This is a genomic window from Candidatus Ulvibacter alkanivorans, from assembly GCF_003333325.1.
In the GTDB taxonomy this organism is placed as follows: domain Bacteria; phylum Bacteroidota; class Bacteroidia; order Flavobacteriales; family Flavobacteriaceae; genus Ulvibacter_A; species Ulvibacter_A alkanivorans.
Genome location: NZ_QOLC01000089.1, coordinates 1 through 57,671, shown reverse-complemented (window position 1 = coordinate 57,671; position 57,671 = coordinate 1). Strand labels below are relative to the sequence as shown.

The following is a 57,671-nucleotide window of genomic DNA, read 5'->3' as shown; positions in this document are numbered from 1 at the left end:
AAGAGCGATCTTGTATTCGCCTTGTTATGATTTAAGCGGACAAAATGATGCTACATTCAACTTTAGTTACCATATGTATGGTGCTGCCGATATGGGAAGCATCGATCTTGAAGTAAGTACCGATGACGGCGCTACCTGGTCTAGTATTTGGAACCGCACCGGAAATCAAGGAAACCAATGGAATGCAGAAAGCATCGACCTAGGTGCTTATGCCGGCGAAAGTAATTTCCGTATGCGTTTTAATAGACTCACGGGCAGTACTTGGCAAGCAGATATTGCGTTAGACGCATTTGAAATGGAAGGTGGAAGTACAGCCGATACCCAGGCGCCAACTGCTCCTACTAACCTATCTACAACCGATGTCACTACAACTACGGTAGATCTAAGCTGGACAGCTTCGACCGATAATGTGGGTGTTACCGGCTACGACGTATACCAAGGAAGTAACAACTTAGGTACCGTTACCGGGACAACAGCACAAGTAACCGGCTTGACAGAAAACACTTCCTACTCCTTTAGAGTACAGGCGCGTGACGCGGCCGGGAACCTGTCACCGTTTAGTAATACTGTCAATGTAACTACCGATTCTACCGGAGGCGGTGGATGTACCAATGGTGTTGGAATTTCTTATGCTGAAAGTTTTGAAAGTTCGTTAGGAGCTTGGACACAATCTACAGCAGATGATATCAACTGGACACGCGATTCAGGTGGAACTCCATCAAGTAATACCGGACCAAGTTCAGGATCGAACGGAGCATGGTATATCTATGTGGAAGCTTCAGGAAACGGAACGGGTTACCCGAACAAGCAAGCAATTTTAAATTCTCCATGTGTCGATCTAGGCGGGGAGACCGAAGCTAGCTTTAACTTCGATTATCATATGTACGGCGCTTCTGATATGGGAAGTATTTCTCTTGAAGCCAGCACCGACGGAACCAATTGGACAAGTATCTGGAGTCAGACAGGAAATCAAGGAAACCAATGGAACGCAGAAAGTGTAAGCTTAAACGCCTATGCAGGAGCTAGCGTTCAGTTGCGATTCAACCGAATTACAGGAAGTACTTGGCAAGCGGATATTGCGATAGACAATATTAGTCTGTCGGCAGGTGGTGGCGGAACGCCTCCAACCGGATATTGTGCTTCAAATGGTAACAATACCAACGATGAGTACATTCAGCGTGTTCAAATTGGAAGCATTAATAATGCGACCGGTGCTTCGGCTGGTGGATATGGTGATTATACTAACTTATCGACCAACTTAAGCAGCAACAATACGATCACAATAACGCCGAGATGGACAGGAACAGTCTATGCTGAAGGATATGCAGTATTTGTAGATTGGAATCGCGATGGTGATTTTAACGATGCTAATGAATTAGCGTATTCTAGAAGTGCGACCACCGCAACGCCTATTTCAGGGTCGTTTACAGTGCCTACGGGAGCATCGTCCGGACCAACTCGCATGCGAGTTTCCATGAAATACAATGGAATACCAACAGCTTGTGAGAGTTTCCAATGGGGAGAAGTTGAAGACTACACCGTAGTTATTCCTTCCTCTTTACAAGGCGGTGATCCAATTATTGGAGATAATAATACGGAGTTATATGGATTTAGTTTATATCCAAATCCGGTAAATAGAGGCGTACTGAACATCAGTATTGTAGATGTAGAGCCTACTAGTTATACCATTTACTCGGTGACCGGTCAACGACTGCTACATGGTTCATTTACGACCAAGATCGATGTGTCGAACTTGTCTACAGGAATGTACTTATTAGAAATTGAAGCAGAAGGCCAAACATTGGTCGATCGATTTATAGTCGAATAATCCTAATTTAGTAATACGAAAAACCCATTGGCTTTGGCCAATGGGTTTTTTTATAGATTATACCGAACGTATTTCGTCCTCGGTTAATAGTGCTTCATTTCTAAGACGCAGCAGAATTTGAGCTACCGTAATAGTGTCTTTTTCACAATAGGTAATAATACGGTCTATATCTTTTTCAACATAGTAAACGTCTCGTACTTGGCTTCCATCAATATCATCTTTGGGAGAGGGTATTCCTAATACGTGTGCCATAAGTTTTAAAGAAGTAAAGGTCTTGTAATCTCCAAATTTCCACAGTTCAAGCGTATCCAGATGAGGAACTTCCCACGGTTTCTTTCCGAAGAGATTTAGCTTAAAGGGCAAATCAATTCCATGTATGATCATCCTTCTGGCTATATACGGAAAATCAAATTCTTTGCCGTTGTGTGCGCACAAAAGATGGTGCGGTCTGTTGAAATGGGATTCCAATAGGGTTTTGAATTCTTTTAATATTAAAAGTTCCTCACCGTGAAAGCTGGTAACGCGAAAGTTTCGAACGTCTCCTTTCATCACGATATAACCCACCGAAATACAGACGATCTTACCAAACTCAGCCCAAATTCCGGCTCGGTCGTAAAACGCCTCCGCAGAAATTTCATCCTTGCGCTGGTACTGGGTCTTTTGCTCCCACAATTGTTGTGCAGTAGCGTCTAGTGCTTCGTAATTTTCATGTTGTGGAACGGTTTCAATATCCAGAAACAGGATATGTTCCAGGTTGATCTTTGTTAGCATGTAATGAAGTATTTAATCGGGAAGTTGAATGTTAAAAATACAAAAAAATTATTCAGCATTCAGCATGGCGTAGGTTTCATCTACGTAGGTATAGAAATCATCACTAAAATGACGATCTGATTTCTCACCGCGATGATGCCCTAAACGAACAATGATTAGATCATCCTCAGGAATTGTGATCACATACTGCCCAAGAATACCACGCATTACAAAGAGTTTCTTCCCGCGATGATCGCTCAACCATAAACCATAGCCGTATTGCGGACTCTCCTTAAATCGAGCTTGTATGGAAGTAGCTACAAAACTAGAATCAAGTAGCTGTTTACCTTGCCACCTTCCGTGATCTTTGTATAACTTTCCGAAACGCGCAAAATCTCTAGCATTGCTGGCGATACAACAAAAGGCCTTAACCAATCGATGCTCTGTATCATCTATTTGCCACAAGGCAGGTTGCTCAAAACCCATAGGTTTCCAAAACGACGCCGTTAGATAGGTCGCTAATGGCTTATTGGTGGCCTTTTGAATGACCATCCCCAACAACTGTGTATTTCCACTTAGGTATTTAAATGCTTCTCCCGGTGGGTCTACAACTTCTAGGTCTAATATGGTTTCGGCTAGATCATCGTCATAGTAGGAGCGAGCGGTAACGCTAAACGGACTGGTATAACTTTCTTGCCAATCCAGACCGGATGCCATAGACGACAGATCGCCCACGGTCATACCGCTGCCTTCGAACTTTGGATAAAAATCACTCACCGGTTGCGATAAACTTTCAATATGTCCATCTTGGATGGCCTTACCCAGCAGCGCTGAAGTAATACTTTTTGCCATAGAAAATGAGTTCGTCTGCGAACTTGTGCCATAACCATCTAAATACGATTCATACCAAATACTATCGTTCTTAATAATTAAAAATGCAATAGTTCCCAATTCTGAATTGATCGCATTTAGTTTTTCGGTAGCAGTACTCCTGTTATACTTAGCATGCAACGGCCAGGGTTGTGGCGATTGGCTTGCCAAAATACTATCATTCTCAAAGTACACATGGTCATCGATAAAAGCGGTGGTGTGTCCGGTTAGATATACAACTCGAATTCCTTTGAAAATATAGTCGTAATCGGTCGCGTAGGCTACGATCACAAGCAATAAGACAATGCCGACAAACCAGCTGACAAACTTTTTCATACCACTAAAATAGGACTCCTTGTTTTACCGGACTTTCATGTTCTAATAACCATTTTTTTCGGTGCAATCCACCGGTATAGCCCGTTAATGACCCATCGGTTCCAATTACGCGGTGACAAGGAACAATAATGGCAATAGGATTTTTGCCATTTGCCGCTGCGGCCGCTCGTATTACTTTAGGGTTTCCTAAGGCGTTCGCCATGTCTTGGTAAGAGGTGGTCTTACCATATGGAATAGTCTGTAGTGCATTCCAGACTTTTTTCTGAAAGTCGCTTCCTTCAGGAGAAAGTTTCAGATCGAATTGCGTACGTTTACCTTCAAAATATTCTCGTAATTGGGAGGCTACAGGTTGAAGTACTTTCGGGATCGCAGTTGTATTGCTTTCCGAAGCATCTATAAAACTTAATGACACAAGACCCTTTTCGTCACCTTGCAATTCTAGGGTGCCAATGGGCGTGCTTAGATGTGCTGTTTTCATTCTTCGTCTGCTTGCTGATCCTTCTCACGGTCCTGTAAGCTTATCCCCATGCGCTGTGCACGGCGTTCCCAGTTTTTTCTTGCCTGCATTTGCATATCTTCGATCGCATCGCTTTCGTCCATGATCTCAAGGCCTAATAGCGTTTCAATAATATCCTCCATGGTTACAATTCCGGTCGTATTCCCAAATTCATCCACAACCAAAGCGATATGACCTCGTTGTTTGATAAAAGTGTCGAACAGGTCCGGGATGGGTGTTTCATCTTGTACCACAAAAATCTCACGCTTTACATCACTTAAAGGCTTATTCCCGCGATCTTCAACGATCTCTTCCAAGACGTCGTCCCTAAGTACGAATCCTGATATTTCGTGACTTTTTTCCTTATATACCGGGATACGGGAGAAACGCAGGTTTTTGTGCTTTTCATGAAACTCTTTTAAGGTCATGGTCTCATCTTCGCTGGTAACCACCGGGAAGGGTGTCATCACATTTTTAGCAGTTACCGATTTAAACACCAGCAAGTTCTTGATTACCGCGCTTTCGTTCTCTTCGAAAACCCCTTCTTGTTCGGCGGCATCGGTGATGGCAATAAATTCTTCACGACTCATTGTACTTACATGTGCCGATTTACCAATAAGTTTAGTGGTAAGCGTTAACAACCACAAGATACCGGTATATTTTAACGGAAAAATGATAACATGCAGGAAAATTGCTGTAAATCGTCCTAGTTTTTTCCAATAGGTTGCGCCAATTGTCTTCGGAATGATTTCAGAAACAATTAAAATTAATAATGTCATGATGGCCGAAACGACCCCAACAATATTAAACCCCCAAACCTCGATATCGTAAGGCAGCTTTTCGGCTTGTACCCCTACCAAGATAGCGCCTACAGTATGTGCAATGGTGTTTAACGTGAGTATCGCTATTAATGGCTGATCAATATCTTTTTTGTAATTGGCCAAGGTTTGGGCATAGCCCTTGCCTTCCTGATTTTTCATCTTAATATAAGTAGGTGTAAAACTTAATAAGGCGGCTTCCAACACCGAACATAAAAAAGAAAAGAAAATGGATAGTAAGGCGTAAACAATTAATAAGGTCATGCTTGCTACAAAGTTTCTACTAAATTAATTATTTAAAAACGTTTTTCGTGCAATGGAATGTTAATTACAAAAAAAGAGTGGAAATTTCCACTCTTTTTTACGTTAAGCTGCGGTTAAACGCTTTTTGACTACTTGCTCCCAATGCATTAATCGTTGCAAACAAGCTTCTGAATTCTCAGTATTCAATTCATCATCTTCTTGGTAAACGAGAATGTTTTTTACAAAGTCGATTCCACTTAACTCCATTCCAACGGTATCAAGTGTTTTGCGAGATGATCGAAGCCCAGAAACCGTACAAGTTTGAATCTTTTTAAGTGAATAGACCTGCAAAGATTCTTTTGGATGAAACGCTTCGGAAACAATAAGATATTCTTGAGTAATGTCTAACCCCAAGATGGTATTCCCAATACGTTCAAGATCTTTAATGGTGATCCCTTGCGCTTTACAGAGTGTGACAATGGTTTTTTTGTTCTTGCGCTCTACCGCAGAAGCTTGTAAAATAATATAAATAATAGGGCCCATAAAAAGAACCAATACGGCAATTCCGACAAGGATTGATTGTATTTCCATGTTGTTTTTTGTTTAGAATGTAAGTAATAAGACTTGGCCGCTTTCTAGGCGTACATAAGCTGCTACACCTCGGCGGCGTGAAAAGAAATTAGGCTTGTTACCTTACCAGAAGAAATGAAATGGGAATACTTGCTTAGTAATAAGTGAACGCAGGTCGAGGGGTGCAGGAACGACGTGCAGCGTCGATTCCAGCGTATTACTGCGAATCTCTAGAAAAGAGCGAGACCGTAAAAAATTACCGCTAGCAGTAGGGTCTTCAGAGCGAACGGTAATATAAACTTCCACAAGGCGTACTTCCGAAGCTGCACTCCCTTTTATCTGTTTCGTAAACGTAATCGCTTCTTGTCCTGTTTTTGAAACTGTAAATGTTTTAGCAAAAAGGGCAGCATCCGAAAGCGACAAAAAGCCGATCGCAACAAAAAGGTAGACTATGAAACGATTGAAATTCACACCACAAATGTAATGTGAAATTAAAATGGAACTGATAAAATTGTATTAAATTTTAACTACCAACCCACGTACTTTGGCGGAGTGATTTCGTTGAGGTTTAAGTAGACGATCAACTGGCCACGATGATGAGATACGTGGTCTTGCAACAGGTTGAGAATTTGTAACTTACTCTTGGGGCCGGCAAAGAAATCTACTGTTTCTTGTAATCGTTCCGGCCGAATGTTTTTTATGGCTTCGGAAACAGCGTCGAACGATGCTGTAAGTAGTGCAATTGTTTCGGCCTTGGTTGTTGGGATGGCCGCTTTGCTTCGGTCGTATGCTACATCTGAAAAATAGGAGCCTACCAACCAATCTATGTTCGATTTTATATGTATTAGCTGTTCTTTAAAGGTCATTTGCCGTTTTGTTGGTTGATAGTCGTAAAGACTATCGGGCATGGCTTCAGCCATTTCTACAAGATACGACTTAGAGTTGTCCCACTTTTCGAGAAAAGCTGTTGTAACCGTGGTTTGTTGTGCACTCGCAAGCGAAACATTAAACAACAATAGTAGCAACAACAGATTCTTTAAAGGTCTCATCTTTCCGAAGGTATAGAAGGTACTATGATAATAATTGAACGACATCTTTAGCGTAATAACTGGCAATTAAATGTGCGCCGGCTCTTTTAATCGCCGTGATCTGTTCCATCATCACGGCATCGTGATCCAACCATCCTTTTTCGGCAGCAGCCTTGAGCATCGCATATTCACCACTCACTTGATACACGGCAACGGGCACATCTACGGCGTTTCGAATGTCACGTACAATATCCAAGTAGCATAAGCCGGGTTTTACCATCACTATATCGGCACCTTCTTGAATATCCATAAGGGTTTCTCGAACTGCTTCGTCGCGATTTGCAGGATCCATTTGGTACGTTTGCTTGTCTTTTGGAATGTCTTTAAGGGCTACCGGAGCCGAATCTAGAGCGTCGCGAAACGGGCCATAAAAAGCCGAGGCATATTTAGCACTGTAACTCATAATTCCTGTATCGTGATACCCTTCATCTTCCAACAGACTGCGAATTTCGAAGATGCGACCATCCATCATATCACTTGGGGCCACAAAATCGGCTCCGGCCTTGGCATGAGACAGTGCCATCTCGGCCAAAACAGCATTGGTATCGTCGTTTATAATGCTTCCTTCGGAAACAATCCCGTCGTGACCAAATTCAGAATACGGATCTAAGGCGACATCGGTCATTACCAACATATCGGGAACGGCATCTCTAACGGTCTTTATAGCCCGCTGCATGAGTCCGTCGGCATTTAACGCCTCTGTCCCTTTATTATCTTTTAAGCTGTCGGGTACTTTTACAAACAACAAGACCGACTTTAGTCCTAGATTGGCTAACGATCTTACTTCCGAAGCAAGTAGATCGAGGCTATATCGAAAGTAATTGGGCATAGAAGGGATCTCTTCTTTAATACCTTTACCTTCGACCACGAATAGGGGTACGAGGAAATCGTTTGGAGAAATTATGGTTTCTCGTACAAGATTTCGAATGGTGTCTGTGGTACGTAAGCGTCTATTTCTGCGTAATGGATACATGGTTTTTTAGTGTTAAAATGACCAGATTTACACCCAGTCTTTGGGGTTTTTTAATACTTCGATCAGTTTTTCTTCTTCGCTACCCGATTTTGGGTGATGGTCGTACTTCCATTGTACCACCGGCGGAAGGCTCATAAGGATGCTTTCTATACGTCCATTCGTTTTTAGCCCGAACAACGTTCCTTTATCATGCACTAGATTGAATTCTACATAGCGTCCGCGTCGAATTTCCTGCCATTGCCGGTTCCTTTTGGTATAGTTTAGGTCTTTGCGAGCAACTACTATAGGAAGATACGCCTCTAAAAAGCTATTTCCAACATCGGTGACAAAATTATACCAATCTTGCATCGACATTGCATCGGTTTCTTTGCAATAATCAAAGAACAACCCGCCAACACCACGTCCTTCTTCTCGATGTGCATTGTAAAAATACGAATCACAGCGTTTTTTGTATTTAGTATAGAATTCAGGATGGTGCGCATCGCAAACTTTTTTGCACGTACTGTGGAAATGAATGGCATCTGCGTCAAACAAATAATAAGGCGTAAGATCTTGCCCGCCACCAAACCACTGATCGACAATGGCTCCGTTGGCATCATACAGCTCAAAATATCTCCAGTTGGCGTGAACCGTAGGGACCATGGGATTTTTTGGATGTAGCACCAAGCTTAATCCGCAAGCAAAAAAATTGGCATCATTCACGCCAAAGTACTGCTGCATACTTTCGGGTAAGGTTCCATGTACTTCACTAATATTAACGCCTCCTTTTTCGAATACCGTTCCATTTTCGATCACTCGGCTTCTACCACCCCCTCCTTCTGGACGTTTCCACACATCCTCTTTAAATTTAGCTTTACCATCGACCTCCTCTAAGGCCGAGGTAATAGTGTTTTGTAGCGTTCGTATATAGGTTACAAATTCCTTCTTCATGTGTAGGTATCTAATTGCTTTTAATGTTGTTTTCTTCGGAAAGGTCCTGCGTCAATTTAAACCTTCCTTCTTCCTTTAAAATTCGTACTGTTTGAGTGGTAGATGCAGTAACCGATAGCGGTAAGACCAAGATAATACCAACTACCGGAATGAGTAGCATAGCCATGAACACGATGCCGTTACCTATGGCGATCCCACGATGTTTTTTTACAAAGGCCACACTTTCTTTTACTGCAAAATGTCGTTCTAAGGTGTAATCCATATTTCCGAAGCCAGCATAATATGCTTGTACGAGGAATAAGAGTATAGAAGTAAAGAAATTAACTACAGGGATCAAACTCAATACTAAAATTGGAATTGTGAGGAGCAGTTCCATTAGCAAATTGCGAACATTAATACGAATTCCTCGCCATAACTGCGATGCATTCGATGTCTGCCTATGCTGGTGATTGGTCCCTACCAGATGCGCTTCGATCTTTTCAGAGACGGGACTCATAAAAGGTGCGCTAAGCGCCATAACAATGTGTTTGTATAGAATAAGACCTATTGCGATCACCACCAAGGCGCCTATTACATCACTAATAGCACGAAAGGTAGTAGCGCCCCATTCCCAAAACCAAATACGAGAAATAAAGGACCCGATGTTGTCGCCTAGACCCCAGGCAGAAAACCCGATAATGACCGCAGTAATAAAACTGATGGCAATAGGAACACCAAAATACTTCCATAGCCCCAATTGACTAATAAGTTTAAAGGTACCTCCGTAGGCTTTTATCGCAATGAAAATATTCTTGATCATCTATTACATTTTGGTCACTACTTTATTCCAAATAAAGCAATTGATCTTTAAATTGCTCAAAATCTTCAATAGTTGTCACTTTTTGAGCATTTAGCACCGATTTTTGGACAATTTCGACAGTTTTTGCATCGTTTTGCGTTGAAATCATCGAAAAAAGCCTTCTTCCAATTTCATTATTATGCAGATCCATCGCTGTTTCTAAGGATGCATTCGGAGCTAGTTTTTCATGTAAATCGGTCACTTTTTGGCTCCATTTTACACTTTTTGCTTCATTTTTGGTCCATTTTACTGTTTTTTGACAAATTAACACATTCCATAGTGCGTGTCTAAAAGCATTGGCTTTTCCATTCTTATGATGTCTTTTTCCATACAACGCATCACAGATTTTCATAGTTTGTCGCGTTGCTTGTAACGTAGGTCGAATCAACAATGGATGTGAGACGAACAACCACCCAAGTTGAATGAGTTGCTTAGGGCTTAACGATCGTATCCGTTTCCAGATGTTCACGATTGGGGCGTATATTCTTTAACGGCTTCAATAAAAGCTCCGGCATTTTCCAATGGAATATTAGGTAGGATTCCATGTCCTAAATTAACAATGTACTTGTCCTTTCCGAAGTCATGGATCATTTGCGTTACCATACGTTTAATTTCTTTAGGCGGACTAAACAATCGTGTAGGGTCGAAATTTCCTTGTAAGGTAATGGCTCTGCCTGTTAATTCTCGGGCTTTCTTTGGTGAGCAGGTCCAATCGACCCCCAGAGCAGCTGCACCACTTTTGGCCATGGTATCTAGGGCAAACCAGCAACCTTTACCAAATGCGATTACCGGTGCCTCGTCCTTTAAAGCGTCTATGATCTGCTGAATATACTTCCAGCTAAATTCTTGATAATCTACCGGCGACAACATGCCTCCCCAACTATCAAATACTTGAACCGCATTTACGCCCGCTTTTACCTTTTCTTTTAAATAGGCGATGGTGGTATCGGTTATTTTCTGAAGCAGTTCATGTGCAGCCACGGGTTGTGTAAAACAAAACTCCTTGGCTTTATCAAAATTTTTACTACCCTGCCCTTGCACACAATAACATAAGATGGTCCATGGACTGCCCGCAAACCCAATTAACGGAATTTCATCGTTTAGTTTTTCCTTGGTCATTTTAATGGCATCCATCACATACCCTAAACTGTCTTGAATATCGGGAACGATCACGCTATCGAGATCTTTTGCACTTCGAATGGGATAAGGTAACCAGGGCCCTACGCCCGGTTTCATTTCTACTTCAATGTTCATTGCCTGTGGGATCACTAAGATATCACTAAACAAGATCGCGGCATCCATACCGTAGCGTCGAATGGGTTGTACTGTAATTTCACTGGCCAATTCAGGAGTTTGGCAACGCGTAAAAAAATCGTATTTGGCCTTGATTTCCATAAATTCTGGAAGGTATCGTCCAGCTTGGCGCATCATCCATACCGGAGGACGCGTTACAGTCTGCCCGTCTAAGGCACGTAAAAATAAATCGTTCTTAATCATGTTTCTTTAAAGTCTTAACCGCTTTGGCGATAACGCTTTCTACGGAAGTTGAGTTTGCAATATGTATGTTTTCCGTGTGTTTTTTTGCTTCGGAAGCTGTTGTCGCTCCAATGCAAAAAACAGCAACATTGTTTATTTTGTTCTTTAAGGTATAACTTTGGATCCCACTCGGACTAAAAAACAAGATTCCGTCCCATTTTTGGTCGAATTTGACCGGATTTAGCTTCGTTTCGTATGTTTTTACCTCAAAAAGCGTGATTTCAGCTAATTTTAAAGCAGAGGGTAACTCGTCTCTTCTTAGGTTTCCGCAGAAATAGGTAAAATCTTCATTTTTATACGAATTTTGAATAAAATTGGCCAATTCTTTCGAGTTTTTCGCCATTTTCTTCAATTTTAACCCATTTTCCTCTATGAGTGCTGCGGTCTTTTCTCCAACACAAAAACACCTTAAATTCGAATAGGTATATGTATAGCGAGAATTTTTCAGAAATGAACGAACTGCGTTTTTACTCGAAAAAATGACGTTTTTAGTCCAATTTGTTACCAAAAAGTCTAAAAATTCGATTTTTATGGCATTATAATCAACAAAGGCAATTCCCGAATTTAATATTAATTCTTGCTGCGCTAACGATAATTTCTTGGTAGATAAAACGCGCATTACAACTTAAATTTGTCGTTTTATTTGCGCCATTAGTTCTTTTCCACCGCGATTTAGTAAGATCTCGGCGCATTTCTTTCCAAATTGAGCAACTTCGGTGAGCGCAATACTGTCTTCAATTTCTAATTTTTTGGTTCCATCCAATGAAAAAAGTGCGCCTTTAAACTGTAACACCTCGTCTACAATGGAAGCATTCGCACCAATTGGCGCCGTGCACCCACCTTCTAACACTTGAAGGAACTGTCGTTCTACATGCGTACATAACTGCGAAACTTCATGATTTAGTTTTGAAGTTGCTGCTATAATTTCTGCATCCTTTTCTAACGCAACGACCACCATGGCACCTTGGGCCGGTGCAGGGATCATCCAGTCCAAAGCTTCAAACTGGGAAGGAAGTACATCGATTCTTTTAAGACCCGCTTTTGCAAAAATGGCACCCTGCCATTTCGAAGCTGCTAATTTCTGCAATCGCGTATTCACATTTCCTCTAAGATCTACTACACTGTGATGTGGGTAACGATGTAGCCATTGTGCCTTCCGTCTTAAACTTCCGGTGGCCACGGTGCAGGCTTTTGTATAGTCTACCGGTTGCTTTGTTACCAGTATGTCTTCGGCACTGGCACGATCTAGCACGGCGGTTTGAACAATGCCTTTTGGCAAACGTGTGGGCACATCCTTCATGCTGTGTACGGCGATATCGACACTGCCGTTCAACATGGCGACATCCAAGGTTTTAGTGAAGATCCCTGTAATGCCCATCTCGTATAAGGGTTTGTCGAGAACAAGATCGCCTGTCGATTTTACAGGAACAAGCTCGCAGGTATAACCATGCGACTCCAGTTGTTGTTGCACGGTCTTAGCTTGCCATAGTGCTAATTCGCTGTCGCGAGTCCCGATGCGAATCTTACTGTTCACGGTTATTTTGTTCTAACTGAAACATTTGTTCCAGCATTTCTAAATGAGTTTGGGTAGAACCGTTGGCCTGTTTTAAATGATTTACCACTTGGGTAGTGATCTTTTGTATGATACGTGCACTAAGAATTTCTGCTTGCTCTTCATTAAAGCCTTCGATCTTTTTTCGTTGGTAATCGATCTCTCCTGCCTTTATTTCGGAAAGTTTCGATTTAAATGCCTTGATGGTGGGTACGAACTTGCGGTTTTTGGCCCAGGTATTGAATTCTGATTCAATTTCTGCAATAATAGCCTCTGCTTTCGGAATTTGCGCTGCACGGTTCTCCAGCGTTTTGTTGGTGACCGACGACAATTCATCTAAATGAACCAAGGTCACGAGTTCGTTCTCTCGAACGTCGTTCGATACATTCTTCGGAATAGACAGGTCTAATATGAGCAACGGTTTCTTCAGAAATAAAAGATCCTTACAAATAGTTGGTTGTTGTGCGCCGGTAGCAACAATGAGTACATCGGTTTGTGCGATCTCACTCTGTATGTCGGCATAGTCTTTTACGATCAGATTAAATTTACCTGCGACTTTCTCCGCTTTGTCCTTAGTTCGATTAATTAAGGTAATATGGTCGTTCTCGGTATGTTTTATGAGATTTTCGCACGTATTTCTACCAATTTTACCTGTTCCGAAGAGCAAAATATTCTTTTCGGAAACATACGGTACTCTCGCCATGATATACTGCACCGCTGCAAAACTCACAGAAGTGGCACCGGTAGATATCTTCGTTTCATTCTTAATTCGTTTACTCGCTTGTATAACGGCATTCGATAGCCGCTCCATAAACACATCGAATACACCGGCTTTCTTAGATCGTTTAAAAGCAGTTCGCAACTGACTAATTATTTCGAAATCTCCCAAGATCTGACTATCCAAACCTGTACCTACTTTAAAGAGATGTGATACAGCCTCATTATTCTTGTAGATGTACGCTACTTTTTCAAATTCTTCAACCGTTCCTTGTGTATGCTCACACAATAACTTGATTAGTTGAAATGGATGCTGGGCAATTCCGTATAATTCGGTGCGGTTACACGTGGAAATAACACTCAAGGAGGTAATGCCATTTCGTTTGGCATGTGCTAAAATATCCTGCTGGGCCGTTTCAGAAATACTGAAATGACCGCGAATCTCAGCATCGGCTTTTTTATAGTTTAAGCCGATCGCATAAAAATTCCCTTGGTTCGAGGAAGGTAAAAAACGTTCGCCGTTATTTTTCATACGCAATGGTGCAAAAGTATAGGATGTCATAATTAAAAAACAACGCTAGCGGTATGATTTGTATCGCTAGGTGTTAATTTTCTTTAAACTAAAACCGTTTATCCGCAAAATACCCTACTTTCGTAGGCTAAGAAAGTTTCTAGCTACAAGTAATTTAGATTTATTCTAAATAAATAAATTGAATTTTTATCATGGAAACACAAAAAAATATCGCTCAAGGATTTTATGAGGAAACGGTGATCGAGCCGGGGTTTTTTATTCTTAAATTTTATAATGAAACAAATGATTATCAGTCATTTGTGCGTGAAGTTAGCTCCGATTTTGTGCAGTTTCATTTTTGTATAAAAGGCTCTTCCAGCTTTAGTTTTAACGAAGGAAATTATGTATTGCCTTTAAAGGAGGACATTTCACTGTTGTTGTACAACCCACAGCGCACCTTGCCCTTAAATTTAACGGTCAACGCGCATTCTTGGGTATTATCGTTACTACTGCCTATTAAGAAGTTCCATGGATTGTTTTCTTCGGAAGCAGATTATATTACATTTTTAAGCGAGGAGAACAAGGATCGAAAATACTACAAAGACGCGCCTATCTCACCCTCTATGGCCATCGTCTTGAATCAATTAATGAATTACAACCTGCATCCATCTATAAAATCGCTTTATTTTAAAGGGAAAGCCTACGAGCTATTAAGCTTGTATTTTAACAGACCGGCCGAAGCAGATATCGAACAATGTCCGTTTCTGGTAGATGAAGAAAACGTTTCTAAGATAAAAAAGGCGAAACAGATCATTATTTCACGTATGGCCGAACCACCGACGCTTCAAGAGCTGTCCGATGAGGTAAAATTACCCATAAACCGCTTAAAAGAAGGATTTAAGCAAATTTATGGCGATTCTGTGTTTAGCTTTTTATTCGATTATAAAATGGAGGTGGCGCGACAATTATTAGCAACAGGGTCTCACAACGTAAACGAAGTAGGCTTAAAAATTGGATATAGTACTTCCAGTCATTTTATTGCAGCCTTTAAAAAGAAATTTGGCACTACGCCCAAAAAGTTTGTGATGGGTCTTAGTTCATAATTGCAACAATTAGCACCATAAATACAATCTACTACAGAAAACATTTAATTCATATTTAAACGGTATTTTTACCGTGCTAAATAAGAAAAAATGAAAGGAGTTCTTCTTGTCAACCTAGGTTCACCCGATAGTACAGACCCAAAGGATGTTAAAAGATATTTAGATGAATTTTTAATGGATCCCAGAGTGATCGATGTGCCGAAATGGGCACGCATCCTCTTGGTTCGGGGGATCATCCTAAATACACGACCAAAAAAATCAGCCGAAGCTTATCAACGCATTTGGTGGGACGAAGGATCTCCATTGATCGTTCTCTCGGAGCGCCTTCAGAAAAAAGTACAAGAAAGAGTCACCGTACCGGTAGCACTCGCCATGCGTTACGGTAGTTTGACCTTAAAAAAAGGGCTTCAGGAACTGGCAGATCAAGGCGTGACCGAAGTGTTGACCATACCGCTATATCCGCAATTTGCGATGGCAACCACCGAAACCATAGATGTAAAGGTGGCAGAGCTTCAGAAAGAATTCTTTCCCCAATTGGAAATAAGCTCACTACCCGCTTTTTACAATCGACCCGAATATATCGAACTGCTTTCAAAAAGTATTTCAGAAACACTTGAAGGACTAGACTATGAACATTTGTTGTTTAGCTATCACGGAGTACCCGAAAGACACATTCGAAAGAGTGATATAACAAACGGTCATTGTAAGATCGATGCGCAATGTTGCGTAACCGACTCTCCCGCACATGAGTTCTGTTATCGTCATCAATGTTTAAAGACCACCGCCATGGTAGTAGAAAAGTTAGGGTTAGCACCGGGCACGTATTCTACCTCTTTTCAATCTAGATTAGGTTTTGATCCTTGGTTACAACCCTATACCGACCGAACCATCGAGCGTATGGGGAAGGCCGGAATTAAAAAATTAGTGGTCGTGACCCCGGCCTTTGTAAGTGATTGCCTTGAAACCTTAGAGGAGATCGCTATGGAAGGCGAAGAGATCTTCCACGAAGTAGGCGGAAAAGAATTTACAACCATTCCTTGTTTAAACGATAGAGATGATTTCGCAAGCTTGTTGGCCGGATGGATAGACGAATGGCGCATCGTTGATACCAAAACGGCAATTGCCTAATGGCCAAACAACGAAAATCGAATACATTAGGTACCGACTCTATTAGTAGTCTGCTCATCAAGCAGGCAGTACCGGCTTCCATAGGGATCTTGGTCATGTCGTTGAACATGATCGTCGATACTATTTTCGTCGGACGATGGATTGGTCCGTTGGCTATCTCTGCAATCACGGTTGTAATTCCAATCACCTTTTTTATTGGTGCCATTGGTCTGGCGGTAGGAATTGGTGGTAGTTCAGTACTCTCTAGAGCACTTGGTGCGGGCAATGACAGCAAAGCCTTACGAGTGTTTGGAAATCAAGTTACCCTTACGTTTCTCACCTCGGGCTTGTTGGCAGTTTTCGGACTTGTTTTCCAAGATTATCTTATAGAATTTTTTGGAGCCGATGATTCGTTCAAGGACTTGGCGCTAACCTATTATCGCATCGTAATGTATGGTATTGTCATGCTCGCGTTGTGTATGATGGGGAACAACGTGATTCGAGCCGAAGGCAAACCTAAATTTGCGATGTATGCCATGATGTTGCCGGCAATAGGCAATATTTTTATGGATTATATCCTCATCTACGTCTTCGATTTTGGGATGGAAGGAGCAGCATGGGCCACCTTTATTAGTTATGGGATTTGCTTTTTGTTTATTTTGTGGTTCTTCATATTTAAAAGTGAACTTAGACTTTTACCCCAATCGTTTATTCTTGACACCAAGATCGTTAAAGAAATTAGCAGTCTTAGTTTTGTCACCTTGGCGAGACAAGCCACCATTAGTGTGCTCACTATTTTATTGAACAATACGCTTATAAGTTATGGAGACGCCATAGATGTAGCATCCTACGGAATTATAAGTAGAATGCTCATGTTTGCCTTATTTCCTGTTATAGGTGTAAATCAAGGGTTTTTACCCATCGCCGGATATAATTACGGGGCCAAACACTTTCAACGGGTACGTGAGTCGATCAACACTTCTATCAAATACTCGGGGATGCTGGCGCTTGTAATTTTTGCGATCATTATGGTCTTTGCGCCCGATCTGGTCGCTATCTTTATTAGTGAGAAGGCGGGTCAAGATGCGCAAACTGTTGCTAATAATGCCGAACTCTTACAGAGAACGCCAGATGCCTTGCGATGGGTGTTTGCAGCTACACCTGTTATCGTTATACAATTAATAGGAGCTTCCTATTTTCAAGCGATTGGTAAGGCCATTCCCGCTTTATTGTTAAGTTTAACCAAACAAGGATTTTTCTTGATTCCATTGGTGTTGATTCTCCCCGAATTTTTTGGCGTGTGGGGCGTATGGATCGCCTTTCCTATTGCCGATGTGCTCTCTACTGTGGTTACCGGATATTATCTTCATCGAGAGGTCAAGAAGAACCTTAAGGGTGCTGAATAAAATTCTTATAGATTTAAGTATCTTTAAACACCAATTAAAATTTAATCATGACGCATTATTCACTCCCAACCATCTTTGCTATTCTGATGCTTTTCTTCGGAATAATTCCACTAACTACCAACGCCCAAACTTACGATGAAGCGGCCTACGACGCCTTAGAATATCGGTTAATCGGTCCGTTTCGAGGCGGTCGAAGCGCCGCAGTAACAGGTGTTCCCAGCAAACCAAACCTATTTTATTTTGGTGCTACCGGCGGCGGAATCTGGGAGACTAAAAATGGAGGACGTACCTGGAAGAATATTAGCGACGGCTATTTTGGTGGGTCGATCGGTGCGATCGAAGTGGCCGAAAGCGATCCGAACGTGATCTATGTAGGCGGAGGAGAAAAAACCGTGCGTGGTAATGTCTCTTCAGGTTATGGCATGTGGAAATCGGAAGATGCCGGGAAGACTTGGAAAGCCTCCGGATTGCCAAAAAGCAGGCATATTTCACGAATTGCCATTCATCCTAAAGACTATAACACAGTTTATGCCGCAGTGCTTGGTAATATTTATAAGTCTTCCGAAGAAAGAGGTGTATATAAAAGTACAGATGGCGGGAAGACGTGGCAGAAGAAATTATTCGCTAACAGCGATGCAGGAGCGGTAGATCTTATAATGGACCCGAACAATCCGAGGATATTATACGCTTCCACCTGGAATGTACGCCGCACGCCCTATAGTTTAAGTAGTGGTGGTGAAGGATCTGCACTTTGGAAAAGTACCGATAGTGGTGAAACATGGAAGGAAATATCGAAAAACAAAGGCTTTCCCGGCGATACGCTTGGAATTATTGGCGTAACGGTTTCCCCGGCCAATAGCGATCGTGTTTGGGCCATTGTAGAACACAAAGAAAAAGGTGGTGTGTATCGCAGTGAAGATGGAGGTGAGACTTGGAACAATATAAATAGCGACCGTAACTTGAGACAGCGTGCTTGGTATTATACTCGAATCTATGCCGATACACATGATGAGGACGTCATGTATGTACTCAACGTACGTTATCATAAAAGTACCGATGGCGGAAAGACCTATGAAACCTACAACGCACCGCACGGCGATCATCACGATCTATGGATAGCACCGGAAGACCCTAAAAGAATGATTATTGGAGATGATGGAGGCGCACAGGTCACTTACGACGGAGGGGAAACTTGGAGTACCTATCACAATCAGCCAACCTCACAGTTTTACAGGGTGACTACCGATAATGCATTTCCGTATCGCATTTATGCGGCTCAGCAAGACAATTCTACGGTTCGAATTCCCCATCGCACCGAAGGCTATAACATCGATGAAGACGACTGGGAGTCCACTGCAGGAGGCGAGAGCGCCCATATTGCAGTAGATCCGGAGAATCCGAATATCGTTTATGGCGGAAGCTACGATGGTTTTTTAACTAGATATAACCACGAAAAGAACACTGTTCGCAGTATTAGTGTGTGGCCCGACAACCCAATGGGTCATGGTGCGGAGCATATGAAATATCGTTTTCAATGGAATTTCCCGATTTTCTTTTCACCGCACGATCCGAATAAACTATACACAGCCTCCAATCACTTACATGTTACAACGAACGAAGGGGAAAGTTGGGAAGTTATTAGTCCCGACCTAACACGGGATGACCCAGATAAACAAAAATCCTCAGGCGGGCCTATCACACAGGACAACACCTCTGTCGAATACTATTGTACCATCTTTGCTGCTGCCGAATCACCCGTAACTCCGGGATTGCTTTGGACCGGAAGTGATGACGGACTTGTACATGTATCTCGAGATGGTGGTGAGAATTGGGAAAATGTGACCCCAAAAGGAATGCCCGAGTGGATGATGATCAACAGTATTGAACCTTCGGTGTTCGATCCTGCAACATGTTATATTGCTGGAACAAAATACAAAACAGGCGATTTTGCTCCTTATTTGTACAAAACTTCCGACTATGGAAAAACTTGGAAGAAAATAACCAATGGTATCGCATCAGAACATTTTACAAGAGTAGTAAGAGAGGGCCCTAAACAAAAAGGGTTGTTGTATGCCGGTACCGAAACAGGCATGTATATTTCTTTTAATGACGGAGCGAATTGGCAACCGTTTCAATTAAATCTACCAATAGTTCCTATTACCGATCTTGCCCTGCGCGACAATAACCTAATTGTCGCAACCCAAGGACGCAGTTTATGGATTCTCGATGATCTCACGGTAATTCATCAACTTTCCGAAGCAAAAAACAATGAAAACTATCTTTTCAAGCCAAAAGACACCTATCGTATGGGTGGCGGATCACGAAGTGGTTCACTTACGAGTGGAACAAACCACCCTAGTGGGATGATGACCTATTTTAAGGTTTCCAATCCCGAAGATAAGGAGATTAAGCTTAGCTACTTGAATCGAGCTAATGACACTATTTCAAGCTTTAGTAACAAGAATAAAAAAGAGAACAAGCTAACGGTGAAAGAGGGAATGAATTATCACAATTGGGATATGCGCGGTGAAGGAGCCGAACGCTTAGATGGAATGATTCTATGGTGGGCGAGCACGAGTGCACCACAGGCCGTACCCGGCGAATACAAGGTGGTGTTAGAAGTAGACGATGAGGTGTACACACAAATGGCGACACTACTACCCGATGCCAATGCCGAGACCGATGTTGCCGGCATGCAGCGACAGTTCGATTTTATTACCGACGTAAATAAAACGGTTGACAAAGCACACAAATCCATTAAGAAAATTCGAAATATCAATAAGCAGTTAACCTCCTTTCAAGAGCAATATGAGGATAATGAGGCGGTAGAAGCCTTAGTAGAAAAGGCTGAAAGCTTGAGTGAATCACTTTCAGAAATAGAAAAAGCCTTATATCAAACCAAGAACCGAAGTGGACAAGATCCGTTGAACTTTCCAATTAAACTCACCAATAAACTGGCACATTTGAACAGTTTGGTAAGTATGGATGATTTTCCACCTACGCAGCAAGATATTGCAGTGAAGAACGAACTAACGGCTAAAATTGAAGCAGAGCTAACGAAATTTGACAAAATACTTTCCGAAGAGATACAAGCATTTAATGCAGAATTCAATGCTATGAACCTAAACTATTTGTTCGTGGAAGAAGACCAAGACTAATGGAGTACAATTATATAAAATCACTTCACCTCATATTTGTGATCACCTGGTTTGCAGGTTTGTTTTATATTGTGCGATTGTTCGTATATCAAATTGAGGCGTTTCATAAGCCGGAACCGGAGAAGTCGATACTCGGGGCGCAACTAAAGTTGATGGCCATGCGCTTGTGGACGATCATTACTTGGCCCTCTATGATCCTTGCGCTGGGTTTTGGCATCTGGGTGATCGCGTTACGGCCGTTCTATCTCACCGATGCTTGGATGCAAGTAAAATTGGGCTTCGTGATCGCACTAATCTTTTATCACTTTAAATGTCATAGCATTTATAGACAGTTACAAAAAGGAGTGGTAAAGCACAGTTCTAATTTTATGCGAATCTTTAACGAAGGAGCAACCATTATTTTATTTGCCGTTGTTTTTTTAGTTATTCTGAAAAATGCCGTCAATTGGATCTACGGTGTAGTAGGTATTTTCGCTTTTTCGGTACTGTTAATGCTAGGGTATCGTCTCTACAAACGAATACGTGAGCGAAACAACCAAAATTAATCATGGTCTAATTATTGTTATCTTTCGCCCATAAAGTAGTTTCATGAAGCTCTACAAACAATCCTTACGATCTAGAATATTTCTTTCCATGCTGCTATTGGTCGTAGGGGCTTCTATTCTTATTGCGGTCGTAACGGTCTATCAATATCGCGAAGAGGCAGAAGATTACCATAGAGAACGTTTGCAACGCAAGGAAGTAAACATACGTGAGAATATCAATTATGTGCTTCGAAATACGACCTACCCGGTAGAAACAGAAATGATCCCGCTAATCTTTAAAGAAAAGATCTATGAACTTCGAACGATCCACGATCTGGAGTTGTATTTCTACGATCTGGAGGGAAATTTACTAAAATCTTCTAAAGCATCATTTGTAAAGGACACAGCACATGCCAAAATTCCCGAGTATGCGATGCAGGCCTTAAAGACTTCGCAATCGAAAAGCTTTGTGGAAGAATTTACCGAAGACGGACAAGATTACCGTTCTTCCTATACGTATATCACCGACAGTTATTTTAAGCCGTTAGCTATCTTAAACCTGCCTTATATTGAGGACGACGGATTTATACAAAAAGAGCTCAAAGAGAATTTAAGTCGCCTCGGAATCGCATACCTTTTTATGTTGGGGATCGCGATCGCATTGGCATATTTCCTGTCAAAATATATCACACGTTCGCTAAACGATATTGGTGAAAAGATAAAGGAAGCGCGATTGGACAAGCGCAACAAAATAATTAATGTTAGCAATACACCGGAAGAGATATCTACTTTGGTCAATGCGTATAATGCCATGATCGATGAACTGGAAAATAGTGCGGCTCAATTAGCCGCTAGTGAACGTGAGGCCGCTTGGCGTGAAATGGCAAAACAAGTGGCGCATGAAATTAAAAATCCGTTGACCCCATTGCGCTTAACCGTACAAAGTTTTCAACGTACCTTCGATGCGAACGATCCAAACATTCATAAAAAATTAGACGAGTACAGCAATACATTAATTCAACAGATCGACACGATGAGCTCAATTGCTTCCGCATTTTCCAATTATGCGAAAATGCCGGCACAGCAGGATGAAACGTTGAATGTGGTGAAGATCACCAAATTAGCGCTGGATATTTTTAATGAGGGCTATGTCTATTTCTTTTCTGAAGAAGAATCGATCATTGCAAAATTCGATCGTACGCAACTCATTAGAGTAATCACCAATCTTGTGAAAAATAGCATTCAGGCCATTGAACAAAAACAGCCCGAGGAACCGCGTATAGAAGTTACTGTCAAGGCTGAAGAAACTACAGTAGCGATTACGGTTATGGATAACGGTGTCGGGATACTGGAGGAAAACAAGGACAAGGTATTCGAGCCTAAATTTACAACCAAGACCAGTGGTATGGGATTGGGACTCGCTATGGTCAAGAATATCGTAGAAACCTATAAAGGTAATATATCATTCACTTCATCTCCCGAAACTACTGTATTTACAGTACGAATCCCACGACAACTGTAAGTCTTTTTGTATTTTTGTGCCAAGCAAAAAAACCTACAACATGAGTTATCAAAATATTAAGAGTCAATCAAGTGAAGGAATATGTACCATTACTATCGATCGACCTTCCAAATTAAATGCCTTAAACCAAGAAACCATCAAAGAACTTCACAATGCCTTTAAAGCGGCAGAAGAAAACAAGAAAGTGAAGGTTATTATTTTGACAGGTAGTGGTGAAAAAGCATTTGTAGCAGGAGCCGATATCTCTGAGTTTGCAGATTTTTCAGTTGCTCAAGGTGAGCAATTGGCTGCGAAAGGTCAAGCACAGTTATTTGATTATGTTGCTCATTTGTCTACTCCGGTCATCGCTGCAATTAACGGCTTTGCGCTTGGAGGTGGACTAGAATTAGCCATGTCGGCTCATTTTCGCATTGCAAGTGATAATGCCAAAATGGGACTTCCAGAAGTATCCTTGGGTGTAATACCGGGATATGGTGGAACACAGCGTTTGCCACAACTTGTGGGCAAAGGTCGCGCGATGGAACTGATCATGACCGCGGGAATGATCGGTGCCAATCAGGCGCTACAATATGGGTTAGTCAATCACGTTACTCCGCTAGATGAGTTGATCGATTTTGCTGAAGAATTAGCCCGCAAGATCATGCGAAATTCTTCGGTAGCGATTGCAGCCGCGATCTCCGCTATTAACGCCGGATTTGAAGAAGGTGAAAATGGATATGATACCGAGATCACCCAATTTGGAAAATGTTTTGGAACGGCCGACTTTAAAGAAGGAACGTCTGCTTTTTTAGAAAAAAGAAAACCTAAATTTCCCGGCAAATAATGGAGTAATTCCAATAATAATTGGAATAATTCCAATTTGTTAAGTATCTTTGAGTGCAAATCACTCGAAGCTATATGCCATCTCCAGAAGGAACATACAAAGGAAGAGGAGCCCAAAAAAAGGTTTCTAATCGTTTTTTTGATCTTAGTCACGAACAACGTGACGACTTCTTGAACTATTGTATGCTTGAAGGTGAAGCAGCAGATTCGGAACAAACCAAATACTTAGAGGTATTTCCGAAGAGCTTTGTAAATAAGGTAAACAGTCCGGACGTAGGCATGGGCTATTCTGCCAATCCATATCAAGGGTGTGAACATGGCTGTGTGTACTGCTATGCAAGGAACAGTCATGAATATTGGGGATATGGAGCCGGATTGGATTTTGAACGAAATATCCTAGTAAAAAAGAATGCGCCCCTCTTGTTAGATCAAAAATTGAGAAGCAAATCGTGGCAACCTCACACCATCATTTTTTCCGGGAACACCGATTGTTACCAACCGGTCGAAAGAAAACTTCAGATCACTCGAAAGTGTCTGGAAGTCATGCTTTCGTGGAAACACCCTACCGGGATCATCACAAAAAATGCACTCATACTGCGTGATCTTGATCTGTTACAAGAAATGGCTGCACTTAACACCATCACGGTTAATATTTCGATCACGACACTTTCAGAAAAAACAAGACGATTACTTGAGCCACGAACAGCTACGATAAAACAGCGACTTAAGGCCGTAGAGGTGTTATCCAAAGCCGGAATTCCTGTTCGTGTTATGATGGCGCCAATAATTCCTGCTCTAAATAGTCATGAGATCTTGCCGTTGGTAAAGACCGTTGCCAAAGCAGGCGCATGCGATGTGAGTTTTACGGTGGTTCGACTAAACGGTCAGATCGCAACTATCTTCAAAGATTGGGCCTATAAAACCATCCCCGATCGAGCGGATCGCATTTTAAATCAGATCGCCGAATGTCACGGTGGTAAGTTAAACGACAGTGAATGGGGAAGGCGAATAAAGGGTTCGGGGAATTTTGCCGAACAATTGCACGCCAGTATGAAAATTGCCAAAAAACGCTTTTTACCTGCTATAAAACCGCCGGAACTCGAAACCTCGCACTACTTGCAACTTAAAGATCCACAGTTGAGTTTCTTTTAATCAAGTGAGGCCTTTCCACTCAGCGAAAAACTGTGCTAAGTATTGCTCCATAAACACATGACGTTTGCTCGCGATACGATGCCCGGTTTTGGTATTCATACGATCTTTAAGCAGTAACAATTTTTCATAAAAATGATTGATGGTAGGAGCGGTAGAGGCCTTATATTCGGAAGGAGTCATATCGAGTTTAGGTGGAATGGAAGGGTCGTAAAGCACGCGATTTTTAAATCCGCCATAGTTAAATGCTCGTGCAATACCAATGGCACCTAAAGCGTCTAATCGATCGGCGTCTTGTACCACATCTAATTCCGGAGAGTTGAACTGCTGTTGGGTATGTCCGCCTTTGAACGAGATGTTTTCAATGATCTTTATGACATGGGTTATTTTTTCTTCGGAAAGCATTGTTTTATTAAGAAACTGCCTTGCTTTTTTTGGGCCAATGGTTTCGTCACCTTCGTGAAATTTTGAATCGGCTATATCGTGGAGCAACGCACCTAAAGCCACGATCACCGTATCGACATTTTCAGACCTTGCAATAAGTAATGCGTTTTGGTATACCCGTTCAATATGAAACCAATCGTGACCACCTTCTGCTCCTTTAAGTTCCGATTGGACAAACGCTTTTGTGCGTTCAATTACATCTTGTGCTGTTTCCGAAGCCATTAGTGAACAATTTCAGATTTGATCTGCGATTCGATAGTTTCTATTAACGCCGCGGAAGCATGATCTCCTACTTTAATAGCCGGGTGAACTACGAATTTTAATCGTATGCCCAGTGGCATTGGGAACATGCCATATCGCTGTAATTTCCACGAATTGCTAACACTTACGGGAAGTATGTAAGCATCTGGAGCATGTTCGAACAAAGTTTGAAGGCCTCTGCGTTTAAAAGGTTTTGGTACTCCGTCACGACTTCGAGTTCCTTCCGGAAAGATCACCACGCTGCGATTGTGCCGGGAGATGTATTTTGCGATTTTGGTGATCTGTTGTGTCGCGTGCTTAGGGTCTTTGCGATCTATGAGTACGCTTCCGCCGTATTTTAGATTAAAAGAGATAGAAGGGATGCCTTTTCCTAATTCAATTTTTGAAATAAACTTTGGATGGTATTTTCGCAAATACCAAATAAGCGGAGGGATGTCCCACATACTTTGATGGTTTGAGGCGATAATAATAGGCACGTTGTTTGGAATGCTCGTACGAATAGTAACGTCGAAAGTAGTGCCTAGAATATTGAGACAGCGCATAATAAACCAATTAAAATAGTCTACACTGCTTTTATGTGCTTGATATCCAAAAACGTTTAAACAGATCCATTGTATGGGGTGAAATAGAATTAGGTTCAACCCGAATAACAGATAAAATAGCACCGAAAACGGATAACTCAATACGTGGGCAAGCTTTTTCATCGTATCAAAAATAAAAAAACCGTTCTTCACAATGTGTAAGGAACGGTTCTAAATTCTTGGAATATTTTTCTAACAATGCTCGTCGTAAGCACCTTTTAAATTCTCGGCGATCATATCGGCCGGGCGACCTTCAATATGATGACGTTCTAGCATATGAACCAATTCTCCATTCTTGAAAAGCGCCATAGATGGCGAGCTAGGTGGAAATGGAATCATTTCTGCACGCGCTGCATCAACTGCTTCGCGGTCTACACCGGCAAAAACAGTAACTAGGTGATCGGGTTTCTTTGCATTTTGAAGCGACATTCTGGCGCCGGGACGTGCATTCGCAGCCGCACAGCCACAAACCGAGTTTACAACCACCAAGGTCGTTCCTTCTTTTGCCAAAGCTTCTTTAACGTCTTGTTCTGTATATAATTCTGAAAAGCCTATACTCGTAAGGTCTTCTCGCATTGGTTTTACTAATTCCGGTGGATACATAATCAATCTTTTTTAAGTGTAACGTATTGGTTACAAAGGTAACTAATTTTGTTGGGAGTAGGTACCTTTGAAAGGGTAGATTAAATTAATGACGATATAGAGATTTTGAATATTGTGAGGGTATATTCCGTTAAAAATCGGTAGTACCGTGTCCAATTTTCAACCAACTAATTTTGGTATCTTTGCTCGCAGTTTTTAAAAAGAAATTTTTGCATTTATGATTCGTTGGTTGGGAGCTGTTGTAGGCTACGTGTTTTTTAGATTTCCGGGAGCCATTGTCGGTTTCTTATTGGGTAGCCTACTGGATAATATGACGGTGCGAAAAGGGGGTTCTTTCCAACAAGTGTTTCAACAACAGCAACGCGATCATGTGACACCGGCCGATTTCGAACTTAATCTGCTTTCGCTGGCATCGTTGGTAATTAAAGCCGACGGCAGTGTTAACCAAAGTGAGTTAGACTATGTACGTAAGTATTTTGTACAAGCGTATGGCAGAGAACGAGCCAACGCTACCTTTAAGGTATTTAATGAGGTAATTAAGAAACGACAGGTTTCTGCTCAAAATATATGTACGTTATTACGACAACGCACCCGATACGAATCACGTTTACAAATTCTTCACTTTCTGTTTAGTATTGCGAATGCAGACGGACATGTAACCGATTCCGAAGTAAGAGAAATAAATGAGATCGCTCGTTACTTAGGGGTGCAAGTTCGAGATTTTGAAAGCATCAAGGCCATGTTCTTTAAAAATCCGGACAGTGCCTACAAGATTCTGGAGATAGATAGAACGGCCAGTATTTCTGAGATTAAAGCCGCCTATCGTACTATGGCTAAAAAGTATCATCCCGATAAGTTACAACACATGGATGAAGCCTATCAAAAAGGAGCACAAGAAAAGTTCCAAAAGGTGCAAGACGCGTACGAACAGCTTCAAAAGGAACGCGGTTTTTAATTCAATACGATAAAGTATCATTTTTTTTAAAGCACAGTTTATGAGTTGATTAACCTAGTTTATAGCCTTATTTTTAGACTAAGCTAAAAATATTAATAGTATTCAAGTAAAAATATATTTACCTTTGCCCTATGTTTTCATTAGCAGAAGAGAATTATTTAAAGGCAATTTACCATTTGGAGCAAGAGCACAATGGTGAGGTAAGCACAAATGCTATTGCCGACCGTATGGATACCAAACCGTCCTCGGTGACCGATATGGTTCAGAAATTAGCAGAAAAGGAAGTGTTGTCGTATAAAAAATACAAAGGCACACTATTAACTCCGTCCGGGCGAAAAATTGCGGCCAATGTGATCCGAAAGCACCGACTCTGGGAAGTGTTCTTGGTCGAAAAGCTCAATTTTCACTGGGACGAAGTCCACGATATCGCCGAACAATTAGAACATATACAGTCTGAAGAACTTGTGGTGCGGCTCGATAAGTTTTTAGGACATCCCGATTTCGATCCACATGGGGATCCAATACCCGACAAGCATGGAAATGTAAAACGCACCGAGAAGAAATTACTTTCCGAATGTGAAAAGAACCAACGTGGCGTATGTGTAGGGGTTAAAGAATCCAGCGGTGAATTCCTGCAGTATCTGGACAAGCGTAAAATTAGCATAGGCACCAAGATCAAGGTGTTAGGAAAAGAATTCTTCGATGGCTCAATGATTATACAAGTGGGCAATGACCAATTCTTTATATCAAAAAAAATAGCCGAAAATCTATATGTACAAACCAACTAAGATGAATACCATTCAAAAAATAGTTTTATTTCTATGTTGCGCTGTTTCCTTCGGAAGCTTCGCACAAGAGGATCAATCCGTTCCCGAAATGATCACCGATCGTCCCGATGCAACCGAGTCGCCTTCCACAGTACCCGTAGGGTTTCTTCAGGTTGAAACGGGTGCGTTCTATGAGTCTTTTGAGGACAACGACCTAAAGACCGAAGTATTTGGTTACAATACAACCTTATTGCGCTTCGGAATTCTTGACAACCTCGAATTGCGACTGGGGTGGAATTTTGAGGAAACCCAATTTGCGATCAATGGAAACGAAATCAACAACGTCTTAAGTGGATTTTCACCGCTATTGGCCGGTATGAAAGTGGCGATCACAGAAGAAAAAGGCTTGCTCCCCGAAATGGGTCTGTTAGGACATTTGTATCTGCCCTTTACCGCAGCAAACGATTACCGTCCCGAAACTACCGGTGTAGATTTTCGCTTTTCCTTTGCGCATACACTTTCCGAGCGTTCTAGTCTCGCCTATAATCTGGGAGCACAATGGCTCGACGATTCTCCGGAAGCAGCCTATGTCTATACGCTGGTGTACGGATATAGTATCACCGACCGCTTTGGACTCTATGCCGAATTATACGGTGATCTTCCGGAAGACAGCAGTTCAAACCATTTATGGGATGCCGGAATCACCTATTTAATTCAACCAAACATATAGCTGGATGCTACGGTTGGCAGTAGCATTAGCGAAGGACAAGATATTTTACTTAGCGCAGGCGTTAGTTTTAGAATACCAAAATAAAATGATGAAAAAAATTGTACTTATACTCGTAGCAATAAGCATCTTAGGATGTAAGGATTCTTCCGAAGAATCAGGAAAACTCAAGGTAGTTACTACCACAACCATGATTACCGATCTGGTTAAAAATATTGGTGGCGACCAAATCGAAGTTCAGGGATTAATGGGCGCCGGTGTAGATCCACACTTGTACAAGGCCAGCGAAGGCGATGTTACAAAACTTTATAATGCCGATATCATTTTTTACAATGGCCTGCACTTGGAAGGAAAGCTTGTAGACGTGTTCGAGAAGATGGAACGACAGGAAAAAAGACAGGTTCCACTTGCCGAAGCATTAGATAAAAATGAATTGATAGGGTCAGATTATTTTGCCTCTAGTTTCGACCCACATGTTTGGTTCGATATTTCCTATTTTAAACAATTTGCCTTGGGAGTATCGAATGCACTTTCCGAAGAAGACCCTGAAAATGCAGCGTATTACAAGGAAAATACCAAGAATTATATTGCAGAATTGTCCAAACTGGAATCAGAAACCCTAGCCACAATAGCTGCGTTGCCCGAGGAAAAAAGAATTTTGGTAACGGCGCATGATGCGTTCAATTACTTCGGAAAAGCCTATGGTTTTAATGTAGTGGGCTTACAAGGTCTCTCTACCGCCACCGAGGCCGGGGTTCAAGATGTGCAGCGCTTATCAGATTTCATTATAGAGAACGAGGTAAAGGCTATTTTTGTAGAGAGCTCGGTCCCGAGAAGAACAATTGAAGCTTTACAGCAAGCAGTGTTGGCCAAAGGACACGAAGTGGTTATAGGAGGCTCACTCTATAGTGATGCTTTAGGTAATTCTGGAACTGTTGAAGGTACGTATCTGGGCATGTTTCGATATAACGTAAATACCATTGTAGAAGCCTTAAAATAATGAACAATAAAATTGCCATACAAGTAGATGACCTTACAGTAGCCTATAACTACAAACCTGTACTTTGGGATATAGACCTTGCAGTTCCCGAAGGGGTCTTAATGGCAATTGTGGGACCCAATGGTGCGGGAAAATCTACGTTGATCAAAGCTATTTTAGGTATCATCAAACCCATAGCCGGAAGCGTAGCGATTTATGGAAAGCCTTATGAGAAACAACGAAGACTAGTAGGGTATGTGCCGCAGAAAGGGAGTGTAGATTGGGATTTTCCCACTACGGCCCTTGATGTGGTCATGATGGGTACTTACGGGAGCTTAGGCTGGATCAAAAGGCCTGGACAAAAGGAGAAAAAAGCTTCTTTGGAAGCCTTGGAAAAGGTGGGCATGCTTTCGTTCAAGAACAGGCAGATTAGTCAGTTAAGTGGCGGTCAACAGCAACGTGTGTTCTTAGCGAGAGCACTGGTGCAAAATGCAGCTATCTATTTTATGGATGAACCTTTTCAAGGGGTCGATGCCACTACCGAGATCGCGATCATTAATATCTTAAAAGAACTTCGAAAAGCAGGCAAAACAGTGGTAGTAGTACATCACGATCTACAAACCGTACCGGAATACTTCGATTGGGTAACATTCTTGAATGTAAAGAAAATAGCCACGGGACCGGTGAAGGATATTTTTAATGACGATAATTTAACCAAGACCTACGGTATTAACTATAAAGTGGCTATAAATAAATAGCCGAGAGAATTATAGCAATTGAATACTATGACGCTAAGCGAATATTTCGAACTACTTTGGAGCGATTATACCTTGCGAACCATCACCTTGGGGACAGCGGTATTAGGAGCCATTTGTGGTATGCTGGGGAGTTTTGCCGTACTTAGAAAACAAAGTCTGTTAGGCGATGCCATCTCCCATGCGGCCTTGCCGGGGATCGCTTTGGCCTTTCTAATTACCGGCGCCAAAGACACGAATGTTTTACTGTTAGGTGCCTTGGTTAGTGGGTTAATTGGTACCTTTTGGATACGCGGGATGACACAAAAAACGCATTTGAAGAGCGACACAGCCCTAGGCTTGATCTTGTCGTTGTTCTTTGGCTTTGGAATGTTGTTACTCACCTTTATTCAAAAACAACCCAATGCCAATCAAGCCGGATTAGATAAATACCTATTTGGTCAAGCAGCCACTTTGGTGGAAAAGGACGTGACACTAATGGTAGTGGTTACCTCCATCTGTTTGATCGTCCTATTGCTTTTTTGGAAAGAATTTAAGATCCTGTTATTTGATGCCGACTATACCAAAACCCTCGGGTTTAATACGAAGTTCATCGATATTCTAATCACTTTTTTTATCGTTTTGGCCATCGTACTTGGATTACAAACCGTAGGCGTTGTGCTAATGAGTGCGATGCTCTTAGCACCTGCAGCTGCGGCACGGCAATGGACCAATAATTTGAGTGTAATGATCCTTTTGGCGGCGATATTTGGTGCATTTTCAGGTGTCGTGGGAACGGCGATCAGTGCCAGCGAAAACAATTTGTCAACCGGCCCGGTGATCGTTTTGGTAGCTGCTGTGTTCGTACTGTTCTCATTTGTCTTTTCGCCCGGTCGAGGTTTGCTGTTTAGAGAAATAAGATTTCGTCAAAATCGACGTGATTTGCAATTGCAGAAGACACTTCAGTTCATGTACGGGATCGCTAAAGATCACGAAGATATTTCCCATCCTCACGCTATTCGAATTTTGAACAATTTTCAAGGATTTACCAAAGGCACACTTCGGAAACTTGAAGAAAAAGAATGGATATCAATACAGGGTCAAGAATGGGCGATGACAGATAAAGGCTTTTCCGAAGCAAAAAATCTTTACAATCAACAACTAAAAAATGACTAGTCCGCAGATTGAAATACAAATCATTGCTGCCATCGTTGCGATCGCATGTGCCATTCCGGGAGTGTTTCTGGTGCTTCGGAAAATGGCCTTGATAAGCGACGCGATTAGCCATTCCATCCTTCCCGGTATTGTGTTGGGATTTTTTATAACCCATGACCTCAATTCGCCTTTGCTCATCTTATTGGCAGCGGTTACGGGAGTGATCACGGTGATCTTGGTGGAAGCTATTCAAAAAACCGGATTGGTAAAAGAAGATACGGCCATAGGACTAGTGTTTCCCGCGCTTTTTAGCATTGGTGTGATCATGATCGCTAAAAATGCCAATGACGTTCACTTAGATGTCGATGCAGTATTATTGGGAGAATTGGCCTTTGCCCCTTTTGATCGCCTATTGCTATTTGGAGCCGACGTTGGCCCTAAATCCTTGTGGATCATGGGTAGTATTCTCATACTAACCGTAGTGCTCCTGTTTTTGTTCTTTAAAGAACTAAAGGTAAGTACGTTCGATGCCGGATTGTCATCGGCCTTAGGTATTTCACCGGTGGTTATGCACTACGGAATCATGTCAATGTCATCCATTACTGTGGTAGGAGCATTTGATGCCGTTGGAGCGATCTTAGTAGTTGCCCTTATGATAGCCCCTGCTGCCACTGCCTACCTATTGACCTCAGACCTTCGGAAAATGTTATACTTGTCTATAGGCTTTGGTGTTTTTTCGGCCATTATGGGCTATTGGACGGCACATTGGCTGGATGCTTCAATCTCAGGATCGATGACCACAGTGTTAGGTGTGGTATTCTTGTTCGTATATCTTTTTGCCCCTCGGAAAGGTTTGGTGGCAGTTTTATACCGGCAGAAACAACAACGAACTGAAGTTTCACTACTCACATTTTTGTTGCACTTAAATAACCATTCCGAAGAAAAAGAACGCCATATCAATCATCTAAATGAACATATTAATTGGCAAAAGGTACGAAGCAAAACGGTATTGGACCTCGCATTAAAGAACAATATGATCACTATTAACAATGAGATTGTATCCCTTACAGAAAAAGGAAAGGAGTTTACAAATTTGGCGCTCGAATACATTATCACTAACAAGGACGAACGCATCGAAAAGATGAAAGATGATTTCTTTTTATTTAGAGGCTAGCTTTTTTTTGGCATTGTTATTTCTTATATCTTTAAACTGAAAATATTTATTCCTATGAAAAAGTTAGTTGTACTAGTTACCTTGTTGTTTGTAAGTATCACCTTTGCTCAAGAGGAAACTCCTGTTGATGTTCCTAAGATAGCGGTAAAGATCCCGTTAGGGGAAACTGTGCAAATAGCAGATGTGACCATTCGATTTGTTGAGGTATTGGAGGATTCACGTTGTCCTACCAATGTTACATGTGTTTGGGCAGGCGAAGCGCGTATTGTCTTGGAAATGTCGGCAGCGAATGGACAAAGTGAACGCAAAGAGGTTACTTTAAAAGGACAAGTACCGCCTTCTGAAATGATTCATACGATCTTTAAGGACAGCGACCTACATTTGTATATTATGGCGTTGAATCCGTATCCAACCTCAGCGCTAGGTGGCGAACAACCTAACTACACGTTGTTGGTGTGTCATGAGTAATTAGTCCCCTTTACTACTTTGGGTGTTTAGAATGTTAATCTTGGAAGAAAGCCGGAATTTTTTTTAGCTATTGTGTATTTTCGAAAGCAAATTCCTATTTCATGAAAAAAATTGTAGCAACCTGCCTACTACTAGGTTTATTAATTTCCTGTGCTTCAACTTCGCAACAAGGGAAAACTTCACAAAAAACACCTCAAACAGCAACCAAACCCAAATCTAAAGACAAGGATGCTATCAAAGCGTATGATGACGTGATCACTTCCGAAGCGATCACCGACTTGGGCCTTTTCAAAGTGCATTCGCTCAACAAGAAATTCTATTATGAGATCCCCGATTCGTTGTTACAGAAAGACATGTTGTGGGTCTCGCGTATTGCTCAGATTCCGTTGGGCTTGGGTGGAGGCTACGTAAATGCAGGGACAAAAACCAACGAACAGGTCGTGCATTGGGTACGGTACCAAGATAAGATCCTTTTAAAGGTGAAGTCGTATACCAATGTCGCAGACAGCAGCAAGGCCATAAGCAAATCGGTCTACGTAAACAATTACGAACCTACCTTGTATGCTTTCGATATAGAAGCGTTTAGCAAGGACTCTACGTCAACCGTGATCGATGTTTCTTCGTTTTTTGAATCGGATGTAAAAGCTATTAGTGGGCTGCCGGCGCGCTTTCGCAAGCAATATAAAGTTAAGAATTTAGATAAGTCCCGAAGTTTTATAAATAGTGTAAAAAGCTTTCCGAAGAACATAGAAGTAAAACAAGACTTCACCTATAATGCTTCCGAACCGCCTTCTGCTTCTGCCACAGAATCGATTAGCTTACAAATGAATCAATCGATGATCTTACTACCAGAAGAACCTATGCAACCAAGATTATACGATCCTCGTGTTGGGTTCTTTACGGTGAGTCAGTATGACTACGGAAGCGATGCGTTAAAGGCAGATGAGAAGACCTATATTCGTCGTTGGCGACTAGAACCAAAAGATCCTGCAGCCTATGCACGTGGAGAATTGGTTGAACCCAAAGACCCCATTGTTTATTACTTGGATCCGGGAACCCCTGAAGGTTTACGTAAGTATATCAAGCAAGGTATAGAAGATTGGCAAAAGCCTTTTGAAAGTGCCGGCTTTAAAAATGCGATCATCGCTAAAGATCCGCCAACCAAAGAGGAAGATCCCGATTGGAGTCCGGAAGATATTCGGTATTCAGTAGTACGCTATGTGGCTAGCACTACGCGAAATGCAGTAGGACCTAGTGTTTCCGACCCTAGAAGTGGAGAGATCATAGAAAGTGATATTATCTGGTATCACAATCACTTACGTAGTTACCGTAACCGTTATTTATTAGAAACAGGAGCGGCCAACCCTAGTGCAAGAACCTTGAACACTCCGGAGGAAGAAATTGGAGAGATGATGCGCATGGTAATTGCGCACGAAGTAGGGCATGCCTTAGGATTTCCTCACAACATGGCTGCCAGTTACGCCTACGATGTCGAATCGTATCGCGATGGTGATTTTACGCAAAAAAACGGAATTGCGGCAAGTTTAATGGATTATGCTCGATATAATTACATTGCACAACCGGGCGATGAAAACATTCGATTTATTAGACAAATGGGACCTTACGATCATTACGCTACTAATTGGGGGTATCGAGTGATTCCCGGAGCCAATTCGGCAGAGGAAGAAAAAACTACTTTGAATCAATGGATATTAGAAAAGGCCGGCGACCCTATTTACAAATTCGGAAGGCAGTCAAGTAGCTTCGACCCGCAATCACAAACGGAAAGTATAGGTAACGATCCAATAGCGGCCAGTAATTATGGAATTCGCAATTTAAAATATGTAGTTAAGAACTTGCCCAATTGGACTTCGGAACAAACCAATAACTATAATGATCTCGAAGAGTTGTATGGTGAATTATTAGGAGTTTACAGCAGATATGTTGGACATGTAGTTACCAATATTGGCGGTGTTTATGAAAATTTAAAGACACCAAAACAAGAAGGGATTGTCTACACGCATCAGGATAAAGCGACACAGCGAGCCTCTATGGCGTGGTTACACGATAATATCTTCGAAACTCCGGCATGGCTCATCGATATTAATATTTTACAAAATATAGATCATGCTGGCTATTTTGAAGACCTAAGGCGTTTGCAAGCGAGACATCTAAACAACATCCTAAGTTTTGATCGTATAGGAAGACTAATAGACGGAGAAACCCTTGAGGGGGATCGTTATAGTGCTTTAGAGATGTTAACCGATCTAAGAAACGGTTTATGGAGTGAGGCCTCTGCCAACCGAAACGTGGACATTTATAGAAGAAATCTGCAACGCACTTATTTAGATCGAATGGCTTATTTAATGACCGAAGAACCTTCGAATAGACGGTTTAACCGTCCCGGCTTTGAAGGAAGGCTTAGTTATGATGTAAGCGCTTCGGATGTTCGTTCGCTCGTACGAGGTGAATTGAACGCCTTACGCAGTAGATTGCGATCTGCTAAGAGCAGAGTAAATACTGTTACGCGCTACCATTATGAAGATGCGATAGCACGAATCGACCAATTGTTAGATCCAAACGATTAGTGGCAACCACAATCTTTTTTACCGCATTTGGTCTTTCCACCGTCTAAGGTGCCAATTGATTTTTGGCGCCCTTCAAATATTGGGTTCCACACGAACTTTCTTAGCAGATAGCCGGTGGCCAAACAAAAAGTGATTATGACTAAAATGGTCTGTAGGTCCATGGTACAAATTTACTAATTTTAGATTATTTCGTAGTTTCCTCGGGTTGCGACACTAGGATTATTTTAATAATTGATATGCAGCCAAGGCCACTACGTAGGCAATGGCACTCATGGCAAATAATTGCCACATAGGCCATTTCCAGCTATTGGTTTCGCGTTTTACAATGGCCAAAGTACTCATACATTGCATGGCAAATGCATAGAACAATAGAAGGGAGACTCCACTGGCAAAGTTAAATAAGGGTGTTCCTAAAACTGGATTGACTTCTGCCGCCATTCTATTTTTTATCGTTTCTTCTTCTTCGCTACCCACACTATAAATAGTGGCTAGCGTACCCACAAACACTTCACGAGCAGCAAAGGAACTAACGATGGCAATACCAATTTTCCAATCGTAGCCTAGTGGTCTAACAGCAGGTTCAATTCCTTTTCCAATGATACCAATGTACGAGTGCTCTAACTTAAAAGAGGCAATTTTAGTTTCTAAGGTTTCTTCGGAAAGGTCCTGCTCTGCATTTTCTTGTCTTACAATCGATTCGGCATTGTTAAAATCACCGGGACCATACGAGGCCAATACCCATAGAATAATCGAGATCGCCAGTATGATCTTTCCTGCACCAACAACGAAAGATTTGGTCTTTTCCACTACGGTGATGAGTACATTTTTCCCTAAAGGGACTTTGTAATTTGGCATTTCTACCACAAAGAAGGTTCTACTTCTTATCTTGAGTATTTTATCTAATAAATAAGCCGAAAAGATGGCCGCTCCAAACCCTAGAAGATACAGGAACATTAATGTTAAGCCTTGCATACTAAAAATACCTAACACTCTTTTTTCGGGTATCACCAATGCGATGATGATTAAATATACCGGCAATCGTGCAGAACAAGTAGTAAAAGGCGTAACCAAAATAGTAATGAGTCGCTCTTTCCAATTTTCTATATTTCGTGTGGCCATAATCGCCGGAATTGCACAAGCGGTACCCGATACCAGTGGCACCACACTTTTCCCGCTTAAACCAAAACGTCTCATGATGCGGTCCATTAAAAAAACCACTCTACTCATGTAACCGGTTTCTTCCAAAATAGAAATGAAGAGAAACAGGAATGCGATCTGTGGAATAAAAATAACAATACCACCCAATCCGGGAACGATCCCTTCGGCGAGTAAGTTGGTAAAATCTCCCGGAGGCAATGTATTCTTGAGCCATTCACTAAGAGAGGCAAACGAACTATCGATGAAATCCATAGGATAGCTACTCCAGTCGAAGATAGCTTGAAAAATAAGCAGTAAGATTCCGAAGAAAATAACATAGCCCCAAACTTTATGGGTTAAGATGCGATCCATCCTACTTCGCAAGTCCTTGGCATTTGCCGTATCAACGGTTAAGGACTCCTTTAGCACCCCATTGATAAACTGATACCTAGCAATGGTCTCTTTTTGCTGAAGTCTTTTAAGTTCACTTTTAGACTCTGTTTGGAAGGTAGCAACGCCTTTTAATTCTTGACGATCCAGCTTTCCGAAGTTAACATCCTGGGTAATGACCAACCACAACTTGTACAAATCCTGATTCGGAAAAGCCTTCCGAAGTCGGTCAAAATACTCTGGCGCTATGGCCGAAGCATTGACACAAGGCTCGGTAGAAAGAAATGTATATTCATTTATAAGCTCCTTTAATTCTTCAAATCCTTCATTCTTGCGAGAACTAATAAGCGCGATTTTGGTCTCTAGACGCTTTTCTAGCGTTTCGATATCTAAGGTGATGGCCTTACGCTTCATTCGATCTGCCATATTGATGGCTAGAATCGTAGGGATACCTAGGTCTTTGATTTGTGTGAACAGCAGCAGATTTCGCTTCAGGTTCTCGACATCGGTCACAACCACAGCAACATCGGGAAAATCTTTATCGTTCTTGTTCAACAATAATTCGATGACCACATTCTCGTCTAGGGAGGAGGCATTTAAGCTGTAGGTTCCGGGAAGATCCAGTATATGGGCTTTGACGCCCCGTGGTAGTTTGCAGATCCCTTGTTTTTTTTCGACCGTGATACCGGGATAGTTCCCTACTTTTTGATTCAGGCCTGTTAGCCGATTAAAAACTGAGGTCTTTCCCGTATTCGGATTCCCGATAAGAGCGACGTTGATCTGTTTTGCCATTTATTGAATCAATTCTATTTCAATCTGTGAAGCGGTTTCTTTTCGAATGGCAAGATGACTGCCGTTAATGTTAAGATACATTGGGTCACGAAACGGGGCCATTTGTACTAATGCAACCTCATTGCCCGGAAGACAGCCCATTTCGAGCAACTTTAACGGTACGACCTCTACCGAAAACTCCTTAATGATAGCCCGCTGTCCCTTTTTTAAATTGGCAATGGTAAGCATTATATTTATTTAGATTGATTTTAAACAACGCAAAAGTAATAGAATTTGGGCAGTAGAAAAAACAATTTGATTGTTTTTAACCTATTGGCAATACGAATCAATTTCTAGTCTTCTTTTTTTAAGATCTTGATGTCATTTAAGAGTTGTTCGATCGCTTCTGGATCGGTGCCATCATAGAATCCGCGAATGCGTTTCTTTTTATCGACAAGCACAAAATTCTCGGTATGAATCAATTCGTAAGGATTGGGAGATTCTTTAGCCGCTAAATAGGATTTTCGGGCAAGATCGTAGATTTCCTTTTTATCGCCAGTTACCAAGTTCCACTTCTCGTCGTTTACTCCTTTCTGAAGGGCATATCGCTTGAGTTGCGCTACCGAATCGATTTCGGGCGTCACGGTATGAGAAAGTAGTAAGACCTCTTGATCGCGTTTAAGTTCTTCTTGAATTTCGGCCATATGATCGGTCATGACCGGGCAAATGGTTTGGCAGGTGGTAAAAAAGAAATCGGCCACATAGATCTTATCCTTATAATCGTTTTGGGTGATCGTCTTCCCATTTTGATTGGTAAGCGAAAAATCACCAATGGTGTGGTATTTTTTTACATGTTGAAGGGTGGTATCAACCAATTCGGCATTAACTTTTGCGGGTTGAAACACCGGAAGCACCTCGTTTGGTTTCAATACTGAATAAATAGCGGCGATAATTATAACCGATAGTACTGCTAGAACTATGGCAAAATATTTGTATTTCGAGAAGAACTGTAGCATGCCCGGAAATTTTAGACAAAATTACTATCTAAAAATTACTTCTATAGCCTTCTGCTTCTTAAACTTTTGTAAAACAGAAGTACGTCTTTAATAATTTTTAAAAGCGGGTATAAAAGATTACTTTTGTGCGTTAATTTTTGAAACTATGAGTCCATTCGCTGTAAAAGCACTTCAGTTGCTGTTAAGCTTATCCATATTGATCGTGCTCCATGAATTGGGGCATTTTATTCCGGCAAAATTATTTAAGACACGTGTCGAAAAATTCTTCTTATTCTTCGACGTAAAATTCGCGCTCTTTAAAAAGAAAATCGGAGATACCGTTTATGGAATTGGGTGGTTGCCTTTGGGGGGTTACGTAAAGATCTCAGGAATGATCGATGAGAGCATGGACAAAGAACAAATGGCACAACCGCCGCAACCATGGGAGTTTAGAAGCAAGCCGGCATGGCAACGTCTCATCATTATGCTTGGAGGTGTTACGGTGAATATTATTGTCGGGTTTGTGATCTATATGAGCATACTCTTCTTTAACGGCACCTACATTACCACAAACGACGACCTACCCGAAGGCTTCGCTATAGCCGAAGAATTTAAGGAAATGGGATTTGAGGACGGCGATAAAATATTGAGTGTGAATGGTGAAGAATTCACCAATGTAACAGATATAAACCGTCATTTGTTTTTAAGAGATGTGGAAACCATAGAGGTACAACACCTAGACGGTAGTGTTGAAACCATTTCGATGCCCGAAGATATAGGAAGCCAAATGTTCGAAAAAGATATCTTACGTCCGTTTACTGAACGCCGTTTTCCTGTGATCGACACCGTTCGACGTGATTATCCGGCAGGTGCTGCAGGTTTCTTGGAAGGTGACCGAATTGTATCAGTAAATGGAGAAGACATTACCTACTGGCATGAATTCACGAAGATCGTAAGTTCAAATGAGGATAAGGTAAATACCATTGTGATCGACAGAGACGGCACACAAAAGATGTTAACGGTTGAGACGAATGAGGACGGCCAAATTGGAGTTCAGAATTTCGGTGAGTCAACACACGTAACCTATAGTTTAGGTGAAAGTATAACCGGTGGGGTGAGTTATGGCTATAACATTTTAAAAGATTATGTAAAACAATTCAAGTATGTATTCACTGCCAAGGGAGCCACTCAAGTTGGCGGTTTTGGAGCAATTGGTAATTTATTTCCTGAAAGCTGGAACTGGATCAGTTTCTGGCAAACCACGGCTCTAATTTCCATTATTCTTGCCTTTATGAATATATTGCCCATACCCGCATTAGATGGAGGGCATGTAATGTTCTTGTTATACGAGATCGTTTCTGGGAGAAAGCCGAATGACAAATTCATGGAATATGCCCAAATGATCGGATTCTTTATATTAATCGCCTTGGTGCTATTTGCCAATGGGAACGATATATATCGCTGGTTATTTAAATAGAAAATAATACGATTTCAATAGTAGTTGAAGGCACTCTGTTAGGGGTGCCTTTATTTTTTTCTGAAACCTAGTGATGACATTTTTTATTTCGTACGATGGTAGCGTAACAGCAACTAAAAAGATAAAAAATGAGAACACTATTACTAACTACCCTCAATCTCTTGTTCCTCTGTTCAATACAAGCACAAGAAGTAACTAACTATGCTATGAACAGCATACTTGTTAAGCTTAAAGCTGAGCATAATGACCAATCGCTAACCACAGCCGAAAAGTTTCAAGCACCCACCCTACAAAGGCTACACGCCCAATACTCGGTAGAACATATAGAGCAGATTGGTAATCGAAGAACTCAAAATACCTTTGTGATTCGTTTTTCTGCAAAACAGCCTATTCAAGAGGTAATTCAGCAATATAAGGCAACCAACCGTTTCGAATATGTGGAGCCTAACTATACGGGATCTGCCGGAGGAGAATGTTTCGAAATGGTGAGTCAGATACCCAATGATGCGTTGTTCTCTAGACAATGGGGACTTAGTAATGATGGTAATTTTCCTCTGTCCGATTCCGAAGAAGGGGTCGATATTATGATGGAAGAGGCTTGGGATATAGAACAAGGTGATGCCAATATTATCATTGCCGTTTTAGACTCAGGGGTTAAGATCGATCATCCTGAATTAGCAGGTAGATTATGGACCAACCCTAATGAAGTCTTAGACGGAACCGATACCGATGGTAATGGATACATTGACGATATAGATGGTTGGAACTTTGCCTATAACACTAACGACCCGTCTGATGACGTGGGGCATGGAACCAATATTATAGGATTGTTGGGGAGCATTCCTAATAATGCGACGGCCTACGCCGGAATTAACTGGAACAGCAAGATCATGAACCTAAAAATGCTCAACGATCAAAATGCCTATACCGATGTCGCGTGGGCCGTTGATGCAATTTACTATGCAGTAGATAACGGTGCCGATATTATTAATATGTCATGGGGCTCTACCGGAGATTCTTCGGCACTACAAGATGCGGTCACCTATGCCCATTCTAACGGGGTAGTGCTTACCGCGGCAATGCTGAATTTCGATAATAACATTCCAATCTATCCGGCTGCTTATACCGAAACAATAGCTGTGGGATCGATCGATCCGGACGGTGACCGTTCCTCGCCATTTTATTGGGACGTAAACAGTGGAAGTAATTTCGGACCTCATATCGATCTTATAGCTCCGGGTAACTATACCTATAGTATTACCCATACCTCTAACAACAACTATAATATTTATTGGGGCGGAACCTCTCAAGCAGCACCACACGTAGCCGGAATTGCATCCTTATTGCTTTCTCAGGACGGCTCACTGACACCGGAAGAAATTAGAACCATCATGAATAGCACAGCCGATGATGAAACCGGAGACCCTTCCGAAGATACGCCAGGTTGGGATCAATATTATGGCTTCGGAAGGCTGAATGCATTTCAAGCACTTTCCAGTATTTTGAATGTTTCAGAAAACAACTATGAAACAGCGATTAGTATCTATCCTAACCCTGTGGATGGAACGGAACGACTTTCGTTTAGTTCGAACGCGGCTCCCATTACAGCCGTGAAGCTATATACGATCTTAGGAACGGTAGCATTCGAGCAATCTGTTCCAAACAGAACGGACTATGAGATGGAAGTAGCCAATTTTGCTGCCGGAGTATACATAGTAGAAGTGCATACGCTTGGAAATAAACAGGTGGAACGACAAAAGATCGTCATTGCGAACTAGGTAGGTCTTTGTTGACGTATCACTTAAAGAATGCGGGTAGGTATATTAAAAAATGCCTATCCGTATTATTTTTTCAGAAAAGAAAGAAAAAAATAAAAAACGCTTTGTGACAGTTTAAAAATAAATTATATTTGCACCCGCCTTAGTCGCCTTAGGGTCACCAAGGTTGATGGTTACGCCATCTAAAACACCTAATATTCCTCAGTAGCTCAGTTGGTTAGAGCATCTGACTGTTAATCAGAGGGTCACTGGTTCGAGCCCAGTCTGAGGAGCTAAAACGACGAAGAGCCATCCACAATGTGGGTGGCTTTTTCTTTGAAAAATACTGGGCGTAAAGGAACTTCCTTCTTTTACTGTATTTTTATACCGACACTATTAATGTCACTCAATGTCAGATTTGAAAGAACATTCATCTGTAAAGAAAAGCAAGCTACCATTGTTTATTTCGATTGGTATTGTTGCGGCCGTGGTGTTAAGCTACTTTTTTATTCCTTCAGTGCAGTCATTTCTTAACGAAGCTTGGACCGTATTAACTAGTAACGACGAGCAGCGAATCGAGCAGTGGGTAAGCAAATTTGGTTGGTTCGGGCCACTAGTATTGATACTGGCTATGATCGCTCAAATGTTCTTACTCGTAATTCCAAGCGTTGCACTTATGGTAGTGTCTATTCTTGCCTACGGACCCATTTGGGGAAGCGTTATTGTTTTCGCAGCAGTTTTTTCAGCCTCATCGGTTGGTTATTTTATTGGTAAGTATCTAGGTCCCGTGCTAGTAGAAAAGATCATTGGTCCCTCTACCGAACAGAAGATCGAGGATTTTATCGATGACTATGGCTTCTGGGCGATAATTGTAACACGCATCAATCCATTTCTATCGAATGACGCCATTAGTTTTGTCGCAGGGATCCTTAAAATGGGTTATTGGAAATTCATTGGTGCGACCTTAGTGGGAATTGCACCGCTAACGCTGTTCATTGCGATCTTCGGGCAAAGCACCGATCAAATGAAGAGCGGATTACTATGGGGTTCTATCGTAAGCCTTATCCTCTTTATAGGCTACATTTGGTGGGATAAGAAAAAGCGCAACAAGTAATTACGACCTATTCTATGTTGTCCAACATGATTTTGGTCATCTCCTCCAAGGATATCTTATGCTCCCAACCCCAATCTTCTCTGGCAGCAGAATCATCGATACTTTGTGGCCAAGAATCGGCTATCGCTTGACGAAAATCAGGTTTATACGAAATGGAAAAGGCGGGTACATGTTCGCGAATGCTGGCAGCAATCTCTTCCGGATTAAAACTCATAGCAGCCAAATTATAGGAACTGCGTATTTTTATCTCCGATTTGTCTGCTTCCATTATCCCAATGGTCGCATTAATGGCGTCATCCATATACATCATAGGAAGTGTGGTTTCAGCGCCTAAAAAAGAAATATACTTCTTGTGCTTCAAAGCCTTATAATAAATATCGACAGCATAATCTGTGGTACCACCACCCGGCAGCGTAGTATAACTAATTAAGCCTGGATATCGAATACTGCGAACATCAACATCATAACGTTTGTGGTAGTATTCACACCATCGTTCGCCGGTTTGTTTGCTTATACCATACACCGTAGAAGGTTCCATTACCGTACGTTGTGGTGTGTCGGTTTTGGGTGTTGTGCTACCAAATACAGCAATACTGGATGGCCAAAACACCTTTTCAATCTTTTTGTCTCTTGCAAGATTTAGCACGTTAAAAAGGGAATTCATATTTAAATTCCAAGCCTTCATAGGGAACTTCTCTGCCGTTGCAGAAAGCATGGCCGCCATTAAATATACATCGGTGATCTCATATCGAATAACCACGTCTTGAACGGCCTCATAATCCATGGCATCCAAGATCTCAAAAGGGCCACCTTGCATAAGTTCTTGCGATCCTTCCTTTATATCACTTGCAATTACCTTATGAGCTGCGTATTTGTTTCTAAGTTGGGTTGTAAGTTCGGTGCCAATTTGACCACAGGCTCCCATTATAAGAATTCTCTTTTTCATACGTTTATCAATTCAGCCGATAAAGATAACGAATATCTCCCCCTTTTCTTTGTATAGCGAAGAGAAGATTGTTGGTAGAACGTGTATATTTGTGCTGCGATTTTATACTGTGATGAAACGAACTTTATTTACGGCCTTGCTTAGTATATGTGTGATCTCTTTTTGGATCTCTTGTGGGAATTCTTCGGAAACATCCGAAGTGGCCACAACGCAAGAAGTAAACACAAGCTTGATCTATGGGGACACATCCTATCGCTTCCCGGAACTTTCCGAAGCAGCCAAGAAAGAGATCTTTCAATGGTCGGTTTTTGAAGATTTCGAGAACGAACTGAAATTTATAAACGGCAGTAATATTGAAGCACTTCAAAGCGGAAGTGAACGACTTATTCAACACACCGATTCCCTCACAAAGAAGATCCCCGAAAAACTGAATACACAAGCCATCGTGTCTCGTTTACTCGTTGTAAAAACACACGCATCCTTGCTACACCAAGAAGTGCATAAGGACCGTTTCGAAAACGAAGAAATTGAAAACCATTTACAAACCTTGAATAGGGCTACGCAAAATTTTGTCGAACAGATAAACGGTAAATTCGCAAAAGATCAAATAGATCTGGATCAGCAGGATGAAGAAGCCAAAGAGCTGGAGAAGCAACGACGCCTAAGAGACTCTATCTTTCAAGCCGAACTACGAGACTCAGAAGGATAGTCGCACTATAATATGGACTGCTTAAATTGGTACTGCAATAGGCTTTTTAGATGAACCGAATCAACTTTTTTATAAGTGTCATCACCACCCGCATCTGGTTTTACATACTCAGGGGGTTGTAATCCCAGTTCTTGAGCCTTGGTTGTATAATAGTCACTTTTGTTAGGATGGAAAGGCGCAACGGCATTGAATATCTTTCCGAAGCATTCCTGTTTAATAATTTCTGAAAGAATTCCAATACAATCGTCGCGATGAATTAAGTTTACGGGAGCTGCTCCATTTTGCAACTCTTTTCTTCCTGCCAAATATCGAACCGGCTGTCGACTTCCGCCTACCAATCCGCCAAACCGCACTAGGGTTGTTTTTTGAGATGGATCGTTAAAGAAACGTTGCTCTACTTGTAGCAATTGTCTTCCGGCTTCACTATCGGGTATGGGGTATATTTTTTCGGTAACTGCACCCTGCGCATCACTATACACCGACGTACTGCTAATTAAAATAAGATGTTCGATCTCCGCTTGTTGAATTTCAGATAGTAAATACGACATTTTCAACACATAATTTGCGCCCGTATTTTTCCGCAGTCCGGGAGGAATCATGATCACTAACACATCGAGATCAGCTAAGAAAGCTTTTGGATCTCCCGTTACACCCGATTCCGAGGTCTCTAACACGTGAGCATCATACCCTTGTTTATACAAATTAGTGACTTTTGATTCGCTCGTTGCGGTTCCTTTCACCCTATAGCCAAGCGTCATTAAATGCTGGGCGAGGGGTTGGCCAAGCCAGCCCATTCCTGCAATTCCAATTTGTTTGTTCATTCGTTATAGGTTTGTCACAAGTGTATCGTTAACCGTTCTAGATAAGGCATCAACATCGAAAGTGCGTTGTACAATAACTGCATCGGTGATTACAAAGGGTTTCGGCATGGTATACTTGGGTCGCTTATTTATTGAGAATTGAGAATGCTCCATGAGATCATACGAATATTCTAATACGCGAAATTCAATAGGTGTCGCTTCGGAAACAGTATACTTAACCGTTAAAGGCTCGTTGTCGATCACATGATAACGCAGCAGCCTGTCATGCCATCTTTCAGCAGAATCAAGTGCTTCCGAAGCATTTGAACTAGGCAGAACGTCATTCGCTTTAAATTCAATAAAGTCAATCTCCTTATCGGCATACAATTCTATGCGATTTACATTACGCTTAGGAAGGATTTTAAACGCAACCGATCTATTGCCGGAAACCACCGTGTCTTGTATTAGCTCGATCTCAAAACTCGGAATGTTCTTAGCAGGAGCCTCGGTCGCAAAGGTGTACGGAGAATTATACTTGCTGCCGGCCGAATTGTCGATGTAGGTAGCAGCAGTTTCAGGAGCATCACCTATATAGCCTTGCGTCCAGTCGTCTAACATACGGTCGTAAGTGGCCCAATAAGAAGTACCGGTATCTGCATTCTGATAATACACCAAGCTATTTGGCTTCTGTCTTTCTTCGGAAAAATCACTTGTAAAATGGGCACTAATAAAGAAAATGAGTGCAATAATAAAACACACAGCTGCCAAAATATTCTTCCAACGATATGAGGCTAATACCGGAATAAGTAAACCAAATGTTAACACGGTAAAGACACAACTTATCACTAACATTTTAAGTCCTAACCCTACCGGAAAGAACTGAATTAACGGTGAAAACAGAAATAATGCCGGAGCTCCTAAGAAGGTGAGTAAAAAGACACTCGGATTCTCATATTTAATTAATACCCATAACGAGATGAGTGCGAAAAAAACAGGAATTATAAAGTAGGCAGCGCCCGGCAGTATGATATACACAGCAACATTGATTAGTAGCCAAAAGGCTAAGGGCGCTATGTAAAGTCCGGCCACCAGGTCTTTTCTGCCAAATCTTTTATAGATCTTAAATGTTACCGCCAACGATAAGAAAACAAAAAAAGCAATATAACTATGCCCGTTGTAAGTAAATCCATGTTGTATTTCATTGTATTGAGGGTACAACAGCAGCAGCAATTTCCAACCGAGAAAACCTAACAAACCACAAACGACTAATGCCAATGTAAAAGCACCAAAACCACGCCCTATCGTTCGACCTACTAATTTCTTTTTCTTTATTCCGAAGAAAACAAGTGCTATAAAAAGGAGGATCGCAATAGAAAGCATCCAAATGATCCAAGAGAACGGATAATGTATCATTTTAACCAATGGGGCATTTACGTATACATGATCTGCATCAGATTTTAAATTTGCGAGATCCGCTTGAGAAAAATAATGCAACAGTGGTAGCAAATAGGAGCCTTGGTGTTGGAGTGTATTCCTGTCTAGATTTGCATAGTTATCGTTTGCAGTATGATAGTCGAAATGGTCGTCTATAAATGCAAAAAAGAAGCTGTCTATATCACCATCTTCTCTAAATACGGTCGAATCGGTGTCGTTTGGCAGCATTTTATAAACGCTGTACATCAAGGAAGAAGCTACTGGAAATTCGGGATTGGCAGCAATAAAAGCATCGATCAACTTTTCATTTCCGCCATTGGTCTCTAATATCATATTGCTGGGTCCGCCGCTTCCGCGCGCCTCAAAATTTAGTACTAAACCAACATCTTTGGCCCACCGATGTTCATTGACGAACAAAGAAGCTCCATCTAAGCCCAGCTCTTCAGCATCAGAAAACAAGACGATGATATCATTTTTAGGTGTTTTCCCCGTAGCCAGATAGGCACGTAAACTTTCTAAAATAGTTACCATTCCACTTCCCGCATCACTGGCGCCATAGGATGGGATCATTGCGCTGTCGTAATGTGAAAGCAGCAACAACGCCTTTCCGTTGCCGGAACCTTTTAGTCGTCCCACGATATTCTTGGGTTTAATTAGATTGTACCCGGTAGAATAGCGCTTCGTACTATCACCTTGATCGACCTTGGTATAAAGGGCTTCATGCACATATCCTTGTTGTATTTCGGTTTGAAGGCCTAAATTTTCCAGTTCTTCCACTAAAAAATTACGCACCGTGGCATGCGCTTGTGAGCCGAAATAATGTGGTGACCTACTAATTTCTTTTAACGGGATCAATGCTCGTTCTGTGGCGAACTCCGTATCGGCCGTCGAAAGTGGCGTACCCTTTTTAGGCATTAAACTTGAAAAACTATAAAGGATCAGACTCACTATAATAATTAGTGAGATAAAAGCGATGAGATTTCTCATGAATTGGTCTTTACAGTTCTAAAAGTACAATATTCTTTGAAATCAGAATCTTTCCGAAGCAAGCCAAGAGATCCCTATCGCAAAATTGATTATATTTAGGAATCTAAAGAAACACGTCATGGGAATTAAAAGTTTTATGGGACGACGCGCAAAACCCACGAAGGGGAGTAGTGAGGATATTACCGTCTCCGATTATATGAGCAGGAATTTGATCACATTTAGACCGGACCAATCGGTGTTGGAAGCGATCACCTTGTTAATTAAGCATAAGATATCGGGAGCACCTGTTGTAAACGAAAATTATGAGTTGGTAGGGATTATTTCTGAAGGAGATTGTATGAAACAAATAAGCGACAGCCGTTATTACAATCAGCCCATGGAAGACGTGAAAGTCGAGAGTCAAATGGCAAAAAATGTCGAAACCATCGATGGCAATATGAATGTATTCGATGCATCCAATAAATTCTTAGAATCGAAACACCGTCGATTTCCAATTGTTGAAGATGGAAAGTTAGTTGGTTTAATAAGTCAGAAAGACGTCCTTAAAGCCGCTTTAAAACTAAAGGGACAAACTTGGAAATAAGGTGTCTTAAAGCTGTAGTTCCGTTTTTACTAATAAATACCAATCTTTCTCGAGAGGCAGATAGCCTTGATCGTATACATAATAATAAATGGTGCCGGTCTTGGTAATGTACTGTCCTGTAAAGAATTTAAAGTTAAATCCCATACGCAGTAAACGCTCTTTGGTCACTTTTGTCTTGTCTTTGGTGTTCAGCGTTTCGAGTATGCGATAATTTTTACGCAAGCGGTTGTTGATATTGCGAACCAAGTTCTTGCGATCCTTGTTCAAGGCATTGTTATGTGCGTTACGACAAGCGTCACTGCAGAATTTCTTATCTGCGCGACCAATGATCTTGCTTCCACATTCAGGACATTCTTTGTTCATCTTCGCTAATAATCCACATGACCCCAATTTTCACCATTCTTAATGCGATATAGTTGCATTTCTGATATTCCGAATTGCTTTGCGATAATACGCATGCGCGTTTTCCGGTTAGGGTCGAAGATCTTTCTCTTTATGATTTTTACTTTTCCTTCGGTTAGTTTTCCGTATTTATAATTTCCTATACGATCTTTTTTGGCTTGTATCACCGCCGGATTTTTCTTAGTGTGAGCCGAAAGTCCCTTGCGATCTACATATTCTAAATTGTCAACATGATTGTTCGTCTTGTTGTAATCCTTATGAATCACAAATGACTTTTCTTCGGTTTCCAAGAATAATTCGGCAACGGCACGATGTATGTAAATAAGGTCGGTCTTGCCTTTTTTAACACCGGTCTTTCCATTTTTTATTCCAATAGAAAAAACTTCGTAGCCTCCTAACTTATAAGGTTTTAATAATTCGCCTTCGGGATTGTACTTGTACCGAATTACGCGACCATAATTGGAGACCTTTAGCGTTTCGAACGGATGCCAGAACGCTCTGGAAAATTCTTTCCAGACTTCATTTCTTAAATTGATAATCATCTAACTGGGGAGTTTACTCCAAAGATAAGAAAAAGGAGCTTAATGCGAGCAACATAGCTTTATTCAGTGGTTTCTGTCTTTTCTTCGGAAGGAATATGAAAGCGATACACGGCTTCAAATTTTAAGAAAAAACCACCGGACAAGTCGGGATTTAATTGGGTTCGGTCATCGCCAAAACTGAAAGCCGATACACCTATATCGATGGTTTCATCGGTTGCATAGACCTCATAGTTGTTACTGGAGTATCCAAACTTTGCGCGTAGCAATAGCTGCGATTGAAGCACATTAAACTGCAAATAGCTCGCAAATTCTAATGAGCTTAGGTCTACATAGGTATCAGACTGTTCGGCATCGTCGTAGAGTCTAAAACTACGGCCAATTCCATAATAGTCGATTCCAACGGTCGTTGCGCCTAGCTGGTAGTTAAGGTCGGCCGATATTGGTAGTGACATATCCATTTCAAATTTTGAACTTGGACTTAAATAATACCATCCTACGATAGGCGTGGTAAATAACCCAAAGGCTTCCGAAGAAGCATAGAGTCCGAAGCGATAAATGAAGTTTTCTTTCTTATGGTATTTCAATAGACCAAATCCACCCAGGTAAAAGTCTTCCGAAGTAAAGGAAGTATAATCTGATGCGACTTTAGGTAATAACACGATCGTACTACTCCACCGGTCGTTGAAAGTAGTAGCTAAACCCAGTTTTAGGGTTGTGCTGTACAAGCTCGAAAAATCGGATTCAGGAACTAATTGAAGGTTGTTTCTACTAAACGCCAAACCGGTTATAAAGGCATTGTTTTCATTGAGCACCAGCGGAATGGTGAGATCTGCCTCTAAAGACTTTACAAAAGTACTGCTTTCGGTATCGACAAAATCGTTATTGAACGTTTGGCCATATCCTACCTTTACAATATCGACATAATTTTGACTAATTCCGAGGCTAGGGAAAACAAGCAAGAACAGTAGTAGTTTTTTCAATACGAACTGGGTTAGGGTGTATAAATATAGAATTTTATTCTTAACATAAAGCGAACGACTGGTATTTAGCAAAGTGGAATCAATTTCGTGCCCTTTAGAAGTAGCCTATTTAGGCAAAATTCCGTAATTTCGCGTCCTTAGAACCATAGGGCGTGTTCTCTGTGGTAACGTAATTAGAAATCAATTTGAAAACATCGCATTTGCGATGATGACAGAAGTCGAAACATGGGTAGAACATTTAAAGAATACAAAGGCTTAGATCTTCCGAAGGTAGGAGAAGAAATACTGGATTTTTGGAAACAAGAAAACGTTTTCGAGAAGAGTATATCTATTCGTGAAAATGAAGAACCCTTCGTGTTTTTTGAAGGTCCTCCTTCAGCAAATGGCTTGCCTGGGATTCACCATGTGATGGCACGAGCTATCAAAGATATTTTTTGTCGGTATAAAACGCAAAAAGGCTATAAAGTAGCGCGCAAAGCAGGTTGGGACACCCATGGCTTGCCTATTGAATTGGGTGTAGAAAAAGAGCTTGGTATTACCAAGGAAGATATTGGAAAGAAGATTTCGGTAGAAGCCTATAACGAGGCCTGCCGTAAAGCCGTCATGCGATACACCGACGTCTGGAACAAAGTAACCGAAGAATACGGCTATTGGGTAGATATGGATGATCCATATATAACGTACAAACCTAAATATATGGAGTCTGTTTGGTGGTTGCTAAAACAGATCTACGACAAAGGACTCCTTTACAAAGGATACACCATACAACCTTATTCTCCCAAAGCAGGAACCGGACTTAGCTCTCACGAGCTCAATCAGCCGGGGACGTATCAAGACGTGACAGACACTACCGTTGTCGCACAATTTAAAGCGATTAGTGATTCCCTACCCAATTTTTTAGCAGCCATTACTACCGATATTTGGTTCCTTGCATGGACGACTACTCCTTGGACCCTACCAAGTAACACCGCATTAGCGGTTGGACCCAAAATAGAATATGTATTGGTTCGTACCTACAATCAATATACCTATCAACCCATCAATGTTGTGGTGGCGAAAAAACTAGTAGGCAAACAATTTGGCGGAAAATATGAGGAGAAGCCAAACGAAGATGCAATAAAAGCCTATAAGCAAGGAGATAAGAAGATCCCATATTGTATCCTAGCCGAATTTAAGGGGGAGGCTCTTCAAGGCATTCGATATGAGCAATTACTTCCTTATGCGCAGCCATATAACCATCCTGAAAATGCGTTTAGAGTGATCACCGGAGATTTTGTGACCACCGAAGACGGTACCGGGATCGTTCATACCGCACCTACATTTGGAGCCGATGACGCTAAAGTAGCTAAAGAAGCCTCGCCGGAAGTTCCACCATTACTGGTAAAAGACGAGAACGATGCTTTGGTGCCATTGGTAGATCTGCAGGGGAAATTCCGTCCCGAACTGGGCGAATTAGGTGGGAAATATGTTAAGAACGAATACTATAACGACGGTGAAGCTCCCGAAAAAAGTGTGGATGTTGAAATCGCCATCAAACTTAAGACCGAGAACAAAGCATTTCACGTAGAAAAATACGTGCATAGTTATCCTAACTGTTGGCGAACCGATAAACCCATTCTATATTATCCGTTAGATTCTTGGTTTATAAAAGTGACCGATTTTAGAGATCGAATGTTCGAGTTGAATGAAACCATTAATTGGAAACCAAAAGCAACCGGGGAAGGTCGTTTTGGCAACTGGCTTGCCAATGCCAACGATTGGAACTTATCGCGTTCTCGTTATTGGGGAATCCCGTTGCCGTTGTGGCGCACAGAAGATGGTAAAGAGGAAAAGGTTATTGGTTCTGTCGCAGAACTAAAAGACGAAATGGAGAAAGCTGTTTCCGAAGGAATGATGGATAAAGCACTCTTTGAAGATTTTGTCGTAAACGATTTTTCTGAAGCGAATTATGCAACCGTAGACCTGCACAAGAATATTGTAGATGGGATCGTGTTGGTTTCTGAAAGTGGTAAGCCGATGAAACGCGAGGCAGATCTTATCGATGTTTGGTTCGATAGCGGAAGCATGCCCTATGCACAATGGCATTACCCATTTGAGAACAAAGAGAAAGTAGAGAACACTTGGCGTAAAGCCGACTTTATCGCAGAAGGTGTCGATCAAACGCGTGGTTGGTTCTATACCTTACACGCTATTGCGACCATGATCTTTGATGATGTTGCGTATAAGAATGTGGTCTCGAACGGTTTAGTGCTAGATAAGAATGGCCAAAAAATGTCGAAACGCCTAGGAAATGCAGTAGATCCTTTCGATACCTTGAAAAAATACGGTCCCGATGCCACTCGTTGGTATATGATAAGCAATGCCAACCCTTGGGATAATCTAAAATTTGATAGTGAAGGTATTGGGGAAGTGCGTAATAAGTTCTTCGGAACGCTTTACAACACCTATAGCTTCTTTAGTCTGTACGCAAATTTGGATAACTTCGATTATAGTGAAGCAGATATACCATTCGAGGATCGACCCGAGATCGACCGATGGATCTTATCTGAACTACATAGCCTTATAACCTATGTTGATACTGCCTATGGGGAATATGAACCCACCAAGGCGGCGAGAGCAATTTCATATTTTGTACAAGAGAACCTGAGTAATTGGTTCGTTCGGTTAAGCAGACGCCGCTACTGGAAAGGTAGTTATGGTACCGATAAGATATCGGCCTACCAAACCCTCTACAACTGTTTGCTTACCGTTTCACAATTAGGTGCGCCAATCGCTCCATTCTTTATGGATCGACTCTATAAGGATTTAACAAGTGGAATTTCAGGTGCAGGAGAGATTTCGGTACATTTAAGTAACTTTCCAACGTCCAATGCGTCATACATAGACAAAGGGCTGGAGCGCAAAATGAAAAAGGCGCAAACAATATCTTCCTTAGTATTATCGTTACGACAACGAGAGAAGATCAAAGTACGACAGCCGCTTCAAAAGATTATGATCCCGGTTTTGGACCCTTCGGAAAAAGCAGAGATCGAAGCCGTTTCAGAATTGATCAAATCGGAAGTGAACGTTAAGGAGATCGAATTAATTGACGAGGGTTCTGGTATATTGGTTAAACAGATCAAACCCGATTTTAAGAAATTAGGACCTCGATTTGGTCGTGACATGAAAATGGTAGCCGCTGCTATACAGCAGTTTGGACAAGAGGAGATCGCGAAATTAGAAAAAGAGGGATCGATTTCTATCGTGATTAACGAAAAAAGTACTACATTGAACGTAGATGATGTGGTTATTAGTTCTCAGGATATCGAGGGCTGGTTGGTTGCAAACAGCGACGGGATAACCGTTGCGCTAGATGTGACCATCACACCGAGCTTAAAGAATGAAGGTATCGCCAGAGAATTGGTGAACCGCATACAAAATATTAGAAAAGATTCAGGTTTTGAGGTGACAGACCGTGTAGAAGTGACCATCCAGAAAGAAGGTCAATTACAATCGGCTGTGCAGCAAAACATGGAGTATATTAAACAAGAGACGCTAACTGAAGTTCTGGAATTTGAAGATGAACTAAGCAATGGTACCGAAATTGCTTTCGACGACATTGAAACTCGTTTGCGAATTAAAAAACATTAAATTATGGCACAAGACGTAAAAACTCGATACAGCGATGCTGAGTTAGAAGAATTTAGGCTATTGATCCAAGAAAAGATCGATAAGGCTAAAGAACAGTTAGAGCTTATTAAAAGCGCTTACAAGAACGATAGTAATAACGGGACCGACGATACATCTCCTACTTTCAAGGCTTTCGATGAAGGTAGTGAAGTAATGAGCAAAGAGGCGAACTCTCAGTTGGCTATTCGTCAAGAAAAATTTATTCGCGACCTTAAAAATGCCCTTATTCGTATTGAGAACAAAAGTTACGGGATCTGTCGTGTTACTGGAAAACTTATTAATCCGGAGCGCCTAAAATTAGTGCCGCACGCTACGCTTAGTATCGAAGCTAAGAACCTTCAGAAATAAAGGAACACTTTAAGAACCTATGTTTAGTGAAGTTGCTAGTACTTATAAAGTTTCTGGCATGAGAAATATATTGCTCATTATTTTTCTATTTCTCTTAATTTCTTCGGAAGCATGGGCGCAGAAAATACTTGAAAAATCTTGGGATGCCGCAGGAATACAGGCTGTCGAAATACGATCGGATGCCGTGTTCAATATAACGATAGCTTCCGAAGCAACAAATACGATTTTACTTACCACTAAAGTTGAAGGTGAAACGTATGAACAGGTGGTCCTGGAAGTTTCCAAAGAAAAGGAACTACTTACCATTGGCACCGGATTCACCCCTTATTTTAATGCTAAAAACGACAAGCTTGCCGCACACAAAGTGTTGAGCATCGAAATGGAACTTACGCTTCCAAAAGGCTTGTCACTTTACGTGTTTTCTAAGAGAGCATCGGTAAAGGCAACCGGCCATTATAACCAATTGAATGTTTCGTTGGCAACAGGCACTTGTCTGCTTTCCAATTTTAAGGGCAACGCTTTACTGCTAACCAAAGAAGGAGATATTCGTGTAACTGCGCTAAATTCGGTACGCGGCGAAGCAAGTTCAATAACAGGAACTGTTGTAAATAAGCTGTCGACCTATGGAAAATACACCCTTATCGCCGAGAGTATCAACGGAAATATTACACTATCACAAACCAAATAATATTGCTATTTTTGTGATCGTTTTACCCTTAAGCGCAATCACGCGCTGAGTTGTAATTACACATTCAAATACCAGAATTGGCTATGACCTTGAAAAAAGCTTCCATCTTGATCATCATAATATTATTGATCGATCAAATCTCAAAGATCTACATAAAGACCCATTTTACACTAGGTGAAGAGATTTACGTGCTGGAACAGTTTCGAATCCATTTTGTAGAAAACGAGGGAATGGCCTGGGGTGCCAAGATACCGGGTGAATATGGCAAGCTTATTTTAACCTTGTTCAGGATTGTCGCTATCTTCGGAATTGGCTATTGGTTGTGGGACTCGGTACGAAAAAATGCACCTCGCATCCTCACTGTTTGTATCGCACTCATCTTTGCCGGTGCCTTCGGAAATATAATCGACTCGGTGTTCTACGGACTTATTTTCGACGATAGTTACAATCAAGTGGCCACCATGTTTCCCGAAGGAGGAGGTTATGCCGATATTTTCTATGGGAAGGTAGTCGATATGTTGTATTTTCCTTTATGGGACGGGGTCTTACCAGACTGGGTACCGTTTTGGGGAGGCGAGTATTTTGTGTTCTTCGAGCCCGTATTTAACATAGCCGATTCGGCCATAAGTGTTGGAGTGGCCTTACTTATCTTCTTTAACAAGAAAGCCTTTCCGAAGAAAGAACAAGAAGAAGTTTAAAAAGCAATTTTTACTGTGGTTCCTTTTGAAAGGGTACTCTCTACCGTTATATTGCCGTGTAGCGCCTCTATTTCATTCTTAATAATGAATAAGCCTACGTCACAGGGGTGATCAAACGGTTGGTCGTCGTGGTAATAGTTAAAAAGATTGTTGGCTTTACGTTCCATATCGATTCCAACACCGTTATCCTTTACCATTAAATACGTTCGATCGTTCTCGCGATAGGTGTATATCTCAATAACCAGTTTTCGATCGTGCATTCTATATTTAATAGAATTGGACATTAAACTGGTCAATATATCTTGTATAAACGACGGGATATAAGCGATAGAAGGAACTTCCGAGAAATCGGTGAACAATTCGGCCTGCGCTTCAATCAATTCGTTTTGAAGATCATGTTTTACTTGTTCCAATGCCTCACTGAACACAACGGTTTTCTTTTCTTCGGAAGCTTTTGATTGAATGCTTACAAGCTTGTCCATGTGAGTAATAGTGGTCGCAAGGTTCTTTGAAATATAATCTAGATTTTCGTTTAGCTCTGAAACTTCTTCCGAAGAATCGGCCCCTCGTAACAATTCGACCGTCAATTGAAGGTTGCTCGCTTGCGAACGCAAATTATGTGACAACAGATTGGCAAAACGAACCAATCGCTCGTTTTGGGATTCGGTATTCGCTAACGAATCTTTTATCTTATTCTGCGCTAGTTTGTCTTCGTGAATGTTTCTAAAGACTCCGCGTATGCCTACGATCGTAGCGTTTTCGTAAATAGGTTTCCCCATCGCTTTTACCCAAAACTCGTTATTCTCAAAATCTATTAGTTTTATGGTGGTGTTGTAAGCAAGACCCGAACTACAATCAAGAAATATTTTCGCCGCTCGTTCCCGCTCAAAAGGAGCGTGACACGAAAACATTTCGTATCACGTTGGCGTTTTAGTATGCGGTAATTTTAATAGCTTTTTCG

56 protein-coding genes and 1 tRNA gene (1 of these 57 running past the window's edge) are annotated in these 57,671 nt (G+C 41.5%); 28 read left to right on the top strand and 29 right to left on the bottom strand.

The window, feature by feature from the left end; genetic code table 11:
• A protein-coding gene (locus tag DWA30_RS09115) for a M36 family metallopeptidase (protein ID WP_114492232.1) crosses the window boundary here: on the top strand, positions 1-1,828 show its 3' portion. 2,102 nt of this gene lie to the left of the window's left edge; the window shows 1,828 of its 3,930 coding nt (coding positions 2,103-3,930); its start codon lies beyond the left edge, outside the window; it ends in the stop codon at positions 1,826-1,828.
• 57 nt (positions 1,829-1,885) lie between these two features.
• Here DWA30_RS09115 and DWA30_RS09110 read toward each other — a convergent pair whose 3' ends face one another.
• The 15 genes from DWA30_RS09110 to hemA all read right to left on the bottom strand — a co-directional run bounded on the left by DWA30_RS09110 (position 1,886) and on the right by hemA (position 14,077).
• Entirely contained in the window at positions 1,886-2,599 is a 714-nt protein-coding gene (locus tag DWA30_RS09110; protein WP_114492231.1) for a 3'-5' exonuclease, read from the bottom strand.
• Between the two features lie 48 nt (positions 2,600-2,647).
• The gene (locus DWA30_RS09105) at positions 2,648-3,784 is read right to left on the bottom strand and encodes a serine hydrolase domain-containing protein (protein WP_114492230.1); all 1,137 of its coding nucleotides are present in this window, start codon (positions 3,782-3,784) and stop codon (positions 2,648-2,650) included.
• 4 nt (positions 3,785-3,788) lie between these two features.
• A complete protein-coding gene (locus DWA30_RS09100) occupies positions 3,789-4,262 on the bottom strand; it encodes a methylated-DNA--[protein]-cysteine S-methyltransferase (RefSeq protein ID WP_114492229.1) in 474 nt (157 codons plus the stop codon).
• The gene (locus DWA30_RS09095) at positions 4,259-5,362 is read right to left on the bottom strand and encodes a CNNM domain-containing protein (RefSeq protein ID WP_114492228.1); all 1,104 of its coding nucleotides are present in this window, start codon (positions 5,360-5,362) and stop codon (positions 4,259-4,261) included. The genes DWA30_RS09100 and DWA30_RS09095 overlap by 4 nt, the downstream gene beginning before the upstream one ends.
• A 102-nt stretch (positions 5,363-5,464) precedes the next feature.
• On the bottom strand, positions 5,465-5,932 hold the full coding sequence (locus DWA30_RS09090; RefSeq protein WP_114492227.1) for a hypothetical protein: 468 nt from the start codon (positions 5,930-5,932) through the stop codon (positions 5,465-5,467).
• A 102-nt stretch (positions 5,933-6,034) separates the two neighbouring features.
• Complete coding sequence (locus DWA30_RS09085; protein WP_114492226.1) at positions 6,035-6,382, bottom strand: hypothetical protein; 348 nt, start codon at positions 6,380-6,382, stop codon at positions 6,035-6,037.
• A gap of 56 nt (positions 6,383-6,438) precedes the next feature.
• Positions 6,439-7,005: a DinB family protein gene (locus DWA30_RS09080; RefSeq protein WP_245933887.1), complete on the bottom strand. Its 567-nt coding sequence runs from the start codon at positions 7,003-7,005 to the stop codon at positions 6,439-6,441.
• Entirely contained in the window at positions 6,983-7,972 is a 990-nt protein-coding gene (gene hemB, locus DWA30_RS09075) for a porphobilinogen synthase (protein WP_114492225.1), read from the bottom strand. The genes DWA30_RS09080 and hemB overlap by 23 nt, the downstream gene beginning before the upstream one ends.
• Positions 7,973-7,999: 27 nt before the next feature.
• The gene (hemF, locus tag DWA30_RS09070; RefSeq protein ID WP_114492224.1) at positions 8,000-8,902 is read right to left on the bottom strand and encodes an oxygen-dependent coproporphyrinogen oxidase; all 903 of its coding nucleotides are present in this window, start codon (positions 8,900-8,902) and stop codon (positions 8,000-8,002) included.
• Between the two features lie 10 nt (positions 8,903-8,912).
• Complete coding sequence (locus DWA30_RS09065) at positions 8,913-9,701, bottom strand: EI24 domain-containing protein (RefSeq protein ID WP_114492223.1); 789 nt, start codon at positions 9,699-9,701, stop codon at positions 8,913-8,915.
• 22 nt (positions 9,702-9,723) lie between these two features.
• Positions 9,724-10,209 carry a DUF6973 domain-containing protein gene (locus tag DWA30_RS09060; protein ID WP_136073183.1) on the bottom strand — a complete coding sequence of 162 codons (486 nt, stop codon included), beginning with the start codon at positions 10,207-10,209 and terminating at the stop codon, positions 9,724-9,726.
• The gene (gene hemE, locus DWA30_RS09055) at positions 10,206-11,237 is read right to left on the bottom strand and encodes a uroporphyrinogen decarboxylase (protein ID WP_114492221.1); all 1,032 of its coding nucleotides are present in this window, start codon (positions 11,235-11,237) and stop codon (positions 10,206-10,208) included. Before hemE ends, DWA30_RS09060 begins: the two co-directional genes overlap by 4 nt.
• Positions 11,230-11,895, bottom strand: coding sequence for a uroporphyrinogen-III synthase (locus DWA30_RS09050; protein ID WP_114492220.1), 666 nt, complete (start codon positions 11,893-11,895; stop codon positions 11,230-11,232). Before DWA30_RS09050 ends, hemE begins: the two co-directional genes overlap by 8 nt.
• 6 nt (positions 11,896-11,901) lie before the next feature.
• Complete coding sequence (gene hemC / locus DWA30_RS09045; RefSeq protein WP_114492219.1) at positions 11,902-12,810, bottom strand: hydroxymethylbilane synthase; 909 nt, start codon at positions 12,808-12,810, stop codon at positions 11,902-11,904.
• Positions 12,800-14,077 (bottom strand): glutamyl-tRNA reductase, encoded by a 1,278-nt coding sequence (gene hemA, locus DWA30_RS09040; protein WP_114492218.1) that lies wholly within the window; start codon positions 14,075-14,077, stop codon positions 12,800-12,802. The genes hemC and hemA overlap by 11 nt, the downstream gene beginning before the upstream one ends.
• Before the next feature lie 191 nt (positions 14,078-14,268).
• On the opposite strand from hemA, the gene DWA30_RS09035 reads away from it, so the two are divergent.
• The 8 genes from DWA30_RS09035 (at position 14,269) to DWA30_RS09000 (ending at position 24,850) form a co-directional block, all read left to right on the top strand.
• Positions 14,269-15,159 carry an AraC family transcriptional regulator gene (locus tag DWA30_RS09035; RefSeq protein ID WP_114492217.1) on the top strand — a complete coding sequence of 297 codons (891 nt, stop codon included), beginning with the start codon at positions 14,269-14,271 and terminating at the stop codon, positions 15,157-15,159.
• A gap of 90 nt (positions 15,160-15,249) precedes the next feature.
• Positions 15,250-16,287, top strand: a complete 1,038-nt coding sequence (gene hemH / locus DWA30_RS09030) for a ferrochelatase (RefSeq protein ID WP_114492216.1) — start codon at positions 15,250-15,252, stop codon at positions 16,285-16,287.
• Positions 16,287-17,672 carry an MATE family efflux transporter gene (locus DWA30_RS09025; RefSeq protein WP_114492215.1) on the top strand — a complete coding sequence of 462 codons (1,386 nt, stop codon included), beginning with the start codon at positions 16,287-16,289 and terminating at the stop codon, positions 17,670-17,672. Before hemH ends, DWA30_RS09025 begins: the two co-directional genes overlap by 1 nt.
• A gap of 86 nt (positions 17,673-17,758) precedes the next feature.
• The gene (locus DWA30_RS09020) at positions 17,759-20,830 is read left to right on the top strand and encodes a WD40/YVTN/BNR-like repeat-containing protein (protein ID WP_114492369.1); all 3,072 of its coding nucleotides are present in this window, start codon (positions 17,759-17,761) and stop codon (positions 20,828-20,830) included.
• Complete coding sequence (locus DWA30_RS09015) at positions 20,830-21,375, top strand: CopD family protein (RefSeq protein WP_114492214.1); 546 nt, start codon at positions 20,830-20,832, stop codon at positions 21,373-21,375. Before DWA30_RS09020 ends, DWA30_RS09015 begins: the two co-directional genes overlap by 1 nt.
• A gap of 43 nt (positions 21,376-21,418) precedes the next feature.
• Complete coding sequence (locus DWA30_RS09010; RefSeq protein WP_114492213.1) at positions 21,419-22,876, top strand: sensor histidine kinase; 1,458 nt, start codon at positions 21,419-21,421, stop codon at positions 22,874-22,876.
• Between the two features lie 40 nt (positions 22,877-22,916).
• A complete protein-coding gene (locus tag DWA30_RS09005; RefSeq protein WP_114492212.1) occupies positions 22,917-23,699 on the top strand; it encodes an enoyl-CoA hydratase/isomerase family protein in 783 nt (260 codons plus the stop codon).
• A gap of 74 nt (positions 23,700-23,773) precedes the next feature.
• Positions 23,774-24,850 (top strand): PA0069 family radical SAM protein, encoded by a 1,077-nt coding sequence (locus DWA30_RS09000; RefSeq protein WP_114492211.1) that lies wholly within the window; start codon positions 23,774-23,776, stop codon positions 24,848-24,850.
• Here DWA30_RS09000 and DWA30_RS08995 read toward each other — a convergent pair whose 3' ends face one another.
• From DWA30_RS08995 to DWA30_RS08985, 3 genes are all read right to left on the bottom strand, one after another.
• Positions 24,851-25,513 (bottom strand): HD domain-containing protein, encoded by a 663-nt coding sequence (locus tag DWA30_RS08995; RefSeq protein ID WP_114492210.1) that lies wholly within the window; start codon positions 25,511-25,513, stop codon positions 24,851-24,853. It lies immediately after the preceding gene.
• Entirely contained in the window at positions 25,513-26,256 is a 744-nt protein-coding gene (locus tag DWA30_RS08990; RefSeq protein ID WP_114492209.1) for a lysophospholipid acyltransferase family protein, read from the bottom strand. The genes DWA30_RS08995 and DWA30_RS08990 overlap by 1 nt, the downstream gene beginning before the upstream one ends.
• Before the next feature lie 69 nt (positions 26,257-26,325).
• A complete protein-coding gene (locus tag DWA30_RS08985) occupies positions 26,326-26,736 on the bottom strand; it encodes a BrxA/BrxB family bacilliredoxin (RefSeq protein WP_114492208.1) in 411 nt (136 codons plus the stop codon).
• Positions 26,737-26,953: 217 nt separating this feature from the next.
• Here DWA30_RS08985 and DWA30_RS08980 point away from each other — a divergent pair, with 217 nt between their 5' ends.
• From DWA30_RS08980 to DWA30_RS08940, 9 genes are all read left to right on the top strand, one after another.
• On the top strand, positions 26,954-27,691 hold the full coding sequence (locus DWA30_RS08980) for a TerB family tellurite resistance protein (RefSeq protein WP_114492207.1): 738 nt from the start codon (positions 26,954-26,956) through the stop codon (positions 27,689-27,691).
• A gap of 131 nt (positions 27,692-27,822) precedes the next feature.
• On the top strand, positions 27,823-28,479 hold the full coding sequence (locus DWA30_RS08975) for a metal-dependent transcriptional regulator (protein ID WP_114492206.1): 657 nt from the start codon (positions 27,823-27,825) through the stop codon (positions 28,477-28,479).
• A 1-nt stretch (position 28,480) separates the two neighbouring features.
• Positions 28,481-29,188 (top strand): transporter, encoded by a 708-nt coding sequence (locus tag DWA30_RS08970; RefSeq protein ID WP_245933886.1) that lies wholly within the window; start codon positions 28,481-28,483, stop codon positions 29,186-29,188.
• 88 nt (positions 29,189-29,276) lie between these two features.
• Positions 29,277-30,185 (top strand): metal ABC transporter solute-binding protein, Zn/Mn family, encoded by a 909-nt coding sequence (locus tag DWA30_RS08965; RefSeq protein ID WP_114492368.1) that lies wholly within the window; start codon positions 29,277-29,279, stop codon positions 30,183-30,185.
• Positions 30,185-30,922 carry a metal ABC transporter ATP-binding protein gene (locus DWA30_RS08960; protein WP_210725399.1) on the top strand — a complete coding sequence of 246 codons (738 nt, stop codon included), beginning with the start codon at positions 30,185-30,187 and terminating at the stop codon, positions 30,920-30,922. The genes DWA30_RS08965 and DWA30_RS08960 overlap by 1 nt, the downstream gene beginning before the upstream one ends.
• A 27-nt stretch (positions 30,923-30,949) precedes the next feature.
• Positions 30,950-32,074: a metal ABC transporter permease gene (locus tag DWA30_RS08955; RefSeq protein WP_114492204.1), complete on the top strand. Its 1,125-nt coding sequence runs from the start codon at positions 30,950-30,952 to the stop codon at positions 32,072-32,074.
• Entirely contained in the window at positions 32,067-33,227 is a 1,161-nt protein-coding gene (locus tag DWA30_RS08950; protein WP_114492203.1) for a metal ABC transporter permease, read from the top strand. Before DWA30_RS08955 ends, DWA30_RS08950 begins: the two co-directional genes overlap by 8 nt.
• Before the next feature lie 54 nt (positions 33,228-33,281).
• On the top strand, positions 33,282-33,695 hold the full coding sequence (locus DWA30_RS08945; protein WP_114492202.1) for a hypothetical protein: 414 nt from the start codon (positions 33,282-33,284) through the stop codon (positions 33,693-33,695).
• Between the two features lie 101 nt (positions 33,696-33,796).
• A complete protein-coding gene (locus tag DWA30_RS08940; protein WP_114492201.1) occupies positions 33,797-36,283 on the top strand; it encodes a zinc-dependent metalloprotease in 2,487 nt (828 codons plus the stop codon).
• On the opposite strand, the gene DWA30_RS13200 is transcribed toward DWA30_RS08940, so the two are convergent.
• The 4 genes from DWA30_RS13200 to DWA30_RS08925 all read right to left on the bottom strand — a co-directional run bounded on the left by DWA30_RS13200 (position 36,280) and on the right by DWA30_RS08925 (position 39,597).
• A complete protein-coding gene (locus DWA30_RS13200) occupies positions 36,280-36,444 on the bottom strand; it encodes an ATP synthase subunit B family protein (RefSeq protein ID WP_136073182.1) in 165 nt (54 codons plus the stop codon). The two genes, DWA30_RS08940 and DWA30_RS13200, sit on opposite strands and share 4 nt — an antisense overlap.
• 58 nt (positions 36,445-36,502) lie before the next feature.
• Positions 36,503-38,602, bottom strand: a complete 2,100-nt coding sequence (gene feoB / locus DWA30_RS08935) for a ferrous iron transport protein B (RefSeq protein WP_114492200.1) — start codon at positions 38,600-38,602, stop codon at positions 36,503-36,505.
• Positions 38,603-38,830 carry a FeoA family protein gene (locus tag DWA30_RS08930; RefSeq protein WP_438829900.1) on the bottom strand — a complete coding sequence of 76 codons (228 nt, stop codon included), beginning with the start codon at positions 38,828-38,830 and terminating at the stop codon, positions 38,603-38,605. It lies immediately after the preceding gene.
• 104 nt (positions 38,831-38,934) lie between these two features.
• Entirely contained in the window at positions 38,935-39,597 is a 663-nt protein-coding gene (locus DWA30_RS08925; protein ID WP_114492198.1) for an SCO family protein, read from the bottom strand.
• Positions 39,598-39,742: 145 nt separating this feature from the next.
• Here DWA30_RS08925 and rseP point away from each other — a divergent pair, with 145 nt between their 5' ends.
• The 4 genes from rseP to DWA30_RS08905 all read left to right on the top strand — a co-directional run bounded on the left by rseP (position 39,743) and on the right by DWA30_RS08905 (position 43,924).
• The gene (rseP, locus tag DWA30_RS08920) at positions 39,743-41,053 is read left to right on the top strand and encodes an RIP metalloprotease RseP (protein ID WP_114492197.1); all 1,311 of its coding nucleotides are present in this window, start codon (positions 39,743-39,745) and stop codon (positions 41,051-41,053) included.
• A 128-nt stretch (positions 41,054-41,181) separates the two neighbouring features.
• A complete protein-coding gene (locus DWA30_RS08915) occupies positions 41,182-42,831 on the top strand; it encodes a S8 family serine peptidase (RefSeq protein WP_114492196.1) in 1,650 nt (549 codons plus the stop codon).
• 198 nt (positions 42,832-43,029) lie between these two features.
• Positions 43,030-43,103: transfer RNA gene (locus DWA30_RS08910), tRNA-Asn, on the top strand.
• A 116-nt stretch (positions 43,104-43,219) separates the two neighbouring features.
• A complete protein-coding gene (locus DWA30_RS08905; protein ID WP_114492195.1) occupies positions 43,220-43,924 on the top strand; it encodes a TVP38/TMEM64 family protein in 705 nt (234 codons plus the stop codon).
• A 7-nt stretch (positions 43,925-43,931) separates the two neighbouring features.
• Here the strand turns inward: DWA30_RS08905 and DWA30_RS08900 are convergent, their stop codons facing one another.
• Positions 43,932-44,870 carry an NAD-dependent epimerase/dehydratase family protein gene (locus DWA30_RS08900; RefSeq protein ID WP_114492194.1) on the bottom strand — a complete coding sequence of 313 codons (939 nt, stop codon included), beginning with the start codon at positions 44,868-44,870 and terminating at the stop codon, positions 43,932-43,934.
• A 112-nt stretch (positions 44,871-44,982) separates the two neighbouring features.
• On the opposite strand from DWA30_RS08900, the gene DWA30_RS08895 reads away from it, so the two are divergent.
• Positions 44,983-45,579 (top strand): hypothetical protein, encoded by a 597-nt coding sequence (locus tag DWA30_RS08895; RefSeq protein ID WP_114492193.1) that lies wholly within the window; start codon positions 44,983-44,985, stop codon positions 45,577-45,579.
• Positions 45,580-45,584: 5 nt separating this feature from the next.
• Here the strand turns inward: DWA30_RS08895 and DWA30_RS08890 are convergent, their stop codons facing one another.
• Complete coding sequence (locus tag DWA30_RS08890) at positions 45,585-46,400, bottom strand: SDR family oxidoreductase (RefSeq protein WP_114492192.1); 816 nt, start codon at positions 46,398-46,400, stop codon at positions 45,585-45,587.
• A 3-nt stretch (positions 46,401-46,403) separates the two neighbouring features.
• Positions 46,404-48,800 (bottom strand): M28 family peptidase, encoded by a 2,397-nt coding sequence (locus DWA30_RS08885; RefSeq protein ID WP_114492191.1) that lies wholly within the window; start codon positions 48,798-48,800, stop codon positions 46,404-46,406.
• Between the two features lie 118 nt (positions 48,801-48,918).
• On the opposite strand from DWA30_RS08885, the gene DWA30_RS08880 reads away from it, so the two are divergent.
• A complete protein-coding gene (locus tag DWA30_RS08880) occupies positions 48,919-49,383 on the top strand; it encodes a CBS domain-containing protein (protein WP_114492190.1) in 465 nt (154 codons plus the stop codon).
• A 6-nt stretch (positions 49,384-49,389) separates the two neighbouring features.
• Here DWA30_RS08880 and DWA30_RS08875 read toward each other — a convergent pair whose 3' ends face one another.
• Genes DWA30_RS08875 through DWA30_RS08865 form a run of 3 tightly spaced genes read right to left on the bottom strand, consistent with a single transcriptional unit; the run spans position 49,390 to position 51,307 of the window.
• Positions 49,390-49,746, bottom strand: coding sequence for a hypothetical protein (locus DWA30_RS08875; protein ID WP_114492189.1), 357 nt, complete (start codon positions 49,744-49,746; stop codon positions 49,390-49,392).
• A 5-nt stretch (positions 49,747-49,751) separates the two neighbouring features.
• The gene (locus tag DWA30_RS08870; protein WP_114492188.1) at positions 49,752-50,327 is read right to left on the bottom strand and encodes an HNH endonuclease family protein; all 576 of its coding nucleotides are present in this window, start codon (positions 50,325-50,327) and stop codon (positions 49,752-49,754) included.
• A 59-nt stretch (positions 50,328-50,386) separates the two neighbouring features.
• Positions 50,387-51,307: a DUF6268 family outer membrane beta-barrel protein gene (locus tag DWA30_RS08865; protein WP_114492187.1), complete on the bottom strand. Its 921-nt coding sequence runs from the start codon at positions 51,305-51,307 to the stop codon at positions 50,387-50,389.
• 225 nt (positions 51,308-51,532) lie between these two features.
• Here DWA30_RS08865 and ileS point away from each other — a divergent pair, with 225 nt between their 5' ends.
• From ileS to DWA30_RS08845, 4 genes are all read left to right on the top strand, one after another.
• Entirely contained in the window at positions 51,533-54,937 is a 3,405-nt protein-coding gene (ileS, locus tag DWA30_RS08860) for an isoleucine--tRNA ligase (RefSeq protein WP_114492186.1), read from the top strand.
• Positions 54,938-54,940: 3 nt separating this feature from the next.
• A complete protein-coding gene (locus DWA30_RS08855) occupies positions 54,941-55,324 on the top strand; it encodes a TraR/DksA family transcriptional regulator (RefSeq protein WP_114492185.1) in 384 nt (127 codons plus the stop codon).
• 58 nt (positions 55,325-55,382) lie between these two features.
• Positions 55,383-56,012 carry a hypothetical protein gene (locus DWA30_RS08850; protein ID WP_136073181.1) on the top strand — a complete coding sequence of 210 codons (630 nt, stop codon included), beginning with the start codon at positions 55,383-55,385 and terminating at the stop codon, positions 56,010-56,012.
• An 83-nt stretch (positions 56,013-56,095) separates the two neighbouring features.
• Positions 56,096-56,710 carry a lipoprotein signal peptidase gene (locus DWA30_RS08845; RefSeq protein WP_114492183.1) on the top strand — a complete coding sequence of 205 codons (615 nt, stop codon included), beginning with the start codon at positions 56,096-56,098 and terminating at the stop codon, positions 56,708-56,710.
• Here the strand turns inward: DWA30_RS08845 and DWA30_RS08840 are convergent.
• Entirely contained in the window at positions 56,707-57,621 is a 915-nt protein-coding gene (locus DWA30_RS08840) for an ATP-binding protein (RefSeq protein ID WP_114492182.1), read from the bottom strand. The genes DWA30_RS08845 and DWA30_RS08840 overlap by 4 nt on opposite strands.
• Between the last annotated feature and the right edge of the window lie 50 nt (positions 57,622-57,671).

Bases quoted from the DNA above. Each gene is read 5' to 3' on its own strand.
- DWA30_RS09110 (WP_114492231.1), bottom strand. From the start codon at position 2,599: ATGCTAACAAAGATCAACCTGGAACATATCCTGTTTCTGGATATTGAA.
- DWA30_RS09105 (WP_114492230.1), bottom strand. From the start codon at position 3,784: ATGAAAAAGTTTGTCAGCTGGTTTGTCGGCATTGTCTTATTGCTTGTG.
- DWA30_RS09100 (WP_114492229.1), bottom strand. From the start codon at position 4,262: ATGAAAACAGCACATCTAAGCACGCCCATTGGCACCCTAGAATTGCAA.
- DWA30_RS09095 (WP_114492228.1), bottom strand. From the start codon at position 5,362: ATGACCTTATTAATTGTTTACGCCTTACTATCCATTTTCTTTTCTTTT.
- DWA30_RS09090 (WP_114492227.1), bottom strand. From the start codon at position 5,932: ATGGAAATACAATCAATCCTTGTCGGAATTGCCGTATTGGTTCTTTTT.
- DWA30_RS09080 (WP_245933887.1), bottom strand. From the start codon at position 7,005: ATGTCGTTCAATTATTATCATAGTACCTTCTATACCTTCGGAAAGATG.
- hemB (WP_114492225.1), bottom strand. From the start codon at position 7,972: ATGTATCCATTACGCAGAAATAGACGCTTACGTACCACAGACACCATT.
- hemF (WP_114492224.1), bottom strand. From the start codon at position 8,902: ATGAAGAAGGAATTTGTAACCTATATACGAACGCTACAAAACACTATT.
- DWA30_RS09065 (WP_114492223.1), bottom strand. From the start codon at position 9,701: ATGATCAAGAATATTTTCATTGCGATAAAAGCCTACGGAGGTACCTTT.
- hemE (WP_114492221.1), bottom strand. From the start codon at position 11,237: ATGATTAAGAACGATTTATTTTTACGTGCCTTAGACGGGCAGACTGTA.
- DWA30_RS09050 (WP_114492220.1), bottom strand. From the start codon at position 11,895: ATGCGCGTTTTATCTACCAAGAAATTATCGTTAGCGCAGCAAGAATTA.
- hemA (WP_114492218.1), bottom strand. From the start codon at position 14,077: ATGAAAAATAACGGCGAACGTTTTTTACCTTCCTCGAACCAAGGGAAT.
- DWA30_RS09035 (WP_114492217.1), top strand. From the start codon at position 14,269: ATGGAAACACAAAAAAATATCGCTCAAGGATTTTATGAGGAAACGGTG.
- hemH (WP_114492216.1), top strand. From the start codon at position 15,250: ATGAAAGGAGTTCTTCTTGTCAACCTAGGTTCACCCGATAGTACAGAC.
- DWA30_RS09025 (WP_114492215.1), top strand. From the start codon at position 16,287: ATGGCCAAACAACGAAAATCGAATACATTAGGTACCGACTCTATTAGT.
- DWA30_RS09020 (WP_114492369.1), top strand. From the start codon at position 17,759: ATGCTTTTCTTCGGAATAATTCCACTAACTACCAACGCCCAAACTTAC.
- DWA30_RS09015 (WP_114492214.1), top strand. From the start codon at position 20,830: ATGGAGTACAATTATATAAAATCACTTCACCTCATATTTGTGATCACC.
- DWA30_RS09010 (WP_114492213.1), top strand. From the start codon at position 21,419: ATGAAGCTCTACAAACAATCCTTACGATCTAGAATATTTCTTTCCATG.
- DWA30_RS09005 (WP_114492212.1), top strand. From the start codon at position 22,917: ATGAGTTATCAAAATATTAAGAGTCAATCAAGTGAAGGAATATGTACC.
- DWA30_RS09000 (WP_114492211.1), top strand. From the start codon at position 23,774: ATGCCATCTCCAGAAGGAACATACAAAGGAAGAGGAGCCCAAAAAAAG.
- DWA30_RS08995 (WP_114492210.1), bottom strand. From the start codon at position 25,513: ATGGCTTCGGAAACAGCACAAGATGTAATTGAACGCACAAAAGCGTTT.
- DWA30_RS08990 (WP_114492209.1), bottom strand. From the start codon at position 26,256: ATGAAAAAGCTTGCCCACGTATTGAGTTATCCGTTTTCGGTGCTATTT.
- DWA30_RS08985 (WP_114492208.1), bottom strand. From the start codon at position 26,736: ATGTATCCACCGGAATTAGTAAAACCAATGCGAGAAGACCTTACGAGT.
- DWA30_RS08980 (WP_114492207.1), top strand. From the start codon at position 26,954: ATGATTCGTTGGTTGGGAGCTGTTGTAGGCTACGTGTTTTTTAGATTT.
- DWA30_RS08975 (WP_114492206.1), top strand. From the start codon at position 27,823: ATGTTTTCATTAGCAGAAGAGAATTATTTAAAGGCAATTTACCATTTG.
- DWA30_RS08970 (WP_245933886.1), top strand. From the start codon at position 28,481: ATGAATACCATTCAAAAAATAGTTTTATTTCTATGTTGCGCTGTTTCC.
- DWA30_RS08965 (WP_114492368.1), top strand. From the start codon at position 29,277: ATGAAAAAAATTGTACTTATACTCGTAGCAATAAGCATCTTAGGATGT.
- DWA30_RS08960 (WP_210725399.1), top strand. From the start codon at position 30,185: ATGAACAATAAAATTGCCATACAAGTAGATGACCTTACAGTAGCCTAT.
- DWA30_RS08955 (WP_114492204.1), top strand. From the start codon at position 30,950: ATGACGCTAAGCGAATATTTCGAACTACTTTGGAGCGATTATACCTTG.
- DWA30_RS08950 (WP_114492203.1), top strand. From the start codon at position 32,067: ATGACTAGTCCGCAGATTGAAATACAAATCATTGCTGCCATCGTTGCG.
- DWA30_RS08945 (WP_114492202.1), top strand. From the start codon at position 33,282: ATGAAAAAGTTAGTTGTACTAGTTACCTTGTTGTTTGTAAGTATCACC.
- DWA30_RS08940 (WP_114492201.1), top strand. From the start codon at position 33,797: ATGAAAAAAATTGTAGCAACCTGCCTACTACTAGGTTTATTAATTTCC.
- DWA30_RS13200 (WP_136073182.1), bottom strand. From the start codon at position 36,444: ATGGACCTACAGACCATTTTAGTCATAATCACTTTTTGTTTGGCCACC.
- feoB (WP_114492200.1), bottom strand. From the start codon at position 38,602: ATGGCAAAACAGATCAACGTCGCTCTTATCGGGAATCCGAATACGGGA.
- DWA30_RS08930 (WP_438829900.1), bottom strand. From the start codon at position 38,830: ATGCTTACCATTGCCAATTTAAAAAAGGGACAGCGGGCTATCATTAAG.
- DWA30_RS08925 (WP_114492198.1), bottom strand. From the start codon at position 39,597: ATGCTACAGTTCTTCTCGAAATACAAATATTTTGCCATAGTTCTAGCA.
- rseP (WP_114492197.1), top strand. From the start codon at position 39,743: ATGAGTCCATTCGCTGTAAAAGCACTTCAGTTGCTGTTAAGCTTATCC.
- DWA30_RS08915 (WP_114492196.1), top strand. From the start codon at position 41,182: ATGAGAACACTATTACTAACTACCCTCAATCTCTTGTTCCTCTGTTCA.
- DWA30_RS08905 (WP_114492195.1), top strand. From the start codon at position 43,220: ATGTCAGATTTGAAAGAACATTCATCTGTAAAGAAAAGCAAGCTACCA.
- DWA30_RS08900 (WP_114492194.1), bottom strand. From the start codon at position 44,870: ATGAAAAAGAGAATTCTTATAATGGGAGCCTGTGGTCAAATTGGCACC.
- DWA30_RS08895 (WP_114492193.1), top strand. From the start codon at position 44,983: ATGAAACGAACTTTATTTACGGCCTTGCTTAGTATATGTGTGATCTCT.
- DWA30_RS08890 (WP_114492192.1), bottom strand. From the start codon at position 46,400: ATGAACAAACAAATTGGAATTGCAGGAATGGGCTGGCTTGGCCAACCC.
- DWA30_RS08885 (WP_114492191.1), bottom strand. From the start codon at position 48,800: ATGAGAAATCTCATCGCTTTTATCTCACTAATTATTATAGTGAGTCTG.
- DWA30_RS08880 (WP_114492190.1), top strand. From the start codon at position 48,919: ATGGGAATTAAAAGTTTTATGGGACGACGCGCAAAACCCACGAAGGGG.
- DWA30_RS08875 (WP_114492189.1), bottom strand. From the start codon at position 49,746: ATGAACAAAGAATGTCCTGAATGTGGAAGCAAGATCATTGGTCGCGCA.
- DWA30_RS08870 (WP_114492188.1), bottom strand. From the start codon at position 50,327: ATGATTATCAATTTAAGAAATGAAGTCTGGAAAGAATTTTCCAGAGCG.
- ileS (WP_114492186.1), top strand. From the start codon at position 51,533: ATGGGTAGAACATTTAAAGAATACAAAGGCTTAGATCTTCCGAAGGTA.
- DWA30_RS08855 (WP_114492185.1), top strand. From the start codon at position 54,941: ATGGCACAAGACGTAAAAACTCGATACAGCGATGCTGAGTTAGAAGAA.
- DWA30_RS08850 (WP_136073181.1), top strand. From the start codon at position 55,383: ATGAGAAATATATTGCTCATTATTTTTCTATTTCTCTTAATTTCTTCG.
- DWA30_RS08845 (WP_114492183.1), top strand. From the start codon at position 56,096: ATGACCTTGAAAAAAGCTTCCATCTTGATCATCATAATATTATTGATC.
- DWA30_RS08840 (WP_114492182.1), bottom strand. From the start codon at position 57,621: ATGTTTTCGTGTCACGCTCCTTTTGAGCGGGAACGAGCGGCGAAAATA.